This window comes from Chitinophaga sp. 180180018-3, from assembly GCF_037893185.1.
In the GTDB taxonomy this organism is placed as follows: Bacteria; Bacteroidota; Bacteroidia; order Chitinophagales; family Chitinophagaceae; genus Chitinophaga.
In genome coordinates, this window is the sequence record NZ_CP140772.1 from 4,151,408 (window position 1) to 4,209,078 (window position 57,671).

Below are 57,671 nucleotides of genomic sequence, written 5' to 3' on the forward strand. Positions count from 1 at the left end.
CAAAAATTGAGCTGATCAAAAATCCTGGCGCTGCTTACGATGCAGAAGGTAATGCAGGGCTGATCAACATCACCACCAAACAAAACAGGAAACAGGGGCTCTCTGGTAATGTACAGGCCAGTGGCAAACAGTGGCTGCACAACCCGCCGGTAGTGTACGGCAAAAGCAACTACGAAGCGGTAGACCTGAGCGCTACGGTAGATTATAACAACAACCGCTGGTCTGTTTACGGCGGCATCAACCTGGATCAGGACCACCATCTGGAAGGATTCCGAACTGATATTCGTTACCCTCACCAATGGTGGACGCAAAGCGATACCGGTGTATACACTTACCACAACATCAATCTCACGGCAGGGGCCGACTATCAGCTCAGCTCTAAAGCCAGCATCGGTATTAACTACCAGGGTAGCAAAAATAAGTACGAGGGTTCCGATCATGTAAACAACCCAGTTTATAACAACAGCGGGCAGCTGGATTCCCTGATGAAAACTTTTGCTACCTACTACCCCATTGCCCAGAGCCATGCGCTAAACCTGCATTCTACGGTGAACTTCGACACCTCCGGCAGGCGGTTGCTGTTGAATGCCGATTACTTCAACTATTACCGGACCGATAAATCGGATTTCGAAAGCAACACCTATCTTCCCAACGATCCGCATCCTTCGGGCACCACGCGATATTTCGATCATACCCGTCAGCTGATCAACATCTATACTTTCAAAGCAGATGTAGAATATCCTACTGCTTTTGCAAAATGGATGTTCGGAACCAAGCTCAGTTTCATCGACAACAAAAGCAACGCATTCTATTACAACAAAGTGAATGGCGAGCTCGTCTTTAATACTGATCTGAGCAACGAGTTTGATTATAAAGAAAACACACAGGCGCTGTATGCCAGTATGAACAAGGAATCCGGCGCATGGAAGTACGAAGCCGGCCTGAGAGGAGAACTCACGCAAACTAACGGCTACTCCTACACGCTGAACCAGCATACGCCACAGCACTACTTCCGCCTTTTCCCGTCGCTGGCTGTTTCCTGGCAGGCGAATAAAAGCAACAGTCTTTCGCTTACCTTCGGCAGAAGAATCAACCGGCCTTCGTTCTGGAACCTGAACCCGTACAAATCGCTGTACACCAGCTACAGCTACGGCGAAGGAAATCCGTTTCTGCAGCCTGAATACAACACCAACGCCGAATTATCGCACAACTGGAAAGGCATACTAACCTCGGCGCTGTTTTTGAATATCACCGACGATGGATTCAATTCTGTGACCATTGCACGTGCAGATACCAATCTCGTATATACGAAACCGTTCAACTTCATTAAGACTTATCGCTATGGTTTCTCGGAGAATATTGCACTGCCATTTTTCAGCTGGCTTGATAACAATAACCAGGTAAGTGTATACTATACTGATGCAAGGTCATCGCTCACGGAAGTAGATGGCATCAAAGGCTGGGGCCTTTACCTGGCCACCAATAACAACATCTGGTTCAATAAAAACAAGACCCTGGGCGGCGCTGTGAATTTCTGGTACCAGTTCCCGGAGATCAATCATATCGGCCGCACGGATGCCAGTTATAAACTCGACCTCGGCCTGAAAGCCAGCGTGCTGCAAAAGAAAATGGACATCTCCCTGACGATGAGCGATCTGTTCCTGAGCAGCGCCATCAATGTATCGTCCATTGTAATGGGCATGCCGCAGAAAGTAACCAACTTCCAGCTGAACAGGTACCTGATGCTAAGCCTCAGCTACCGCTTCGGCGGCGAACGGAAAGCACGGAGCAACGATACGGGTAACGAGGAAGAGAAAGGACGCCTGCACTGATGAATTAGGAATCTATAGTGTCCGGGGAAAATACAGGTAAGGATAAATAAAAGGAGGCCGATGTGGCCTCCTTTTTTAGTAAGTTTAAGTTACCACACTACAACTTACCATTATGAGCAAAAGTAGATTTTTTTCCGGACAGCCGATTTTTAATCAGTTACTTTCTTTTGTGCCCGCCACTTTAATCGATAAAGCGGCCAGGGAGACTAATGCAGACAGCTATTACAAGCAATTTAAGGCCTTTGACCATTTGGTAACCATGCTATTCAGCAGCTTTCATCAGTGTAGTTCTCTTAGAGAGCTAGTTACCGGGCTATTGGCTAATGAGCATCGGCTTAATCATCTAGGCCTTAAAAAAACACCTCGCCGTAGTACTATTTCAGATGCCAACAGGAACCGCCCTGTAGATTTTTTCAGCCAACTCTATCATTTACTATACCAACACCATTATCCACAACATTGCCCGGACAGCCGAACAAGAAACAGGTTGCATGATAGATTATTTATAGTGGATTCAACAACAATTAGTCTGTTTTCAACTGTGATGAAGGGTGCGGGTGTAAAAGGGTTAAATGGCAGGAAAAAAGGAGGTGTTAAAGCTCATGTGCTGATGCGAGCCAAAGATGAGTTACCCTGCTTTACTGTACTGACAGAGGCCGCTTGTAGTGACAGGAAATTTATGCAGAAGCTGCCCCTGGAGCCAGGCTCCATAATTGCCATGGATCGAGCTTATGTAAATTACACGGTAATGAAAGACTGGACCCAAAATGATATTACCTGGATCTCCAGGGTTACTAAAGGGATGAAAATAAAGGTACTTGAGCGCAAAAAAATAACATCGGCTGATAAAAAGAATGGAATTTTAAAAGACTGGATCATCCGACTTGGCAACCCAAAGACCTGTAAAAAAAGTCCGGTGCAGCAGGCCAGAGTCATTAGTATTTATGATAAAAAGACCCAAAAGAAGGTGCACTTACTCACTAACAATCAGACCTACGCTTGTTCTACCATTAGGAGATTGTACAAACAGAGATGGGATATAGAACTGCTATTCAAAAGAATTAAGCAGACCTCTCAATTAAGTAATTTTCTGGGAGACAATGAGAATGCCATTAGTATACAGGTATGGTGCGCTTTAATAAAAGATCTGCTTATAAAGATTGTGAAAGATCAATTAAAGCAACTGGGCTGCAGAATGTGGTCGTTTAGCAACCTGGCAGGTTTTCTAAGACTCCACCTCTCCACATACATTCTCCTAATTAAATTTCTAACCGAACCGGAGAAAGCACTTCTTTGTAATAATAAAGATGCAGACTTTATACAACTGAAATTATTCTCTCCTTAGAAAAGGGGGCTTACTTTTTAGAGGCACCCTGAGAATTGAATATTTGAAATACATAATTGCCGATTTAGGCAAATATTCAATTCTCAGGGCACTCATTCCCTATTTTGTTAAGCCCCGAATCGTTAGGCTAAGATCTCTTAAATTTTCCCCGGACACTATAGAATTAGGAATTGGGAATATAGAATTAAGAATTAATAGGAAGATTTTAGCGATTTATTATAGTAATGTGAAATATATAATAAATCGCTAAAATCTTCCTGTTAATTCTTAATTCTATATTCCCAATTCCTAATTTAATCTTAAATTAGCTCAATATGCCTTATATTACCGTCAGGCCTCTATACAGCGGATTAACCCAATTGGTGTATGCCGGCAAAAGAGATGCGAATAAGAAAACACACCATTAAAAAATAATGATAAGATACCAACATTATTCATTTGATCTCTGGTTAACTTTAATAAAATCGAATCCTTTGTTTAAGCAAGAGAGGGCGCGTTTTTTTTATGATCATTTTAACCGGCATCAGGTGACACAGGAAGAGGTGAACAGGATTTTCCGCAAGGTAGACCTGATGTGTAATGCCATCAATGAAAAAACAGGGGGGAATATAGATGCAGAAGAAATGTACCTGATGGTGATTAGTGAGATGAATAATAACGACAATGCTTTCGGAGATGTGGACCTTCCAGGATTGTATCGCGAAATGGAGGCACTGGTGATGAAATATCTGCCGATGGTATATTGTTCCGCAACTATCAGTACACTGAAACAACTCCGCGAACGCGGGGATACAAGTATCAGTTTGCTGAGCAACACCGCCTTCATCAAAGGCAGTACCTTACGGCAGGTGTTGCAGCAACTGGGGCTGTACAGCTTCTTTGATTTCCAGCTGTATTCTGATGAAACCGGTATGTCGAAGCCTAACGAAGCAGTATTCCGGCTAATGCTGGAAAACGTTACAGCACTGCGAAAAACAGATATCATAGCACTGAAACAAATCGTTCATATAGGTGATAACGAAAAAGCAGATATCTACGGAGCCGGCAGGATCGGGATTGACACATGGCTGATTAACTCCAACAATAAATGTATTTCAAGTATTCTTAACTGATGATGAACACCACCTATTCATTGCACAAAATTTCTGATCCCGGCTACTTTGGCTTTAGTCCCGATGACTATAGCCGTTTCAAATTTGGTGACGAAGGAATTGCTGAAAAATTCGGCACCAGCCTGGCAGAAGGATTTATCCGGCACCACCTGGAGGGCAAGCCTGTAGCTCAGTACGTAGTAGTATCCAGCCCCTACTCTTTTATTCCAACTGCCACTTTTGCCATGAAAAACTATTTTGTTTTCCGGGTAAACCGATGGCTGGCGGAACATGGATTTCCGGTATTGCAGGAAACCAAGGTACACCGTACCATTACCTATAAGGAAGACTATGGCGAACTGGACGCTGAACAACGCCTGAAACTGATCGGGAACGATTCATTCCATATCGATAAGGCCTTCCTGGAAGGGAAAAAGGTATTGTTTCTTGATGATATCAGGATCACGGGCGGACATGAAAAGATGATCATGAAAATGGTGTCTACCTACCAGCTCACCAACGAGATCTGGCTGCTCTATTTCGCCGAACTGGTGAATAAGAATATACACCCCAATATAGAAAACTACCTGAATTATCACCATGTAAAGTCGATATTCCACCTGGAAAGTATTATCCAGGGCGAACGGTTCTTCATCAATACCCGCCTGGTAAAGTACATACTGAACTATGATTATGAATCCTTTTGTATCTTCCTTCAGAATCAATCGGACAAATTCATAACATTATTATATAATATGTCGCTGGGAAATGGTTATCATACCATTGACGCTTACCAGAAAAACATTAATTTTATTCATAATTACTTATTCAACAGTAAACATAAAAGCATACAACATGGCAATTAACTTGCAAAAGGGACAGCGGCAGGCGATTAATGCGCCTAAATTTACTATCGGATTGGGGTGGGACGCCAATGCTTCTTCAACCGGGACTGCTTTCGACCTGGATGCTTCCATTTTTATAATGGGCGACAACAAAAAAATACTGTCAGATCAGCATTTTGTTTTTTACAATAACCTTGTTTCTCCTGATGGCGCGGTAGAGCATACCGGTGATAACCTTACGGGTGATGGTGCGGGAGATGACGAACAGATAAAGATCGACCTGTCTAAAATCGATGGCAGAGTTGCCGAATTATGTGTAGTAGTTACCATTCACGAAGCGGAAGCCAGAAGGCAGAACTTCGGCCAGGTAAGGAATTCCTATATACGTGTATTCGATGCCGTTACTAACGAGGTGATCCTGAAATATGAACTGGAAGAAGATTTTTCCATTGAAACAGCTGTGGAATTCGGCAGGATCTACCGGCGTAACGACGAATGGAAATTTGAGGCCGTAGGCGTTGGCATGAAAGGTGGTCTGCAGGACTATCTGAATAAATATAACTAATCTTAAAAACCATATCCCACATGGCAATAGATCTTCAAAAAGGACAGCGTATCAGCCTGGAAAAATCCAATGGCAGCAAGTTACAGCATGTTTGTGTAGGTATCAACTGGGGCGCCATTGAAAAAAAGGCCCTCTTTGGTTTGAGCAAAACCAAGGAAGCGGTAGACCTGGACGCCAGCTGCGCCCTTTTCAATGAACAAAAGCAATTACAGGAAGTAGTATATTTTGGCAACCTGAGATCAAAGGACAGTGCAGTTATGCATAGTGGCGACGATCTGACGGGTGACCTGGATGGCAACGACGGGCTCGACAATGAGGTGATCACCCTCGATCTGTCGCGCATCAACCCGGCTGTCAGCTATGTGGCATTTGTGCTAAACAGCTTCAGGGGCCACGATTTCGGCATTATTCCCTTCGCTTCTATCCGCATCTACGAAGGCACGCCTTCCCGCGTGAACGAAGTATTCGCCAAATACGACATTGCCGGTAACTCGGGCTTTGCAGGACATGTATCTATGATCATGGGCGTATTTTACAAGAAGAATGGCGAATGGAAATTCAATGCCATCGGCGAACCTACAAAAGATAAAAAACTGCAGGAAACCGTGAATACCGTGGCGATGAATTACCTGTAGAAATGCCTGTGTAACATCATCTTAACCGTATAATCAAATACTGATGGAAACAAATCCAATTACCCCCACCGATCAGACACTTCCCATGGTGAGAATGGACAAGGAAGGTAATGTTAATACTTCCGGTCTTACTCCCGCCGAAACCCAGAAATACGGGGATCTGAACAAATCCCTGGTTACGTCTGATGTTAACTCCATCCTGAATTATGGCACTGAGATACAGAATTCAATGGAGAAATACAGCAATGAGTTTCTGACTTCTGTTCGTACTTATAACTCCGGCGAAGTGGGCGGCCTGATCAACGACCTGCTGACCGAGTTGAATTATATCGACGTGGACGAGCTTAACCAGAGCGGCTTTAAGAGCTTCCTCTCAAAAGTGCCGTTCCTGAAGAAAATAGTTTTCGACGCGCAAAAGCTTTTCCAGAAATACGATACCGTTATCAGCAACGTCGATAAGATCACCAATAAGATCAAGGCTGGCCGTATCAATTCGCTGAAAGACAATTCTTCCCTGCAAACGATGTTCGACAGCAATGTTTCTTACATTAAGCAGATGGAAGACCTGATTGTTTCCGGGCAGCTGAAATACAACGAACTGACGGAGAAACTGGCGGAAATGGAAGCCAATGCAGGCAACTACAACGATTATGAAATTGCGGATCTGAGAGATTTCGTTACCCGCCTCGATAAAAGGCTGGCCGATATGAAGATCGTCCGCTTCATTATGCTGCAATCGCTCGCCCAGATCAGGGTGGTGCAAAACAATAACACTTCCATCGCGGAGAAGGCGCAGTCGATCGTTTCCACTACCATCCCTGTATGGAAAAACCAGCTGACCATCGCAGTGGCCCTGCAACGACAGAAAGCCAATGTGGAAATGCAGCGCAAGGTGTCTGAAACCACCAATACTATCCTGCAGAAAAATGCCGAGCTGCTGAAACAGAACAGCATTGAAGTAGCGAGGGAGAATGAAAAAACAGTGGTATCTATCGATACCCTGAAGCGAACTACCGCATCGCTGATCGAAACACTGAACGAGGTGAAGAAAATCCACGAACAGGGTACCGAAAACAGGAAAGCACTGAATGGTGAACTGCAGAACCTGGAAACCGAACTGAAGAAAAATGTGACAAACGTTCGCTAACTTTGCCGGAAGTGATGGAGGATAACCTGGCTACGATATTAAACGAATCAAATAAAACGATCAGCAAATTACAGTTGCTGTCTACTTATTTTGAAGACGAGATTATTTACAAGATATATCTCAGAAGCCAGGTTGTCCATAAACTGTTCGAAACCAACCAGGAGCTCGACATCAATAAGCTGGAGCTTTTTCATCTCCAGTACACCACTTCCGTCATTGAGCTGCTGAAGAAAATCAAAAGCAGCAACGAGCGGAATGTGAGCCTGATCTTTGATGAAATACAAATCAACAAAGACCTGATCGGCTCTCTGAATGATTCCGTTTTTTCAGAGAAGAATTTCAATCTCGACAAACAAAAACAATCCCTGAAGATTAACCTGTCGCTGAGAAGACTGTTCCAGGTGTTATCCGATAACAGCGAGGAATATCCCTTTTCCAAGAACATCAATGCTTTCAGCGCCAGGTTTTCACAGGATTTCTACTACGATATCTCCCCCGAACTGCTCGATGAGCTCATCAAATTCAATCCCGACGAGGTATACCGGAACAGCAATGCCATCATCCACCGGAAACTGATGGGGCTGTTGTGTAAGATTGATTTCAGGTCCGAATTCTTCTGCGGCCTCAGGGCCGGTAACCAGATACTGGAGGTATACCGCCTCCCTGGGCTCGACCGGTACTTCCTGTTCTTTCCATCGAAAAATATGTTTCTTTTCTGCGATCTTTCTAAAATCACGGAGGTAGACTGGACGAATACCCTGTCGAAGAAAACCAGGCTGATACAGGAGCTTTCCGATAAGAACGATAACCTCATGAGCCGGGCGAATGCCCTCAAGATTGCGATCCCGGACAATGTGAGGACGGTGCTGAATGAGTACTATGAAAAGATCTCCGACGTGGATTTCCTCCAGCAGATCGGTACCTTCGATGTACAAACGAACATCCTCAGAACGATGCTCAACACCAATTCGCTATAACCCGGCGTAAAAAAAACGCCAGTCCGCAGACTGGCGCTATAAAAATCTCTGTTTCCGTTAAGACTACTCTTTTGCTTTAGCAGCAGTATTGCTCCTCTTGGGCACATTCAGCAGGGCCGACGTAACGATCGGCACAATGAATATGGCCACGGTCAGGATGGAAGTAAGCACATCGGCCTGGGAGCTCTCCAGGAAACGGGTAAGGCCGGATTCCGGGAAGAAATGTTCGTAAATGGAAAGCGTCAGTTTTATGCCCAGGATGCCAATTACGATAAAGGCTGCCGCCTCCAGAAAGGCGAATTTCGTCATCAGTCGCACGAAAGCCTGTGCCACAAACCGCATGGCGAGGATCCCGATAAACACTCCGAGGCAAACGAGGATAATATTGTCCGTAAAGGCTACCGCCGCAAAGATATTGTCAATGGAAAAAGCCATATCCATCAGCTCTACCAGGGCCACTGTAGCCCAGAAGGGGCCAATAGCACCCACGGTGCTTTTATAGAGCCAGTTCTTTCCTTTATCTATATTCTCCTCCTCTTCTTCCTTATCTCCCTTCGACTTCTGTTCTTTCCACCAGCTATAAGTCAGGTACAACAGGTAAAGACCGCCGATTGGCTTGAGCCACCAGATTTTGATAAGGAAAGATGCAAACACCATGGCTAACCCACGAAACAGATAAGCCCCGAGAATACCATATTTAAGGGCACGATCACGTTGCTTTTCCGGCAAATCCATTACCATAGTAGCCAGTACAGCTGCATTATCTACCGACAACAAGCTCTCAATAATAATAAGATTGCCCACAACTATCAGGCTGGGTATGGGATTGTCAATGATGTGCTGAATCAATTCATTCATTTGGCGTTAGTTTTATATAGGTTTCTACTTGTTGACAATGCGTGTAAATAGTTGGGCAACAGCGTAAAAATCGGGGCAAATATATATACAAATAATTGATAGAAAAATAGTACAGCCGGTTAACCTTCCCCAGGCTTCCACCCGGATGCCTGACTTTTAACATTATATAACAATCCGCAACGCCCTCTGGCATACTTTTATCATCATACCCTGTAAACCGGCTGGCTTCAATGGCTGCAGCGTTGGGCCTTACGGAAACAAAGCCATATCAAATCAAATTTCAGCATCATGAAAACGTTAAAATATCTCATCATCGCCCTGGTGCTTGCGGCCGGGTTTACCAGCTGTGTGGTTGAACAAGATGGATATTACCGCCCGTATTATCATCATCACCACCATCATCACTACCGTTATTACGGATATTAACAAGCATTGTCAGGTTTTAGTAAATGCAGCGGAGATCACATCATATTGTTATAATGTGGTCTTCGCTGCATTTTTGCTGTTAGCTGTAAGCTGACTGCTGTTTCTTATCTTTACACGCTATAATTCCCAATGTACTCATGAAAAAACCTATTACCGGTAAAAACATTTACCGCCAGCTAATCGCCGATCTTATTGGCAAAGACTCTTATCGCGGTGTTACGCTCACCTATTCCTGGCTGGCCAACCAGTTCGGGCATTTTTCCCTTGGCTTTATCCCTACTTTTATTGGCTTCCTGATACTGAAAAAATACTATCCGGAAGACCGGGCGGCCTTAAAGGCAGCCTGGATTATCAGTGCTATATGGCTGACTTTCGAGATATTTAATTTTCTGGGGCCATTACTGTTCACCAAGCTGGGAAATATGAAAAAGACCTATGTATTCCAGCCGGCCTGGGGCAATATTGCTTTTGATACCATTACCGACCTTTCTTTTTTCTGGGTGGGGGCTTTTATCTCTTCTATGCTTTGTGGTTTCACCCCTACGGCGTTGATGGTAGTGGTGGTACTTACGGTGCTGATGATATACCCGGCGTATTACTGGTATCTTACCAAAATGTACCTGCAGGCGCCCTCCTACCCGTTTCAGTTCCGTTTAAGTCAATGGAATACTGAAAAGATCCCGGAAGAAGACATCGACCTGGTGCGCCGTTTCCTGGATAACAAGGACCAGGGCATGCACCTCTTTGTATTTGGCCCCAAAAAAAGCGGCAAAACAAGTCTGAGTGTGGCCATTGCTACGGAGCTGTCTATACGCCATCACTCCGCCGTATATACGTCGGCCATGAAATTGTATTGCATGTTCTTTGAGCAGGACGAGCATGCTTCCGAAGATGTGCTGTGGACCTGGCGTAAGGCTTCTATCCTCGTGATAGATGATATCAATCCCGGCGCCCCTATCAAAGACGACCTGATTACGCCGGAACGTTTTCTCAACTTTGTGGACACCTTTTCTACCAACGATATCAACAGAACTGTGTTGAAACAGACCAATGTAATCTGGGTACTGGGCGACGACGACGACGCCCGCAAACTATCCGATCGCTGGCAGGGCATGCTGATGAGCATTGGCGTACCTACGGAGAAAATGCTCTCTCTCAACCTGCAGCTGAACTGAGTCTACGGAAGGATATGATTGGCAAAGGCAAAGCTGATCAAATGTGTGAGACTTTTTACTTCAAACCGTTTATACATAGGGATAATGCGCTTTTCGATGGCCGATTGGGATACTCCGAAGCGGGCAGCGATTTCCTTAAATGATAAGCCTTCAGCCACCAGCGACAATGCTTCCTTCTCTTTTTCAGAGATGGCATAATACCGGAACAGGCGCTTGTTCAGCTCTTCTTCAAATTCTGATTTCTCAGGGCCATAGGCAGCGTAGCGCATTACGTTGCCTAACTTGATACTTTCATTTTTCTGGGAATGTCCTATAATACGGGTTACTTTCCCGTTTTGGGCTTCAAACACCCCTACTTTGGAGATCAGGGGCACATGCGTCCCATTTTTATGAATCTTCTTTAACTCTATCGTGAAACTATACTCTTCCAGGGCGGTTGTTTTATTATGCAGAAACATGAGGGCTTTGTCGTTCAGCTCATTTGAAAAAGGAGCATATTCCGGAGCCGTAATAGTGACGATGGTCATCATGGAAATTTCGTCGTCGCGGTAACCAAGCAGCTCTTCCCATCCGTCCGCATAAATCATACGGTTCTCCTTAAACGAATAAATATAGATCGCCTCATCCGGAAACCTTCGGATGGTTTGCTTAAAACGCCGTGCTTCCGGGCTGTTAAGATCAGCCGGTGTGTCTGTAATAAATGCTTTCGAGTAGTCCCCGTACTTAATGTTACCTAAATCCATGTTCGTATAAAAATAATAACAAATATTATCACCTGCGAAATTACACAGTTGACCCGCTTACTATTGGTTTTTACTTTTGTGCTGTAACACAATCCGTTATGGATTGCAGGAACAATAAACGGCAAGGCCTTTTATCCGGCGATCCCCAATCCGACAAGTCCGATACCAGCATATATTGCCGGGAACGAGCATATCGGAACGGTTATATAACCAGAAGTTGATTTCGATTTTATTGAAAACCTGGAGGGAGAAGTTTGTTATATAAGCGCCCTTTCCTCAATAATTAGATGCAATGTTCCCCAGGATGCAGCGCAGTTCATAGATTTACAGGGCGGCCACCCTGCTATGACTGCGCTACTCCATTTCGCTTACATTGGAATTCTCCTCTGTTACAATACAAGGCAAATATATATCTTATTGCTTATGCGGCATATAATCTATCCGCTTTTTCGTTAACGGTTCCATGCAGCGGTCATCACCAGGTCGGTGACAGGGGTATCACCTGCCAGCGGAAATGCGATCCGTTGCAGGCTGATTCCGCTGAAGCCCGCATCGCTCAGTGCTGTTTCCAGACCGGCAGCCTGGTGATAATAAATAAACAACTCATCCCCGGCCGAATTGGTTCGTATTCCTGAGTGGTTGCGCTCATCTTCCTCCATTGTACTCAGGTAAATGATGCCTCCGGGCAGTAAAAGCCCGGCGGCATCCCGGATCAGTTGAGCCGATTCTTCGGGCGACAGGTACGGCAGGCAGAAGCCACACATAATAGCATCGAAACGTTGTGTGATATGGCCGATGTTCCTGGCGTCCATCAGCAGAAAGGTGGCAGCCGGATTGTTTTCCCGGGCAAGTTCCAGCATCCTGGGCGCAAGGTCGATGCCTGTTATTTGCAGATCCGGCCGTTGCTGCAGCAGGTAGCGGGTAATATTGCCCGGGCCGCAGCCGATTTCCAGCACGGAGGCTCCGGTGCTGACGATGCTATCGCAAAAATGCTGATAGGTACTGTTGTAAATATCCAGGTCCATAAACTTTTCCTGGTATTCACCGGCACGCCTGTTAAACACCGCTGCTGCCATCTGAGATTTGTCCATATCCGTACTACGCAACAGGGAATTACCGCCAGCGTTCATCAAAAATATTTTAATTTCATACAAATGTGTACATCTGGTCACCATTTCACTTTATGCAGCTGCACGCCTGTACTTAACGCGCTTCCATTCATACATTTTCATTTTTTTAAAAATGTAAATCATCGTATCTTATCTAGTATACACTATTTGCTATGAAAACGATCACTCTTCCCTCACTCTACTGCCCCTGGCACCCCAGGATTAACCCACATGCGAATACAGTAAGTAACCATACTGATAACTGGGTAAAACAATTCGGACTTTTTAATGAGGAATCATTTAAACACTATCAGACGGCTAATTTCGCTTACCTGACAGCCAGGTTCTATCCAACGGCCACGCCTGAACGATTAGACCTGGCCAATGATTTGATTACGTTGTTGTTTTGTATGGACGACGCGATGGATAACCAGGTTATTAAATCTGATATTGCAGGTACCCGTCAGCACTTCGAGCAATTTATCCATGCCTGCCTGTCTATCCTTGAACAACGCAACGTTCGTATTCAATCCGGGGATACCGCTGTTTTCGCTGCGTTGAAAGATGTATGGAGCCGGCTTCTGCCTATCAGCAGTGAGTTGTGGCAAACCTGCTTTATCCGCGATATCCGGCTGATGTTCGATACCGCCTTGTGGCAGTTTGATAATGTATCCAGTAGCAAATTCCCTTCGGTTGCTTCCTTTTATGCGAAGCGCCAGTACCTGGGCGCCGCGCACATCGCCACTACGCTGATACCGGTCATAGAAGGACTGGAAGTACCGGAGAAAATCCTGCAGCATCCCACCATACACGATCTGACCGTGATAGCGAGGAATGCGATTGTTTTTGCCAACGATTTATATTCCCTTTCTAAAGAGCTGGATCATGGCGACAACCATAACATGGTACTCGTACTCCGTGAGGAAAGGGATTTGTCGCTGGATGCTGCCATTTCCCAAACCGCGATGCTGCACAATAACGAAGTGTTCCGATTCGAAAAGCACTCGAAAGAGCTTCCCTCCTTCGGCACTTACGACCCTGATATACGGCGATATGTACAGGTGCTGAGCGCGATGGTACGTGGAAACATTGACTGGAGCGAGAAGGAAACGAAGCGGTATGAGACAATTACGAATTAGGAATTCTTTTCCCTTTCTCGTAAATACTTTTCCCGAATGCGAAAACAACCCAGTCTTTCAGCGATTAGCTTTGCGCGAAATTTTTCGCTAACATATGAAGCAATTGCTGTTTTGTCTCCTTTGGCTGTTACCCGTATACGTATCGGGAAGTATTCGTTATACGGAAACGGATTATGGCACCATCAAGGGTAAAGTAACCACCAGCGATAACCAGCCCGCAGTGGCTGTAACAGTAGTATTGAAGGGCAGTTCGCGGTATACGCTGACCGGCGACGATGGCAGCTTTATACTGCACCGGGTAACACCGGGCTCCCAGCAGCTGGAAGTGACGCTGGTAGGCTATCAGCCGCTTGCACAAACTGTGATCGTAGAAAAAGGGAAAACTGTTAATGTTTCTCTTCAGCTACAAGTGTCAAATACACAATTACAGGAAATAGTAGTAACTACTAATAAGCGTAAGTTCTCCGACAAAAATACCGAACAGGTATCGCGCCTGCCATTGAAGGATCTGGAAAATCCACAGGTATACCAAACCGTGGGCAAAGCGCTGATGCAGGAACAACTGGTAACTGAACGAACTGATATTTACCGCAACATTCCCGGAGCAGTGCCGAACTTTGCAGTGGGTGGTTCCCAGGGTATGACCATCCGGGGATTTGCCAATACTACCGGGATGCGGAACGGTATGATAACAAGCGCTATTGTGCCCCTGAACCCCGCTATACTGGAACGGGTGGAAGTCATCAAAGGGCCATCTGGTACTTTGTTTGGCAGCAACAGGAATATCACTTTCGGAGGTGTATATAATTATGTTACCAAGAAACCATTTGAAACTTTCGCCGGTAATGTAAGCATCACGGCAGGTAGTTATGGATTAACAAGATTTGCCGCCGATGTGAACGTACCGCTCAATGAGGCACGTACATTGTTATTCAGACTGAATGCAGCCGGGCAAACAGAAGGCTCTTTTCAGGACCAGGGCTTTTCAAAAAACTACACTATAGCGCCCACCATCTCTTACCAGGTGAATGAGCGGATGAAGTTTTTGGTAGATATAGACATCACAAGGGGCGCCTTCACTACCGCCACCTACGCGGTGAGCGATTTCAAAAATGTAAAAGCCCGCAGCTTCAGGGATCTCAATACCGGATACCGGAAATCCTATATCAACAATGGCGTGGATATCAGTAATGGTATCAATAACATACAAGCCAGGATGGAATACAAACTGTCGGACCATTGGACTTCACAAACCAATTACCTTTATTCAGAAGGCTTCTACAAACATTTCTACTGGACTAACCTCACTCTCCTCACCGACTCTACCATGGCCCGGAGCGTGAGAAACCAGAAGCCGGAAACATTCGGAAATATTCAGCTGCAGCAGAACTTCGTTGGTGATTTCAGGATCGGATCGCTCAGGAACCGGCTTGTTGTAGGACTGGACTATAGCTACAACTACAATCAGCTGAACAGAGTTACTGTGAACTATGATACCATCAACATTAATCAGCCATTGAAAGATTTCAACGCCACAAAGATCGATGCATTGTCGTACCAGAAAGGATTTTCCGCCAGTAACACCAGTTCGAACAGTTACAGTGTTTATGCGTCGGATGTGTTGAATATAACACCGGCATTGATGGTGATGCTCAGCTTACGGGCAGATCGTTTCTCTACCGGTGGTACCTATACGGTGACAACCGGTAAATCGTCGGGCGATTATTCCCAGACTTCGTTCTCGCCTAAATTCGGCGTGGTATACCAGATCCTCAAAGACAGGTTGTCTGTATTTGCCAATTACATGAATGGCTTCGTCAACCTTGCCCCCCTGGTGCAGCCCGACAATACTATCCTGAACCTGAAACCTCAGCAGGGCAATCAATGGGAAGGTGGCATAAAAGCCGACCTGATCGATAACAAATTGAGCGGCTCTCTCAGCTACTATAATATCGACGTTACCAATGCCACCCGTACCGAAATTGTAGATGGTAAAACCTTTATGTTCCAGGACGGTACCCAGCGCAGTAAAGGCTTTGAGGCAGAGCTCATTACCAATCCTGTTGCCGGCCTGAACATCGTTGCGGGCTATGCCTATAACGAGAACAGCTATACGAAAGCTTCCCCTGCCCTTCAGGGGAAACTGATTACTGCCAGTCCCAGAGACGTTGCCAACATTTGGATAAGCTATGCCCTTCCCCGCGGTAAAGCCAGGGGACTCGGTTTCGGCGCAGGAGGCAACTATGTCGGCGACTCCTGGTTTGAAGCCAGCAATACTTTCCGTTTGCCCGGATACACCTTACTCAACGCTACCATCTTCTATGATCAGCCCAAATACCGGTTTGCCTTAAAAGGAAACAATCTCTTAAACGAGCAATACTGGGATACAAATGGAATTGCGCAGAAGCCGGCGAATGTGGTGGCGAGTGCGGTTTTAAAATTTTAAAAGAATTACGAAATGCATAAGAGACATAAGCGAATTATTTATATACTCGCTTATGTCTCTTATGCATTTCGTAATTCGTAATTCTACTTCACGCTCCATTCCTCCATTCCCGCCGAGTTTTCCTCTGATAGCTGCACTTCTAATTTCAGCGCTGTTGTTTTCACGGGCTCGAACTGAACGGTGTTATATTGATCCTTCAACGTGGTATAAGCGGTGGTATTTTTTACCGGTATCCATTCGTTGTCTTTTTTGTAGTAGAGCTTCCAGAAGGCAGGCACCCGGCAGCCTCCGAAGGGACCATCATCGTACCAGTAAACGGCGGATGACGAGATGGTATAGGGTTGATCAAAATCGTATTGTACCCATTCCTGTGTGCCTTTTCTGGGCCACCAGTGGAAGTATAACACACTGTTGTCCTGGGAATTTTTGGGTTCGTATTGATCATTCAGTGCCATCAGCATTTTGGGGTTGGCGTTGGAAGCACTTACCTTACTTTTAGATGCGATGGTGGGCACCGGTTTAGGGCGGGCAGCGGTGGCTTCATATGGGATCCATACGGTCATCTCTGAAGCGCCGCGGTTGGCCCAGGCATAATACGGTATAGCCGTTACCGTTTGATCGGTTTGCAACAGCTCGTTGCTGTTGGGCTGCCTGTTGAGCGCATGCCCGTTCATTTCAAGTACAGTAACGCCTTTCAGCAAACCAGGCTGATATACTGCTTTAACTGCGGTGTTCTTGTCTACCACTATATTCTGAACAATTCCATCTTTATTATCGGGGCCTTCCAGACAATACATGACAGGACCGCGTTCCAGGGCAAAACGGCCGGTATCGGCCTTAACTTCCGGATTGGCGATTACTTTCTGTACTTCCATGGGCAGGCGTAGCGTTAGTTTATCTCCGGCTTTCCAGGTACGTTGTAATACGGCATAGCCTTTTTCCATTTGATATTTTGCTGGTTGCCCGTTGAGGAGCAGTATTACCTTTTCGGAATTGCCCGGAGTATCACTATAGAGGTTACCGGGCACCGGGTTATGCTGCGCCCAGCCCGGGATGCGAATATGTACAGCAAATGCCGCAGTACGTACAGGCCTCACCGTTATATTCACATTTCCGTCCCAGGGATAGTTCGTTTCCTGGGTCAGCTTTACTTTGGTGGAGGTTAGCTGCATAGTGGCGGTATTTCCGGCGAACAGGTTCACATAAAGATGATCTGCATTGCGGGCATAGATGTAGCCGGGCATGGATGGCAGAAAGCGCGTCATGTTGGAGATACAGCACGCACAGCCAAACCAGGCACTACGCTGATGTTGCCCCATGGAGGCCAGCGGGTTGGGATAAAAGAAGCGGTCGCCGCTCAGGGATACTCCGCTGAGCAGGCCGTTGTAGAGCGTGCGTTCCAATACGTCCACGTATTTTGCATCGCCATGCAACAGGAACATACGGCTGTTCCAGTATACATTGGCGATGGCAGCGCAGGTTTCTGCGTAAGCCGACATATTAGGCAATTCATATGCCTGCCCGAAGGCTTCGCCATTGCCTGTGGCGCCGATCCCGCCGGTGATATACATCTTCCTTTCCACCACATCATGCCAGATATCATCGATAGCGTGCAGATAATCCTGGTTGCCGGTAAGTGCTGCCACATCCGCCATACCGGTGTACATATAGGCGGCCCGTACAGCATGTCCTACCGCCTCATGCTGCTCCGTCACTTTTTTATAAGATTGGTTATACTCGCCACTGTTGGGCTTCCCCGGACCACGTACATCGAGGAAAAATTTTGCCAGATCGAGGTAGGCCTGTTTACCAGTTACCCGGTACATCTTTGTAAGACCGGTTTCCACTATCTGATGGCCGGGAAAGCGTTCTTCCTTTCCATATCCGAACACACTTACCAGCAGATCGGCATTTTTAATGGCAATATCCAGCAACGTTCTTTTACCGGTTGCCTGATAATGCGCTACAGCAGCTTCAAACAGATGACCGGAGTTATACAGCTCATGGCTCAGATCCTCCTCTTTTTCCCAACGCCGTGTCCCCATCCAGGGATGCGGATGCGTAGTTTTCATGGTGCGGAAAGTATAGAGGTAGCCGTCCTTTTCCTGTGCCGCGCCGATGATCGTGATGAGGGTATCAAGATACCGCTCCAGCTCAGGATTAGGTTGTACCTGTAATCCGTATGATGCACCTTCGATTACTTTATACAGGTCGGTGTCATCGAAAGTATATTCCGTCATTTTATCGTCGGATAGCTTACCGGCGGCCCTGAGGAAGTTATCGATGCGGCCGGTTTTCCGGCATTGCTCCAATGTATACGGAATGGTTACCGTAGCATTCACTTTTATCTTTGGCGCCCAGAAACTATCCGACACGTGTACCTCTGTAAACGCCACCGGCTGTATTGGATAATCTTTCTTTAATTGCGCAGTCGCACCGGTAGCCCATCCCAGGGATACCAGTACGCCAGCAGCTATCTTCTTATGTAATCTGCTCATATTAATTGTCAATTAAACAATTAAAAATAAAGATACTATTTTAGAATAACCAGATAAATATTTGCCCGGTCAGTTTTTAATTTCAATGGTAAAATCAACTCCGGAAAATTAAAATGACTGGTTTAAAAGGCGGTACCCCTGATCATTCTTACAGTGCCGTATACAGGGCCGGCGCTGTTATTGGGTTTGGCCTGCAGCTTAATGGTAACTGACTGTTTGCCACGTGTTACGGCTTCCGGCAGGGTGTATATGATCTCGTAAAATTTGCTGGCTTTGTATTTATTGAGATCTTCTGTGGCAATTTTAACCCCATCTGCGAGAATATCGAAGGTACGGTAGCGGTTATCCATTCCCCAGTAATTACAGAGCAGGCTGTTGGTGGTGCTACCGTCTACTTTCATGGTAAAGGAAAGGTATCCGCCATCTTCGGCGTTCCTCCATTTGCGGCCGTGATCTTCACCCGTATTGGTTTTATCGGCAACGAAATTATGATCCCGTTCCGGTTGCATTTCGCCCATTCTCAGCATGTCTACCGTACTGGCTTCAATCTGTTGTGCCCGTTTTTTCGCAGCAGCATATTTCGTTTGTTCAGCAGCCCAGCCCTGCGGCGTAAATGCATCCCAATATACGCTGTAGTGTTCCTGCTGCACGGTGTTAAAGGGCACCAGCGTCACATCTGATGGCTGTCCTACCTGTGCGGTATGGAACACGAGAGAACCGGGTGCATCCTGTTTTACCCAGGCAGCGGCATCCTGACTGGATGTCACCAGCACGGGGATTCCTGTTACCGGATCAGGCTCTTTGTTTCCCAGCACGCCGGCCAGTACTACGGGGCCATAGAACAATGCGATACGACCCGGGTTATCGGGCATGGCTTCGCTATAAATCCCCATTGGCAGCGACAATGTTATTTCGTCTCCATTCTTCCACTTACGATTCAACACAATATATCCATCTGCGCCTGGTTGAATATTCGTTTGTGCTTCACCGTTAACCAGTATCTGCATACCCTCTTTCACCCAGCGTGGCTTCCGGATACGAAGCGGGAATGCCACCGTAGCGGGCGTTGTGATCCTGAACACTACTTTATCATCGGCCGGAAGGCGGGTGACCTGTTCCAGGGTTACTTTCTTATCTTTCCAGTGCAGGCGTGAGGGGATAAAGAGGTTCACATACAGACTGCCATCGGCGCCTTCGAAATAAATGCTCTCCCCGTATTTGACATGATTCTCCATACCGGATCCTACGCAGCAGGTGAAGGTATGGAAGGAATCGCTGAACTCCTTGCGGGTACCCATGCGCAGAGGAACGAAGTAACACATCATCCCGTTGCTATGATCCTGCGATGCCAGAATATGATTGTACAGGCCCTTTTCGTAGTAGTCCATCAGATTAGCTGAGGGCTGCAGCGAAAACAGGTGGCGTGTCAGCTTCAGCATGTTATAAGTATTGCAGGTTTCCATCGTATTGTCGGTGAGCTGATCATTCAGTTTATCAGCAGGGCCCAGGTATTCGTAGTTGCTGTTACCACCCGGGGCATAGGAATGATGCTCCGTGATCGTATGCCAGAAGAAGCCCGCGATAGTACTGTCTTTCTGACTACCGGTCAACTCATAACGGCGCATACAGCCGATCACCTTAGGGATCTGTGTGTTGGAATGCTTGCCGGGCAATACATCCAGCCGGGCAGCGAGAGAGTCGAGTATACGCCGGTCGTGGAAGCGGAACGACCTTTCCAGGTACTTTTTTTCAGCAGTAAGTGCATAGGTATTTACGAGCACTTCATTCATACCGCCGTATTCGCAGAGCAACATTTTCTGCACAAGAGAATCTGGCAGGTGATCAACGATAGTGCCGGTCCAGTCGGCCATTCGTCTCTCTATACCCAATGCTTTTTTATTATCACAATACAGGTAGGCATCGAGCAGTCCGGCCATGATCTTATGCACGGTGTACCAGGGCGACCAGCCCCCATTGAGATCGAACCCGCGGGAGCGGATATTTCCGGCGGCCACCTGCGCCCACAGGGTATCTTCACCGGGAATAGCGCCTACATAGCCGGTTTTACGATGACGCTGGCATTCGTCCAGTTCATCCACGATATAGTTTACGCGGTCCAGGAAGCGTTTATCCTGAGAAGCTGCGTACTGCATGGCACAGGCGGAAAGGTAGTGCCCCAGCGTGTGCCCGGCCAGTCCGGTAGATTCCCATCCGCCGTAGCGGGGAGCTTTTTCTTTCAGGCCGGCATGATTGCGGAAATCGGCCAGCAGCCTGTCGGGCTCTACTACCAGTAAGTAGTTCACATCTGCCTGCATGGCCTGTTTAAAAGGGCCGTCGAGTACCTCCACATCCTGGAGCTTAAAGGTATAGGCATGCAAAGGCACGCCAGCCACGACTTTCATCTTAGCATCGTGCCTGCCCGGCACGTACGATTGTGCACGCACCTGCGTGTAGCCCGTTTGCAGGGCCAGCAAAACGAAAAACAGTTTTTTCATAACACTACAGTTTTTAATTCAGGAGCGTGATCAGAGTGGATAGAAACGCCAGCCTGGTTTAAAATCTTTGTCAATATTGCGGCCGGTGAGCAACGCGCGGATCAGTTCCACCGGCAGCATATTTTCTTTTAAAACAGCATCATGATATTGCTGGTAGGTCATTTTGCCCCCATCTACCAGTTCGCGTTTGAGTGCCATGAATTGCAGGCCGCCTATCATATAGGCTACCTGATAAAGCGGGCTGTAATCGCCCGCAAAAGAGCGCCGTACTTCACCGGCAGCATTAGCCGGTTCATGTCCGACCCTGTTGATCAGGAAGTCTACACACTGCTTCGGCGTCCATTTACCCAGATGATAATTCAGTGAAAAGATAATACGCGCGCAACGATGCATTCTCCAGAACAGCATGCCGACGCAGTCTTCCGGCGACTGAGGAAACTTCATATCCCAGAGCAGCATTTCCCAGTACAGGGCCCAGCCTTCTATCCAGAAGGGTGTTTCGAAGTGCCGGTACGTTTTATAACGGTTAAGCATAAACTCTTGCAGCCCATGACCGGCGATGAGCTCGTGATGTACGGTAGCCCGGGAGAAATGCGGGTTATTACCGCGCATACTCATGAGTTTATCGGGCTCGCTCATATCCTGTGTGGGATAAGAAATACTTAACTCTTCTCCTCCGGTAAAGAAGGGATTCACCAGCTGCCGCTGCGGCGTCATCATGATCATGCGCCAGGTTTCCTCCGCCATGGGCGGGATGGTGATGAGCTGATGTTGTTTCAGAAATTCAACTGATTCGTTGTAGAGTTTCATGATCAGCTGAGGTTGTTCTCCTTCCGGCACATAGCTGTTCTTTACCTTTTCCAGCGCCTGTTTCCAGTTCTTCCCGAATCCCATTTCTGCTGATGCTTTTTCCATTTCTGCATCGCAGTAAGCAAATTCTTTATTCGCAATTGCAATCAGCTCCTCCGGCGAATAGGGAATCATTTCGTATTGCAGTTGTCTTATCAGCTCTTCCCTCCCTATAGGATGACCGCTGATACCGCTGCCATCGTCCTTTCCGGCAGGCAGCTCGGTAGTTTTCTTTTTCCACAGCGCCGTGTAACTTTTCAGGGCGCTGTCGAGCTGCTTATAAGCCGCCGGCACCCGCCATGAATAAGCCGGATCATATCCATCGTAAAAAGTGTTCACACTCTGGAGAGCGTCTGTCAGCCCGCGAGTGATGGCAGCGCCGCGGCGCAGCAAATAGATATCGAGCTGATGATCTGCTGCGAGCAGCTTTTCCTTATCGCGTATGGTTGTTGCCGCCTCATTGAACATGGTGGCAATGGCGCCTGCATCTGGTTTAGCGCCTCTCCTTCTGGCTTTCTCTACCTGGTAAATTCTGGCAGCAAACGGAAACCAGCTTTCAAGGCGGCTGCATTGTTGTTTTTCTTCTTCCAGTAAACGAAGCTGTTCCTGTAGTTCCCGGCGGAACAGGATATAATCCACGCGGGAACCAGCGGGCAGGGCGTCGAAGCTGACGGATGGCAGTTTACCGAGATAGTTGTTGTATAATTCTTCGAGCCGGGTGCGTCTTTCCGGTGAATTCTCTATAAAATAAAATCTTGTAAGACTACCCTTATCGGCATAGTAAGGCACCATCAGGTTGTTGATTTCGCTGGTTTGCGCGTACAATGCCGCATTATCCTGCGATTGTGCCGGGGTAGTGATGGTAGTTACTCCACAGGTGGCGATTATTAAAAAGAACTTAGCAAGTTGTTGTTGGCCAAACATTGTTTTCGTGCTTTTTCTGGTTAGCAAAATCGTTCGGGATTAAACGGGCGTATATCCATTTCCGTTGGTGTGCGGGTGATCAGCTGGCTCACCAGTTTTCCGGTAGCTGCTCCCAGGCTGATGCCCAGCATAGAGTGTCCGGTGGCTATTGTGAGATTGGAATAGCGGGAGCTGTTGCCTATATAGGGCAATCCATCGGCGCTGCAGGGACGATAGCCGTGCCATACTTTTTCCTGTTCCGGGAGTGCTATATTCACTCCGGGGAAATAGCGGGTTACTGCGTTTAGTATGCCCTGCACCCGCTGCATGCGGGGCGGCGTGTTCAGTGGCGTTATTTCCATGGTTCCTCCGAAGCGGAGTTTGTGTTCATTCATAGGTGAAATGGCCACCCTGGCTTCGCTGAGGATAATGGAATGATGAATTTTACATGGCGCTTCATCTAAAGTCACGGAGTAACCACGACCGCCCACCATGGGGATATTCAGCTGTAATGTTTTTGCCAGCGCTGTACTCCATACACCGGCGGCCAGCACTACATGATCTGCCTCTATATCACCTTTGGTGGTTTTCAGCGCTTTCAGTTGTTTACCATCGGTATTGAATCCGGTTACTTCGCAGCCGGTCGTGAACTGTACTCCCAGCTTACGCAGATACGCCATCAGGCTGTTCATCAGCTGATTGGGATAAAGCTGTGCATCGCCGGGGAAAAAGATACCACCGAGTGCGTTCATGTCTACATCAGGTTCCATCTGCTGCAATCCGTCTCTTCCTACCAGCCGGGCTTCTATGCCCAGCTCCTTTGCTGCCTTTATCGTATCTACCGCATGATGGGCATTCTGCTCTGTCTGAAAAAGCTCTATCATACCTTTCGGCTCATAGGAGAATTGCAGGTCGGGGATGGCAGTCCATTCTTCGTATAGGCGTTTACTTAACAGGGCAATATCTCTCAGTGGAACAGCGGCATGTGCAACATGTTTTTTGTTTGCATGCTTTACAAAAGTACGGCCCCAGTTAATCAGATCGCCGTTAAGAGAGGGCTTTATATAAAACGGGCTTTGCGCGTTCAGCATCCACTTCAGGCCCTGCCATACGATACCCGGCGCTGCCAGCGGCACAAAATGGCTGGGGCAGATATACCCGGCATTACCGTAAGAGCATCCCTGCAGCATATCCGAGCGGTCGGTTACCGTTACCTGATGCCCGGCCTGTTGCAGATACAAAGCACTGCTTAAACCTATAATACCACCACCTATAATAACTACGTTCATATCGATTTAAATTACCTGCAATCCGTATGCATACGGATCATCATCAGGATCTATGGAAATAGTGTTATAACCGTAAACTCTTGCCCATCCTTCGATGCTGGGTCTTATGGCCGGGAAACTGCCCACATGGGTTTCTTCCTCGATGCGGCCAATAAAACGGGATCCTATGATACTTTCATGGATAAACTCATCTCCCCTTTTCAGTTTTCCCTGTGCATACCATTGGGCCATACGCGCGGAAGTGCCTGTACCACAGGGAGAGCGGTCGATGGCTTTATCTCCGTAAAAAACCGCATTACGTGCGGTAGAAGCAGGATCTATCACCACGCCGGTCCATAGTACATGCGAGCAGCCATTGATATGCGGGTTATCCGGATGTACGAAAGTATGTTTTTCGTTGATGCGTTTACGTAGTTCCCTTGCCCAGCTGATCAGTTGTGAAGCCGTGAAATGTTCAAGGCCGGGGAAATTCGTTTGTGCGTCAACGATAGCATAGTAGTTGCCCCCATAGGATACATCTACCTTCAGCATTCCCAGGTCGGGGCATTCTACTTCAATGCCCGTAGCAGCGAGGTAAGACGGCACATTTGTCAGTTTAACACTCTTTACTTTATTACCTTCCTGCCGGTAGCTGATCTCTACCAGCCCCGCAGGTGCTTCCATTCTCACCTTGCCGGGAGTTTTCGGTTTGATCAATCCTTCTTCAATACCGATAGTAATAGTACCGATGGTACCATGACCACACATCGGCAGGCAGCCGCTGGTTTCAATGAACAGCACTGCCACATCGTTAGCCGGATCATGCGGCGGGTACAGGATACTGCCGCTCATCATATCATGGCCACGGGGCTCAAACATAAGTCCTTTGCGGATCCAGTCGTATTCCCGGAGAAAATGGTTCCGCTTTTCACTCATATTATTGCCATTCAGCTGCGGGCCGCCACCAGCTACGAGTCGCACGGGGTTACCACAAGTATGTGCATCTATGCAAAAAAATGTATGCTTCACAGGTTATCTAATTATCAGTTAATAAAACGGGTACGCCGGAAGGGCGCATATTCCTGTAACAATAATACACCGGGATACCGAGGAGCACAATACCCAATCCGGGCCAGGTGTACATGGGTTTATATATCAGTAACGAAAGACAGATAACGGTGGCAGCCACAATATATACGGCAGGCAGCCAGGGGTAGCCGAATGCCTTATAGGGCCTCGGCAGCTCCGGTCTTTTACGCCGCAGTCTGAATATGCCGGCAATCGTGAGGATATAGAATATCAACACCACGAAGATGACGTATTCGAGCAGCTGGTTATAACGGCCGCTCAGGCATAATACGGATGCCCAGGCGCATTGCAGCCAGAGGGCTTTTCCGGGTACCGCGTTGCGGTTCAATTTCTCCATTTGCTTAAAGAACAGGCCATCTTTCGCCATGGTATAGCAAACCCTGGCGCCCGATAAAATAAGCCCGTTGTTGCAGCCAAATGTAGAAATCATGAGCAGCACTGCGATGATGGCGGTACCTCCTGCCCCGAAAATATGCCGGGAAGCTACTACTCCCACACGATCATTTTCAGCAAAGGCAATTTCCTGCAGAGGAAGTATGCCCAGGTACATCAGATTGGTGAGCAGGTAGATGGCCGTTACCAGCAAGGTACCAAAGAACAGGCTGAGACCAATATTCTTTTCCGGCTTTTTTATTTCGCCGGCGATGAAGGTTACATTGTTCCAGGAGTCGCTGCTGAACAGGCTGCCCACCATGCTGCCGGCAATAGCGCCCATGACGGTGAAGCCCGCGTAGGGCAACAGTGAAGCACCGGGTGCAGAGAGCCTGCCCAGGGAGAAACCGCTTTCCCAATTGCGACTCCAGGTATGCCCGTCGGCCGCCGCCAGGCCAAAGATGATCAATCCCAGTAAAGCGGCGATTTTAGTGAGTGTAAAAACCGTCTGGATGACCTTTCCTTCTTTCACGCCCCTTGTATTGACGAATGTCAGGAAGACAATCAATACAATCGCCGTCAGCTGAGCGGCCGACACCTGGATGAATCCCAGGCTGGCAATGATATTCTTCTCTCCTAACGAAGGAAACAGGTAAGCGGAGAATTTAGCAAAAGCCACGCCTACAGCGGCGATGGAGCCGGCTTGTATGATGGTAAGAAAACTCCAGCCGAACAGAAATCCCGTAAGCGGACCGAATGCTTCTTTCAGGTATACGTACTGTCCGCCGGCGCGGGGGAACATACCGCTTAGTTCCCCGTAGCTGAGTGCTGCGGTGAGTGTGAGCAGGCCGGTGATGATCCATATCAGCACCAGCCAGCCTGCGGAGCCGGTGTTACGTGTGATATCCGCACTTACTATAAATATCCCGGAGCCTATCATAGAACCGGCTACTACCATGGTAGCATCCAGTAATCCGAACGAGCGCCGGAATGACTTTGGTTGATTTGACATAGCTTACGTTTATCTGGTGAATTCGTTATCTGTCAATCGCCATATACCACGTGGATTATTGTTTTTCAGTTCATCAGGAAGTAATTGATCAGGGAATCCCTGAAAGCAAACGGGTCGCACCCATCGCCGGATGGCGGCAGTGCCTACTGAAGTATATCGTGCATCGGTGGTAGCGGGGAAAGGTCCGCCATGTACCATAGCAGCGCACACCTCTACCCCTGTAGGCGCGGCATTCAGGATAACGCGTCCGGCCAGTGTAGTTTGCAGGGCTATCACATCGGGCCAGTTGCTGAGATCCGTGTCGGTAGCCATGATGGAGCTGGTGAGTTGTCCTTTTACGGTTTTTAGTACCTGCAGCAGTTCCGTCTTATCACGGCATGCCACGAGGAGTGCATAGGGCCCGAACACTTCTTCGCGCAGGTGCGGGTTGGCCAGGAAGGCCGAACCAGTGGTAGCAGCCAGGGAAGGTGCTACAGGCGCGTCTTCTGCGGTGGCAGTTTCCGGCAGTGCGCCTATCAGTGTTACTTCCTGCTGGGCCAGCATACCGTCGCGTCCCTGCAGAAAAGCGTGTCTGATACCGGTATGCAGCATTTTCTGCGGCGCTGTTTTCTCGATGGCAGCGTGAAGCAGCGTTTGGAAACGATTGAATGCTTCTCCCTCTAATCCCAGCAGCAGACCGGGATTCGTGCAAAACTGGCCGGCGCCCAGCGTTACAGAGGCGGCAAAGGTTTCGGCCAGCTGAGTGGCTCTTGTTTCCAGTGCTTCCGGATAAAAAACAACCGGGTTAACGCTGCCCATCTCGGCGAATACCGGGATAGGTGTTTCCCGCTGCGAAGCGTATGCACTCAATGCTTTGCCTCCGGCCAGAGAGCCGGTGAAGCCCACAGCCGTTGTGGAAGGGTGCATCACCAGTTCCCGGCCTGCTTCATTGCCTCCGGTTACATGTTGCACGGTATGTTCAGGCATGTCGCTTTTTATGATGGCAGTGCTGATGGCTTCAAACATCAGCAGAGAAGTAGCTCCGTGGGCAGGATGGGCTTTCACCACTACCGTAGCACCAGCGGCCAGTGCGCTCACGGTATCGCCGCCGGCAGTAGAAAAAGCAAAGGGAAAATTGCTGGCGCCAAAAACAACCACAGGCCCTACCGGCAGGAGCATACGACGTATATCAGCCCTGGCAGGGGTTTCCCGCTGCCTATCGATCACCGCTTCCACCCAGCTGCCTTCTCTGATCAGCTGTGCAAACAGTTGCAGCTGGAAAGTGGTACGGTTGATTTCCCCGTTCAGCCGGGCATCAGGAAGATTCGTTTCCCTGCCGGCCGTGGCTACCAGCTGTTCGCGCCGTACATTGATTTCACCGGCGATAGTTTCCAGGAATGCCGCCCGCTGCACCGGTTCCACCTGTTTGTAACGGTCGAATGCCAGCGCGGCCTGCTGCATAATATTGTCTATACTCATGTGTGTCTTTTTCAGATGATTTAAAGCGACAGGTAATCCGGCAATGCGGGTCTTTTCGCTACTCCTTCCCGGATTACTTTCAGCACTCTTTCTCTTTCAGCGCCAATCAACGGCAACCGGGGCGCACGTACCTGTTCGCTGCCGAGACCTACTTCCGCCTCCGCCAGTTTGATATACTGTACCAGTTTAGGATACAGATCCAGCTCCAGCAAAGGCAGGAACCAGCGTTGAATATCCAGGGCTTCCTGTATCCTGCCGGCTTTTACAAGACGGTAAATGGCAACGGTTTCTGCAGGAAAGGCGGCTACCAGTCCGCCTACCCATCCATCTGCTCCCAGCACCAGTTCTTCCAGCGCGATGGTATCCAGTCCGCATAAAATCTTAAAACGGTCGCCAAAACGGTTGATCATACGCGTTACATTAGATACATCGCGGGTCGATTCCTTTACCGCCTGTATATTAGGCAGTGCCTGTAGCTGGTCGAAGATATCCAGCGTTACTTCTATCTTATAATCCACCGGGTTGTTATAGATCATGATAGGCAAATCCGTTGATGCCGCCACGGTTTTAAAATACTCCGCAGTTTCCCTTTCGTCGGTGCGGTAACGCATGGGAGGCAGCAGCATCAGGCCTTTCGCGCCCCACTGTTTTGCCAGCGCGGCTTGTCTGATGGCTTCGTGGGTTGCCCCTTCCGCGATGTTCAACACAACGGGGATCTTCCCTGCCACCTTTTCTACGGTAAACTTTGTCAGCGCTTCTTTTTCAGCCTCACTGATAGTACTGGCCTCGCCCAGGGAGCCGCCCAGTATGATCCCATCAATACCTGCAGCCAGCTGTGCTTTCAGGTTCTTTTCGAATAACGGCAGATCCAGTTCGTCTGCAGCAGTGAATTTGGTTGTAATAGCAGGAAATACCCCTTTCCAATCAATAGACATAATTTGTTTTTTTTCAAAAGTATCTCAATCCTTCCCGGAGCACCGTACCGATCCTAATCAATTGTTACCTGATATTAACCAGTTTTGACCGTCAGCGACCATGATTACCATATTTTAACCCTTCAGACAGATGATCATGTATTTTTACGGTTAATATTTGTAATATTGGGTAGTCTGATTGCTATCAACCGTAACAACATGAAAGTATTGCAGTTTACCGTGCCAGTGCCGGCGGATAAATCGATTATAGTACAGAAAGATGTACTTCCTTATTTCTATCCACATCTGCACCGTCATCAGGAGGTGCAGCTAACCTGGGTACAGCAGGGCGAAGGCACGCTGGTAGCCGATAATAATATGCATGCTTTCCGTTCCAACGAAATCTTCTGGCTGGGCGCCAACCAGCCTCATATTTTTAAAAGCGACCCGGTTTATTTCCAGCCGAAAAGCAGGAAGAAGATCGTGGCGCTGGTGATCTTTTTCAATCCTGATGGAGCGTTGTCTGCCTTATTCAACCTCCCGGAAATGAAGCTGCTCAGGAACTTCGTACAACAATCGCAGGGCGGCTTCAAAGTCTCTCCCCTTCACACGGCGGAGATTTCCGGGCAAATGCTCCGGATCAGCAACAGCGGTGGCGCCGAACAACTGATGTATTTCGTAGAACTGCTCCGGATGCTCTCCGGATACCCGGATATTACCCCATTGGCCAACATCAACAAAACTGCCATGGTGAGCGATCATGAGGGTCTTCGTGTGGGTAATATCTACAGTTATATTATGCATAACTATGATCAGGCTATTACCCTGGAAGACGCAGCCAGACAGGTTCATATGACACCACATGCTTTCTGTCGTTTCTTTAAGAAGCATACCCGGCATACGTTTGTATCCTTCCTCAATGAAGTACGGGTAAATGAGGCCTGCAAAAAACTAACCGACGGGAATTACGATAATATTGCCAATGTAGCCTATACCTGTGGTTTTAACAGCATTACCAATTTCAACCGCGTCTTTAAATCAGTTACCGGAAAATCCCCCAGCCAATACCTCAATACATTTTTTCATAACGTCTGATTCCTTTATTAGTGTTTAATATACACTTAATAAAGAAGCTGTTTATCTAAATTACACATTATTGTCAAAACAACACTTAACATATTTCAAACACAACACTGCAATCGATTATAGGATAATATATGATTACAATCGGTTAATTCTTCTGCATACTTCCTGCTGTCTTACGCCTACTTTTATCTTGCTAATTAAATTTCCGGGGGCCTCTCAACCTGTCAACCAAACGTTATTCAAATGGTATCATTTATCAAGTCGGCAGTTGTGCTGCTATCACTTTCTGTATTCATTACATTCCCCGTTTTCGCACAACAACGGGTACTTACCGGCACTGTTACAGACTCAACCGGCGCGCCGGTTCCCGGGGCCACTATCAGGGAAAAGGGCGGCAAAGGAGCCACCACCTGCGGGCCTGACGGCAATTTCCGGCTCAGCGCCGATGCGCAGCATGCGCTGATCATCTCCAACATCGGCTATCAGTCGGTAGAGGTACCCATTGGTACCCGCAGCAATTTCAGCATTGTACTTAGCGGCAATACTTCCGCGCTGAATACGGTGGTGGTGACTGCGTTAGGCGTGCGCCGGGAGAAGCGTAACCTTACCTTCAGTTCTCAGCAGCTGAATGGCGCGGAACTGGTGAAAACAAAGGAGCCTAACATCGTCAATACCCTTGCCGGAAAAGTGCCGGGGCTGCAGATCACCAGTTCTTCCGGCAATGCAGGCGCTTCATCAAGGATCGTTATCAGGGGCAATTCCTCTCCTACCGGCGAAAACCAGGCCCTGTTTGTCATAGACGGGGTGCCTGTAGATAATTCCGAAACGGGGAACATTAGCGGAGGCGCTGCCGGCTCCGGTGTGAACCGTCTTGCTGATATCGATCCATCGATCATCGAAAGCGTCAATATCCTGAAAGGAGCGGCCGCTACTGCGTTATACGGCTCTTCCGGTGCACGCGGTGTAGTGCTGATCACCACTAAAAACGGAGGCGGCGATAAGAAACCTGTTTTGAATTTCTCTTCTGATTATTCATTTGAACATCCGTTGCTGCCGGAGCGCCAAACCATCTATGGCCAGGGTACCAATGGCACTTTTTACAATGGTGAGAACAAGAAAACCAGTCTTTCCTGGGGCCCGCGTATGGACACACTCCGGCTCAATGGCAAACCTGCTCCGGTATACGACCCATATAGTTTCTTCCGCACCGGTATCACTACCAACAATTCCATTTCTGCATCCGGTAGTAACAATGGTTCCAACTATTTTGTCAGCTATACTTATTTCGATCAGAAAGGTGTAATGCCTGGTAACGATTTCAAGCGCCATTCCGTCTTTGCCAAATACAATTCCAGGATGGGCAAATATGTAAACACCACTTTCCAGCTGGGCTACAGCAACTCTGTGCAGGACAGGCTGCCGGAAGGCGCCAGCAACGGACCGTTGTTCGTATTGCTGCTGCAACCTGTTTCCTGGAATCCTTATCCCGTACTGCAGCCCGATGGTACCCAACGTGGATACCGCTATTCCCGGAATATGCCGTTATGGGATCTGGATAATATCAGCAATAAGTCGAAAGTAAACAGGTTTATGCCCGTTATTACCACCAACATTACACCCACCAGCTGGCTCACCATCACTGAGCGCCTCGGAGCGGATATCTATACGGAGTCTGATAAGTACGTTGAAAATCCCAGTCCGCAAATTGGGCTCACCGGCCAGATCCGCAATCAGAATGTCAATTTCCAGCAATTCAATAACGATCTGATCATTAATGCGGCCAAGACCTTCGGCAGGTTCAACGTCAACCTGCTCGTGGGAAACAATATCTACAGCACCTATAACCAATATATGAACATCAATGGTACGGGGCTGACGATCACCGATTTCAACAATCTTTCTTCCGGCAGTACTATTACCGGCACTGAAGCTTATTACGAGCAACGTAAAGTTGGGTTTTACTCTCAGGCGAATATTGAGTACAACCGCTTCCTGAACCTTTCGCTGACAGGCAGGTACGACGGCAGTTCCGTACTGAATCCCGATAAGAATTTCTATCCGTATGGTTCCGCTGCCACCAGCTTTATCTTCTCTGAATTCCTGGGCCCCAGGGCTTCAAAAGCTATCAGCTTTGGTAAGGTAAGGTTCTCTTATGCTACCGTGGGTAATGATGGCGTAGGTCCTTATTCACTCTCTACTCCGTATGTACTGGCAGGCAGGAACACCAACGCCGGTTATTTCCAGTTCCCGTTCCAGGGGCAGCCGGGCTTTTTGTTGACCAGTGCGCTCGGTAATCCGGGGCTGATCAACGAAAGACTGAACGAATACGAAGCAGGTCTGGAGATGCGCTTCCTGCACGACAGGATTAGTTTTGAAGGATCTTATTTCAGTCGCCGTTCCAAAAACGGACTCATTCCGGGTATACTCCTGAGCAATGCCACCGGCTTCAGTAATACAACCTTCAACTCTGCAGAAATATCCAACAAGGGTGTGGAATTGCTGCTGAGTGCCACGCCGGTTAAATCAAAAGATTTCAGCTGGAATGTAATGCTCAATTTCTCGAAAATAAAGAACAAGGTATTAACACTTGCCCCGGGCATTGATCAGCTGGGACGCCTCATCACCGGCCAGCCTTATAATATCTTCTACGGAAACCGGTACAAGCGCACCGATAAAGGAGAACTGCTGATCGACGCCAACGGCCTGCCAGTGGTAGATCCGCAGCAGGGCATTATCGGCGATGTAAATCCTGATTGGCTGGCAGGAATGGAAAACAATTTCCGCTACAAACAATTCAGTCTCTCCTTCTTCTTCGACATGAAAAAGGGTGGCGATGTACAAAACGATGTGGAAGGCGCCGGCTTTTATTATGGTACCGCCAAAGTAACGGCCAACAGGGGTAAAATGGTGATTAAAGGGATCAGTGAAGCAGACGGAAAAGAAAATACGGTGGCAGTAGATGCCCAAACATATTACCAGACCAGGCAGATAGAATCGACCATACAGGATGGGACTTACATCAAACTGAGAAATGTGAGCCTCTCTTACGCCTTTCCCGCTTCACTTACCAGCCACACTCCATTCAGGAACGCGTCCTTCACGGTAACCGGTCGCAATCTGTGGATCTATAGTCCGCATTTCACCGGCGCAGATCCGGAGGTTAGCTCCTATGGTACCGGCAACGGCGTGCAGGGGGTATATGCCTTCTCGACGCCCACTGCGCGCTCTGTTAACTTTTCGCTGAAATTTAGCTTTTAACTCATCTTGATAAATTATTACAATGAGAAAAACATTGTTCATTATATTGATAGCAGGTACCTGTTTTACAGGATGCAAAAAATTCCTTGATGTTAACAAGGATCCCAACAACCCGGTAGATGTGCAGGAATCGCTGATATTGGCGCCGGTAGAGCTGAATATCTCCGATAATATACAGGGCGGAAATGTGGGAATTATTGTGCAGAATTATGTGCAGAATATTGCCGCCAACCAGTTGAATCCGTATGTGGGCAGCTATCAGTTATTTAATACAGATATGGATGGCGACTGGACTAACTTTTACGTGACATCGCTGAATAATCTCATCACGTTAAATAAAAAAGCAGAAGCCAATGGCAATTATAATTATGCCGCTATCGCGAAGATATTAACGGCGTATACATTAGGTACAGCGACCGATTTCTGGGGTGATATCCCTTATTCAAAAGGCTTCTCTCCTGCTAATTTCCTGGTGCCATATGACAAGCAGGAAGATATCTATAAGAGCATCCAGTCGTTGCTGGCTAATGCCATAGCAGACATCGACAAGAACAGCAATGTAAAAACGCCATCGGGCGATGATTACTTCTACAACGGCGACATGTCGCGCTGGCGTAAGCTGGCATGGTCGCTGAAAGCGAGGTATTTCATTCACCTGACCAAAGCACCAGGTTACACCGCCGCCAATCAGGCATCGCAGGCGATGGTAGCTTTGCAGCAAGGGATGATGTCGAACGACGACGATATGAAATTCAATTATACCGGCGCAGCAGGTTCGGAAAATATCTGGTACCTGACCTTTACACCGGTGACCACGTATGTAATGAATGCTACATTAGTAGATTCACTGGTGAACCGGAATGACCCGCGGCTGAGCAAGATAGTGTTGCCAGCCAGTGCTACCAGTCAATATACCGGTCGCAGGATTGGTACGGCAACAGGTACACTGGAAAGTTATTCTTATCCTGCAGCATTCTACAGTGCAAAATCATCTTCCAACTATATCTTCAGTTATTCAGAAGCATTATTCGTACAGGCGGAAGCGTTATTAATCACCCAGGGCGCGGCAGCTGCACAACCGGTATATGTACGGGCTATTAACTCGCATCTGTCTAAACTGGGCATTGATACCACTTCTGCAGCAGCACTTAGTTATGTTCAGCGCCGTGCTTTAAGCGGTGGGAATGCGTTGCAGCGCATCATGGAGGAAAAAGCTGTGGCGAATATTTTCAATTTCGAAACGTATAACGACTGGCGGCGTACGGGTTATCCGGCGTTGAAGAAAGTAGATGGGGCATTGATAGATATTCCACGGAGGTTGTTATATCCGCAGAGCGAGATATTATCTAATCCACAGCCGCAGCAGACGGCTGTGCAGAGTACCCGGATATGGTGGGATGTATCCCAGTGATTTTTAAAGTTTGATTCAAAGCCTTATATTGCAAACAGTTAACCAATTTTTAATCCCGAAAAAAGGTTCAACACAGTTTGTCAATGGCGAAGAAAATCAAAGCAATTAAATGTCCCAGTTGTGGGAGTGTAAAGATCACCGAACTAAAATCCGATTATTATAAATGTAATAGTTGTGGTACTGAATTCTTTCTGGATTCAGATGACATCAACATTAATTATAATTACAACCGCCCCCAAAACAGCGTGACTGCAAGGAAAATAGCTGTTTTCGGGGCGGTTGGCTTTTTACTTTTATTCATTGTGCCGAGGATCATCAAGGGCATTTTTTCATCGAAGGCACGTCATGATACGCGTGTTGAATCCCGCTACACAGAGCCATCACCCATGAATGAAGAAAAAAATTACTTCTGGGCTAATGCGCTATGCCAGCTACAATTAAAAAACGACGGGACTCCTTATTTGGCTATAGTTGGGCAGATTAAAGACAGGAAATCGGGGGATACCGCGGAAGACACCGTTTATGCGGGATTATATGATGCCGCCACGCTGAAAAAAAAGTGGGTAAAAGAAATGAGTGGCGTTCAGGTCAGCACTGGCGACGATTTCCGGATGCAGGCGTTTGATGATAATCATCTTTATATCATCGTTAAACACAGGCATGTGTATCGCATTCATCCCGACAGTGCGGCAATAGCCGATATACAGGAACAGTATGAAAAGGGGAATCCGGCATTAAATATTGGTATTGCGAGGATTGATTTCATGGGTAAAAAGTATGGTTCGGTCTATAAATTGGTTACCAATGATGGCAGAACGCTTTTCTTCCTGCCGCTTATCAACCAGGTGTATACAGAAAGTGCTTTCAACACGGCAATGGCTCAGGAACTGCCACAGCCGCTGATAAAAACCGGTTACAATTTTAATGGCGTGCATGAGAATACCCCAAATGAAAAGAGAGTATTGATAAAATACACCTATAGTTATCAGTATGGGTATCCCAGAGCTGATCCTCTTTTCTCTCTGCAGCGGGATACGAAGATATCCATCTCCGACCGTAGTGCAAAAGATTCCAGGCTGCTTAGTTACAAAGATCTTACCCCAGGTAGAAATTATTTTCAACCAGTGATGTTGGCGTTTAATGATTCTCTTGTAATGATAGGCAACAAACCTACTTCAGCCGAAGATGAACGCTATCAGATACAATTGTTGAATGCTAATACGGGGGCTATTGTTAAAACATTTGATACAGATCTTGAAAAGCTTTTTTCTGAAGGGGCTATTTTAAAAAATGGTTATGTTATATCATCGGATAAATATTATTTCTTTGATGTGAATGGGAAGCAGGTTACGAGTAGTAAAGGGGGATTTTCCCTGGAGGTAAAAGAGCTTAAATAGCTATTCACTTTAATGAATAATCTCTCCCGCTATTTTTGCAGCAAAATCATCCAGACTTGTTGTGCCGGTATTGCTCAGGATGATAATAGTGGAGCCTTCTTCCAACACATGAAACAACATCGCCTGTGCTCCCATAATAGAGCCTGGTCTTTTAATGATTGTATAATTTTTATGGTGAATGTCATAATTTTTATATACCCAGACACCGTAACCATATTCACCCAGCCCGGAAGTAAACATGAGGTTAAGTGTAGCCTGTTGCAATAATTTTCTGCTGAACAACGCATTGGCAAATTTCAGGATATCGTCAACAGTAGAGTACATGCCGCCGGCTGCGTACCAGTTCTCCAGGTAAACAGGCAGGTCGTTCACCAAAGCTTTCATATCATCTCTGTAAAAATAAGTATCAGCGAGCTGAGGGATGATCTTGTGCTGATAGGCAATACCTGTATTAGCCATCACCAAAGGTTGTAGTATATGCGAGGTTAGATTTTCTTCGAACGTTTTCCCGGTGAGGTGTTCAATCATTTTACCAAGTATAATATAATCGGCGTTGTTATAGTCCCATACTTTACCTGGTTCGGTTTCTAACTTGCCGCTGCTGAAAAGTGTCAGCATTTCATCCGCAGTATGTGGCATCTGGTACTGCGGCATTCCGTTTTTTATGGCTGATTCAGCGGTAACGCCGGCATCCATATTATGAATGCCCGATGTCATGTTCAGCAGTTCAGCCACCGTAACTTTATCGGCGGCTTCGCCCTTATAGTCCGGTAAATAAGCGTTGATTGTTTTATTTAAATCAATTTTACCTTGCTCATAAAGTTGTAGAATCAATACGGCAGTAAAGGCTTTGGTAATGGAAGCAATCTTATACCTGGTATCAGGTGTATTGGGTATTTTCTGCTGAAAGTTGGCTGATCCAAAACTTTTTTTATACCAGGCCTTATTATTTTTTGCCAGTAAGATAGTGCCATTAAAATTATTCTTTTGTACAAAAGAATCGATAAAGAGATTTGTTTTAGAGGATTGTCCGGTAACGGGATGGATAGCTGAGAAGAGGGCCAGGACAAAAAATATTTTTCTCATAACGTGTCAGATATAAGGTAATACGAGGTGGTTGTTTATTTTCTTTTGTCATCAACAATACCCTGGTAGGCGCTTACACGAACACGAATATAGATAATAAAACAATTAACAAACGGGCTGTTTTCTGATAAGGAATAGCCAAACGCCCTCCCGGCGTTTGGCTATTCCTCAAAACTCAATACCCCGGATTCTGTACCAACGCCGGCGCATTCCTGTCAATCTCCGTTTGCGGGATAGGCCAGTACTCATACGCCGCCTTATAGCTGGTCTTAATATCCGGGAACAGCGGGTTCTGTACAAATCCATTCAGCTTCTGCAAGGCAGTTCCCCATCTTCTCAAATCAAAATAACGTAATCCTTCCAGCGCAAATTCTACGCGGCGCTCATGCCTGATAGCCGCGGTCATGGCAGTTTTGGAGAGCCCCGGTTGTAACGGCGGCATACCAGCCCTGCTCCTCACCTGCCTGATGGCATCGTACACGCTGGCATCCGGACCAGCTGCTTCGTTCTGCGCTTCTGCATACATCAGCAGGATATCTGCATATCGCAGCAGCACAAAATCTCCATCGTCGATGGTGCCATAATCGGGATTGACAAGGGAAGGATCCAGCCATTTTTTTACGGCATAGTATCCTTTGATCCAGGAGTCTTTGCCGGGAGTTGCAATGGCCAGGTCGCCCGTAAAAGGCCAGCTCTGGGCCTTGGTATCGCCCGGGAAGAAGAAAGTCATGCGCATACGCGGATCGCGGTTTTCGTAGGGCTGTCCTTTTACGTATACCGCGGAGGAGGCGGTATCTTTTCCGTCGGCCGCTTCATATTCGTCGATCAGATCCTGTGTACCCAGCTCTCCTTTCCAGCGTTGCAGGTGTACGGCGAAAGCCACATCCTGATGCAGTACATTCGGCTTCAGGTATTTCACGGAAAACATTACTTCCTTGCTGGAGTTCTGATCGGGTTTATAGAAGTTAGCCATGTAATTAGGATTGAGGCTATACTTGTTACCATTGATGACCTGCTGCGCCAGCGCCGCTGCTTCAGGGAATTTTTTCTCAAACAGCAGCACACGTACTTTATATCCCTGCGCCGTGGTTTTTGTGGCGTGTCCATCTCCATAAGCCACATCCGGTAAAGCTGCAATAGCTTTATCCAGATCTGATTCTACCAGGGCCAGCACCTCTGCCCTGGTGGATTTCGCGCGGGTAGACTTGAAATCGATAGTAGCCGGATCTTCTGTAACAATCGGTACGTTGCCATACAATTCTGCCAGCCAGAAATAATTGAACGCCCTCAGGAAATACGCTTCTCCCTGGTATTTAGTCAGCTGGTCGCCCTGCAGCACTTTGCTCACGTTGGCCAGGAATGAATTGATAGCAGCTATTGCCTGATAATTATTGGTATAGTAGGCAGATACAAATGATCCGGATTGTGGTGTGATAGGTACATTGATACCTCCTCCATAACGGTATTGCCCATACGAATCGTCAGTAAAATTATCCCAGGAAGTAACAGTATACTGGGAGGTAGCGTAATCGTTGCCGGTGGCATAAAGAAAGCTGTAAAGACCAGCAAGTGCCTGATCTGCGTCGGCGGGCGACTTCCAGAATACCAGCGACGATACTTTGGAGGTAGGTGTAACATCCAGGAACTCTTTCTTACAGGCTCCCAGTGCCAACAGTAATATGATAAACGGAAAATATCTTTTCATAACCATAATTTTAACATTGACAGGATTTTTTAGAACTGCACAGTAGCACCGAATGTATACGTTTTGATCTGCGGATAGGTAACGTAAGCACCATCTCCCAGGCGCTCAGGATCCAGCCCGGGGTAGTTGCTGATCGTAAACAGGTTATCGGCACTGCAATAAATACGCAACGATTTCATCCCTACATGGCTGATAGTTTTCAGCGGCAGGGTATAGCCCAGCTGCACATTGCGTAAGCGCACAAATGACCCGTCTTTCAGGAAATAAGTGGACGGATAGTTCTGTACCGGCTGGTATCCGTCTGCCACATAGATCTTGGGCATGGTGGTGCTGGGATGTGTAGGCGTCCAGCGGTTGCGCCAGTCGGTAGTAGGAATGGATCCCTGACGGAACGGCTCTATTCCCCATCCGGTTACATATACTTTCTGACCCTGTGAACCATAGAGCTGCGCACTGAAGTCAAAATTTTTCCAGGAAGCACCGAGGTTGAAAGAGAACTGGAAATTTGGATAGCGTCCTTTTACATAGGTGCGGTCTTTATCATCGATCACGCCGTTGCCATCCACATCTTTTATCTTCAGATCACCAGGGGTAGGCGTAACCGGCTGTTTGGGCGATTTGTTGATTTCATCCTGGCTCTGGAAGATGCCATCCCAGATGTACATGTAGTATCCATCCAGCTCATGGCCTTCTTCGCGGATGGTATGGTCGCTGATTTCCCGTTTACCGAATTTCTCCAGCTTGTTTTTGTAAGCCTGAAAAGTAACGCCCACGTTATAGGAAAAGTCTTTCCCTATGGCGTCCCGGTACTGGGCGCTGAAATCGAATCCTTTGTTACGCACGGCGCCGTTATTGATGGTAGGTGCGCCTAATCCCAGCCACAGGGGCACCTGGGAGCCACGGAGAATATTGAAGGTATATTTATTGAACCAGTCGCCCGTAAAAGTGAGGCGGTTATTGAGAATGGTGAAATCCAGGCCAAAGTCCAGTACGCGGGTAGTTTCCCAGGTCAGGCTGGGATCTACCAGGCTGCCGGGAGTAAACCCGGTAGTAACTGAATTATTGAAGACATATTGTGTTTGATTTAATGTAGGTTGATACGGGTAAACACCGATATTCTGATTACCGAGCTGGCCGAAAGAGCCTCTTAATTTGATATCATTTATCCAGGAAGATTTCTTCAGGAAAGCTTCTTCCGAGATCCTCCATGCGCCTGCTACAGAGTAAAAGAGGCCCCAGCGACTGTTGGACGGTAAGCGGGAAGTACCATCGTAGCGAAGGCTTCCGCTAACCAGGTATTTATCGCGATAGTCGTAGTTGGCATTTCCATAAAAAGAGCGGATCGCCCATAAATTGGAAGTACCGCCATTCCACTGTCCGTCGGTAGGGCCGGCATCCAGTTCTTTCAGCAGGTTGGTAGCATATTGCCGCCGGCCAGCATCAAGGTTATCGGATTTGTTCTGCTCTTCCTGGAAACCCGCCAGGGCAGAAACATTGTGTACCCCGAATTTTTTCTTGTAGGTAAACTGGCTGTACAGCACTGTGTAGATATTGCTTTTATTGCCCGTAGTAAAGCCAGGAGAGCCATCATCGAGGATACCAGCGCTGCTCATATCATTGAAGTAGTACGTCTGAATTACGGGGCGGAAATCGCTGTATTTATACGCATCGTAGTTCATGCCGGCACGGTTCTCCCATCTCAGGCCATCGATGATATCTACATCGAGGGAAAGGTTGCCCTGTGCGTAGTAGTCCTTTGCCCTGATGCGGATGTCTTCATCCACGATAGCCACGGGGTTTTTGTTTCCCAATTCGTTGGAATAGGCTTTCTTAATCCAGCGGCCGTCGGCGGTACGGGCCGGATACAGGGGCGATTGTGCCAGGGCGGAGAGGAACATATCACCGGCACCGTTTTCAGGATACTTACGGTCGCCGTACTGCATCTGTACATTCGTTCCCAGGGTCACACGTTTATTGATGCGAGATGATAATCCTAAGTCCAGCGTATATTTCTTGTAGTCGAAACCTATCATCACACCAGGTTGTGAGCTGATACCCAATCCGAGGCTGTAGTTGGTGTTATCTTTTCCGCCGCTCATGTTGAGGTAATGATTTTGGGTATAGGCTGTTTTGAAAATATCATCCAGCCAGTTATGATTGGGATATTTCGTACGGTCGGTAGCGTTACGGTAAAGATCGATCTGCGCCTGGGTGTAGAGCGGGGCATAGCCGGAGTTAACCCTTGCTTCATTGGAGAGGTCCATGTACTCGGCAGAATTAGTGATCACACTGGGCAGCTTTGCTGCTTTGGAGATACCGAGGTTATAATTGTAAGACAGGGAGAAGGCGCCCCCCTTTCCTTTCCTGGTTTTCACGACAATTACGCCGTTGGCGCCGCGTGATCCATAGATGGCAGCGGAGGCCGCATCTTTCAGTACGGAAACGGATTCTATGTCGTTGGGATTGAGTACGCTCATACTTCCGGGCAGCCCGTCTACGATCACCAGCGGATCATTACCTGCGCCGCTGAAAGTACTTACCCCACGGATGCGTAGCTGCAGGTTTTCGTTGCCAGGTTCTGCGGAGCCCTGTATCACCTGTAGCCCGGGTACCTGGCCCTGTAGCAGCGCTACAGGGTTTGTTACCACACGTTTGTTAAGCTCTGCGCCGGAAACGGTAGCTACAGAACTGGTCAGCTTATGTTTTTCCTGTGTGCCATAGCCTACTACCACAATTTCATTAAGGCCTGCAATATCTTCTTTCATCACAATGGTATAATGTGTGCGGCCATCAGCAGGTATTTCCTGCCGGAGGTAACCGATGCCGGAGAATACCAGTATAGCATTGTCCGGTACCTGCAGCGTAAATAGTCCGTCGGCAGTTGTAGTGGTGCCAATAGTGGATCCTTTTACCTGTATGGTGATACCAGGTAGCGGCATTCCTTTTTCTGTAGTGACCTTACCGGTGATCTTGGTGGTTTGCAGGTTTCCGGCCGATTTCCGGATCACCACCGTATTATCATCGAGTATCGCATAGTGTAACCCGGTGATGCCGGATACCGCTTCCAGGGCTTCGGGTAATGTAGCCGAAGAAAGGCTCAGCGTTATTTTGGGCAGTTTTTCAATTTCATTGTTGCTGTAGTAAAACGCATACCCGGATTTTCGTTCGAGGTATTGCAATACTCTTTCTGCATCGGCCTTGTCGAAAGACACAGGGAACCTGTTTTGCGAAAAACTCGCCGCCGAGGCCTGGAAAACGGCCAGCAGCAACAGACAGGAAAAGCGGATTGTGCGCAATAACTTATGCGCATAAGGGGGCGGCACAAGCCCCGCTTGTGATTTGTGTTTGTTCATAACCAGGATGGAATTAATAGAGAGATCTTTTTTTCTTCACCGGGAAAAATACATTCCCGTTAGGGAGTTTTCCTCCCATTAGGTGCTTATGTATTGCATTGCGATATGTTATTGAATGATTACCGTGTTTTCCCGGATTTCGTACTCGAATGGTTGAATCTTACGGAGAATGTCCAGGAGCTTCTCAATTGATATATTATTAGCACGACCGGAAAACCTGAATTCTCTCAGCTCCGGATTCTGAATGACAATTTTCACGCCGTACCAGCGTTCCAATCTGGTTGATAAACTGGCTAATGTTTCATTATAAAAAACAAACTGATTATTAATCCATGCTACTTCTTCGATCAGGCTACTATCGCCCGAAACGGTGGACAGTGGCTGCCGTTCAACAACGGCCTTATCTGCCGTTTTTTTCAGCCCTACGCCAGCACTAACAGCAGCTGCCGGCTTTTTCCAGATAATTTTCTGATTGGGTTTTAACAACACCGGTGCATTGTTACCGGTTTCTTTCATGGCCACTTCCACAGCTCCTCTGATGAGGGCAGTTTCCGCAAAATCTTCGTCGTCGTAAGAGCGTACGTTGAATTCCGTTCCCAATACCCGTATATCCATCTTACTGGTATGAATAATAAAAGGATGACCTGCAGATGCTTTTACTTCGAAATACCCCTCCCCGCTCAGGTATACTTCCCGCTGGCCGCTGCTGAATTTTTCCGGATAACGCAAACGGCTACCCGCATTTAACCACACCACACTACCGTCGGAAAGTCGTTTTTTAGTTTTCATGCCCATTTCTGTTGTCATCTCTTTATAAACGCCGTCGTTTCTATTGTAAAAATGATATACCAACAGGGCGCCTGCCAGCACAGCTGCCATACCTACCGGTATCCACCATCTTTTTTTCTGCTTTGCCGGTTGCTGCTCCAGACCTCCTGCTTTAAGGCTGATCTTTTCCATCAGGCGATCCGTTACCTCTTCGGACGATTCAGCCTCTTTTTTGAATACCAACTGATCCATCATGCCAGATTTCAACCAGGCATCAGGATGCTGTAACAACATGGACTCCAGCTCTGACAGTTCTTCATTGGATATCTCGCGGTTCCAGTACCGCGACATGAGCTCCCAAAATCGTTGAGTCATCTGTCAATGATAATATACTGTTATAAAAACAACGGAAAACAAGAAAACAATTAAGCCCGGCAAAAAAATTTTTCAGGAATGAGAAAACGTAGCTGCGGTAGACAATGCAGCCCAAATTTTCCGGGTAGCGAGGGTCATCTGAACATTTACGGTAGCCTTGGACAGATCCAGTAATTGCGCTACCTGTTCGTACGTGAGGCCATCTTCCTTCACCAGTATAAAGATCTGCCGGCAACGGGGAGGCAATGATTGAATCACCTGCTGTATTCGGCCTACCTGCTCTTTGCTGATCATCACATCTTCCGGGTTAGGAATTGCGGGGCCTTGTACCTGAACAGCCCATTCAGCCTGGTGCGCCTGCCGGCGGCCGTTGCTTTTCAGATAATTCAGTGCCGTGTTTTTAACGGCTTTAAAAAGATAGAATTTGAAGTGCTCCGGAGCTGGCAGCTGCCCTCGTTGTTGCCATATCTTCACAAAAACATCCGACACTATTTCCTCCGCTTCCTGCTCATTTCCAACAATACCCGCAGCGAAATACCGGAGGCTGGTCCCAAACTCCTTTACCAGGTGCCTGAACGACGCCATATCTCCGTTTTGCAGAAAAGCTGCGTAATTTGGTTGTTGTTTGTTCATAATCGTGGACTAACTAAGTTAGTACTCTTTTCAACACCCCTTTTATGGTAGATTCTCTATTCGTAATATTATATTATCCATAAGGGCATATCAACCATTTATGGTAATATCTTACCAGAGCTTAAATAGATTCCATGCAGCTGAACAAATGGATATCCACGTTCCTTACAGCCATCCTGTGTATACAGCCGGCATTCCGTGCTGTTCAGGCGCAGGCCAGGCAGGGAAAGCCCAATGTTATATTTATTTATGCAGATGACCTTGGGCTGGGACTTCTCTCCTGCTACGGACAACGCATCATTAAGACCCCGAATATCGACCGCCTCGCCGAAACAGGCATGCAGTTTACCCGTGCCTACGGCGCCCACCTGTGCGCTCCAGCCAGGGCAAGCCTGATTACAGGGTACAGCGACTGCCGCCCGGGGAAATGGAAGGTTACCGGCGGTGGCGCTTACAAAGACCTGGCCACCGGCCAGCGGGATCTTGCCTCTATCGAACAATCCGTACAACAGGCCAACGGCGTGGAAGGCACCCAGGTATTCCTGCCGCAGGTATTCAAAAAAGCCGGCTATACCACCGCACAGATCGGGAAACTGGAATGGGGCTTCTCTGCAAGTACACAACAACTGAAAGCGCATGGCTGGGACTATTACTACGGCTACCTCGATCATGAAATGTGCCACGGCTTCTATCCTCCCTTCGTTTTCGAAAACGGACGGGTAATTAATATTCCGGGTAATACTTATGCAGATGCAGGTAAGTCGGAAGAGCCCGAAACACCGGCAGCTGCCAGAAATCGCTGGAACAGGAACGGCAAAGCGGTATATTCAGAAGATCTTTTTATTCAAAAAATTATTTCCTTTATAGACACACATCAACATCAGCCGTTTTTTCTCTACTATCCATCCCAACTCCCTCATGGCCCTGTGGCTATTCCGGCCATAGATCCCGAGTTTGCGTTCAACGACAGCCTGACAGGGATTGAAAAAGAATATGCATCGATGGTAAAACGGCTCGACGACCATGTGGGGATGATATTAGGGGAGTTGGCCAGGTTGCATCTCGACAGCAACACACTGATTATTTTTTCTTCCGACAACGGGCATGAAATATACTATTCCATGAAAGGACGTGTAGAAAAACCTTACCGGGATATGCGCACCGGCCAGCTATTCGACAACCTGCATACAAAATTTTATAGTAACATAGGAGGCGATATATTCAATGGGAATGCGAGTCTGGCCGGACTGAAACGAAGCAATTGGGAAGGCGGTGTACGGGTGCCGCTGATCGCCTGCTGGCCAGGTAAAATCAAAGCAGGCGCCGTTTCCCATCAACTGGTCAGCAACTACGATTTGCTGCCTACCATGGCCCAGTTGCTGGGCGTAACGGTAACAGAAGAGAAAGATGGCCTGTCTTACCTTCCTGCGTTACTGGAGCAACGCGGCAGCAGCCATAACGCCGTAACATTTGGCTCTTACATGGGGCCTGCCGTGATCGACAGCAACGGTTGGAAGCTGCGGTATTTTGCCCCGGAGAAAGTATTTCAGCTCTACTACCTGCCCGATGATCCGGGAGAAACCAAAGACCTTATACAGGCACAACCGGAGAAAACAAGCGCGTTGAAAGCCATATTAACAAGGGCCTGCGAAGGAAACCTGGAAAACGGCTGGTACAGGGAATGAGCTGCTGCAGGCTAATCTGTCTTCCCAACTATTCAAAATGCTTACGGTAATCGGCCAGCCATTTCTTTTCACTGTCCCATAGCAGGCTGTATTTTTTATGCCGCAGCAATTCGTATAATTTCCGGATAGATGGCTCTTCCTGCGCATATTTCACCAGGAACTCCAATGCCACAATAATCTCCGTTTTACCGCCGGTACCTATGGCTTCAATGGCACGCTGCTTTGCTACCAGCTGGTTCACTCTTTTAACCACGTTCGGCACTACTTTCGCATCGCCGTACCGGATCACGCCATACAATGCGGTGAATTTGTTTCGGCCATGTTCCAGCTGTTCGAGGAACAGCGGCAGCATTTCCGGGCCCGAAAGTTTCAAAATGGCGTATAAGGCAGTACCGGATACATCCTGCTTTTTATGGCCGAGCAGCTTCATCAACACCGGGATACTATTGCTGGAACCGGAAGTAGACAAAGCATTATTGGCATACAAAAGGTCGTACTCACTATGGCTCGTTTCAATGATCCGTAACAATGTTTCTTCGGCCTCTTTTCCTTCCGCCAGGCTTAACGCCTTTATAGCACTTTGCCGGATATCCCAGGCATCATTGCCAGTGGCGTTGATCAAAGGAGAAAGATCGGTACCCGCCGGTTTTTTCAGATTCGAAATCCGGTCGAGCAGCGAAGAGAGCACATAGCGTTGTTTTTCTTTCCCCACCCTGTTGATGAGAAAAACAGCAGCATCCATATCGCCGGTGTTTTTCGCAATATGCCCGAGTATAAAATAAGCGCGGTCTCGTTTATTTATATCCTTCTCCATATTTATAAACGCCATCAGCGGAGGGATATAAGCAACATCTTCTACCTTTTCCGCCTCTCTCATGGCTTTCCAGGAAATGGTATCTGCACTGCTTTTACCGGCAGGCAATGGCATATCACTGTTGTCATTCATTCTGTTGATCAGTTCAGCAAGATAATTTTCCATTACACATATTGGTTAACCTGCTTAAATATAAGCAATCTCCAATTTATTAACCTTCCTTAACATTAAAGCAAGGCTTGTTAACCTCCGTTTGACAGGCCCCGGACTACATTAGCAGGCAGTAAAACATCTCTATGTTAAAACAACTTCTACTACTTATCGCATGCTGTGCCGGGCTGGCAGCGCACGCGCAAAAAAACGGTACTATCAGTGGCAATGTAACAGATACCCTGGCTGGTAAGCCGGTGGAATCTGCTACTATTACATTGTTACAAAAGAAAGACTCTTCACTGGTGAGCTTCACCATGACCGATAGTAAAGGGCACTTTGAGCTTTCGGGCATCGGAAACGGGGAATACCGGTTGTTGATCACACATATAAAATACCATGCTGCAAGCCGGGCAGTCAGCATCAATGCCGGCCAGACACATGTGACTGTTCCGGCGATAGCATTACACGATTTGAGCAGGCAGCTCAGCGAAGTAGAAGTAGCTGCGGAAGCACCACCGGTAACATTGGTGGGCGATACGGTGCAGTACAATGCCGGCTCCTTTAAAACGCCGCCAAATGCGAGTGTAGAGCAGTTACTGAAAAAAATGCCCGGCATACAGGTCAACAAAAACGGCAGCATCAAAGCCCAGGGGCAGAAGGTAAACCGTGTGCTGGTAGACGGCAAGGAATTCTTCGGCACCGATCCTAAGATTGCAACCAAAAATCTGCCTGCCGATGCAGTTGATAAGGTACAGGTATACGACCGGATGAGCGATGCGGCGCAACTGACCGGCTTCGATGACGGCAACAGCGAAAAAACGATCAACCTCAAACTGAAGCGGGATAAGAAGAAAGGGCTCTTTGGTAAAGCCATGGCCGGAGGTGGTAACAATGGGCGTTATGAAAGCCGCTTTAATATTAACTCTTTTAAAGGGGCTCGCCAGCTCTCCGCTATCGGCATGGGCAATAACACCAATGCAGAGGGCTTTTCTTTTATGGATATGATGAACTTTAGCGGGGAACTGAACCGTATGCGCCAAAGTGGTGGCGGCACCATGAGCTTTACCATGAACTCAGACGATCCGATGGCTGCTATGATGGGGGCCAACAACTATGGTATCAATACCATTTTCGGAGGAGGTCTGAATTACAATAATATGATAGGAAAGAAAACTGATTTCACCAGCAACTATTTCTTTAACCGTTACAGCCCTCAACAGGAGAGCCAGACAGAGCGCCAATACTTCCTGCCGGATTCGTCGTACTTCTATCACCAGCAGGCCAACAGCAATACGATCAGCAATACCCACCGGCTGAATATGAGCGCCGATATCAAAATCGATTCCTTCCACTCTGTGAAAATCACCTCTTCCGGAGGCTACCAGGAAACCTCCGGAAGTAGCAACAGTACCTACGAAACGCTGACCGGCAAAGGCGTTCCGGCTATACGCGGATTTAACAACAGCTCGTCCAATGGTACCGGGTCTAATTTCAGCAATGATGTGTTGTTCCGGAAAAAATTCCGCCGCAGCGGCCGTACCTTTTCCTTACAGCTGCAAAACAGCTATAACAAAAGCAACGGCAACAGCTACCTGTTGTCCGGCAACCAGTTCCTATTGCACCAACAGCCTACGAACGATACCATTCATCAGCAAACCAATACTTCCGGAAGCCTGAACAGCTACAATGCCAGGGCCGTGTATACAGAACCGTTATTCAAACGATCGCTGCTGGAAGCCAGCATAGGCCACAGTTCTTCTCAAAGTACATCCGACAGGACCACCTACGATTACAATGCTGCCAGCGGAAAATTTGATCAGCTGAACAAACCGCTCAGCAACAATTTTGAAAACGTTTACGGATATACGAATGCAGGATTGCGCATACGTACCAGGCAGAAGAAATATAATTTCGCATTAGGGCTTAACTGGCAACAGGCCGCCCTGGAAGGTAAGATCATTTCCGGTGTGAAAGATTCCATCATCCGGCAAACGTTCTATAACCTGCTGCCATCCATGCGATTCCAATACAATTTCACCAAATACCGGAATCTCAGTATTAACTACGCAGCTATCACCAATCAGCCCACGTTGTCGCAGTTACAACCTGTTCCTGACATCTCCGATCCACTCAATATCAAAGAAGGTAACCCCAACCTGAAACAGGAATTTACACATGCGCTGCAAATGAATTTCATTTCGGTGAATCCCTTCAGGAATAAAAACCTGTTTGCGTTCTTCAATCTGCAGGAAACACAGCATAAGATAGTAAACAGCGATGTGGTGGATAGTCTTGGCGTGAAAAGAACCCGGCCTGTAAATGTAAACGGCGTCTATAATATGAGCGGTACCGTACAACTCGGACTCCCCTTGCCAATATGGAAAGGTAACGTCAATATCAGCGCCAACACCGGCTATACGAAAACAGAGCAGTTTATCAACAAGGCCGCTAATACCATACGCAGCTTCACGCTCGGACCCGGACTCCGGTTCAATCTGAACCCAACGGAAAAAATTGACCTATCGCTCAGCGCGGGACTTAACTACTACCAGACCTCCTACTCCCTTCAGTCGGCCCTCAGTACCCGGTACTTTTCGCAGCAGTATGAAGGAGAGTTCAACTGGCAGCTGCCTTCCAATTTCTTCTTCAACACCAGCTTCACCTATATTATCAACAACGGGCGAACAAATGGTTACAATACACGCGTACCCATTTGTAATACTTCTTTCAGCAGGCAGTTCCTGCATTCCAACCGGGGAGAGCTGAAGCTGAGTGTGTATGATCTGTTCAATGAAAATGTGGGTATAAGCCGCAGTAGCAACCAGAACTACATTGAAGATATCCGGGTACGGAATCTTCAGCGTTATCTGTTGCTGAGCTTCACGTACAGCCTTAGTAAAAGTGGTCTTACCCAGGGGCGGGAGGCTGGCGGAATGAGGATGATAAGGCATTAAACGAAAGCGCCGGAAATGATTCCGGCGCTTTTTTTATTGACCTATTTTGATGGTGGTCGCTCTCCCTGAGGTCCTTTGCTGCATCTCTTTGAACATCTTATCACGTTCCTTATTAAATTCTTCTGTCGTTATTCTCTTTCCTTTAGTGGGCTCCTTTAACTCAGCCAGATCAACATCAGGCGATAAAGAGACGGCCCTGTAGGTAAGCGTCCCCATATCAAGACCGAGAATAAGCCCGGGCAGCTGCCCCTGTAGCTCAGGCCCCGCCGGCACCGGGATTTGCATAGTGAACCAGGCCACCATATTGGAAGTATCTGCTACCTCGGTAGTTTTCATTTCTCCATCCTTCATCGTGGTAGCGATTCTTTTACCAATATGCTGCGCCACTGCCTGCTGACAGGGATAATTCAGGATGGTGGTTGTCTCCCCGGTTATTTTCCAGTTCATTTTATGGATACTGTCTGTCAGCAGGTATTGCTTCCCTCCCAGTTCCATCTGCTTTACCGTACGGGAATCCTTAAAGCTGCTGAAGGTTTGCTCATCGTTTCCGGCCATGACAAATTTTACATGCATACCACTTTCAGCATCCGCCATATCGGCCTGAGCGTCTTCTTCATTCACGGCCCGTTGCAGCGCCTGCCCTTTACCGAACAGCACTTCTATTTTGTCTTTCCTGGACGTAGGCATCATTTGCGCCACTTCCTCTCCTACTCCTTGTAACATCACCTTCAACTGCATGGTACGCTCATATACTACCTTGCCCTGCTGTTGTTGTGCTCTGGCTATCTGTAGCCACAGGCAGCCCGGGAGCAGAAAAATAACTTTTTTCATATGGTATTAGTTTAGTCGGATAAAACTATCTTCTTCCCGGATCAAGAGAGGTTAATGAGCCTTGATTTAACGTTAATTTAGGTTAATGTTTTTCTCAACAGGCAGCAGGAAACAATACATTTGCAACATCAGAACTATGTATCCATATGAGGTATAAACTGTCTATACGGGTGACTGTTTTCCTGATTATACTTACCATCCTGTTCATTGCTGCCTTCCAGGGCTACTGGCTGTATAAGAATTATCAGGAAGAAAAGAAACTGTTTTCAACCCGTACCAATATCATCTTCAGGGAAACCGTATTCCGGCTCCAGGCTTCCAAATTCAAGCTGGATTCAACTGTTAGTGTACGAATACAGAACGGTACCGGCGCCATGGGCGTTGCCAATGTATTACGGAATGTAATAGAGGATAGCCTGCCGGCTGCTCACACAACCAGGCAGACCATGTACATTTCCGTTAATACCAGCACCAGCACTCCCATTGAATCAGCTGCTCTTGATAAAGATTCCGGAAACATACATTTCGCAGCGGCTAAACACATAGCTGCCGGAAGAGTATTCGGTTTCCTGTCGGATATGGATTCTCTCCAGCAGCCTATTACCCTGAAAGATGTTGCCACACGTTATAAGCAGGCACTGGATAAAGAAAAGATCAACGTGGCCTTCGCAGTTGACACCATTCCTACGCTGTTGAAAGGCGTGTGGCAGGCGTTTCCCGACGATCTGAACAGCAATATTGTTACAATAGGATTCACCCGCCCTGTCAGCTATCGCCTTTTGTTCAATAACAACACCTGGTACCTGTTGAAGCGTATCAGTCAGCCTATATGGATATCTTTCTTCCTGATGGCTATTACCATTCTCTCCTTCCTGATGGTATACCGCAATATGAAGCAGCAACAGAAACTGGCACAACTGAAAAACGATTTCATCAGTAATATCACTCATGAGCTGAAAACGCCCATTGCTACGGTTAGCGTGGCTATTGAAGCGCTGCGTAACTTCGATGCATTGGAGGATCGCAAAACAGCCAATGAGTACCTCGACATCTCCGCGAATGAGATCAGCCGGCTCAGTTTATTGGTCGACAAAGTGCTGAAGCTGACGATGTTCGAGAACCGGGAGATTGCGTTAAATAAAGAAAAGTTTAACTTAACTGATCTGGCCCGCGATATTATTGGTTCCATGAAATTGCAGTTTGAGAAACACCGCGCGTCAGTAGAGCTAAGCAGAACAGGGCACCGCTTCGATATTGTGGCGGATAAACTGCATATTGCCAGCGTCCTGTACAACCTGCTGGACAACGCACTGAAATACAGCCGGCAAAATCCGCAGATATTGGTGCAGTTGATTGATCACAAACAATACATCGAACTACGTGTAACCGACAACGGTATAGGCATAGCGAAGGAATACCGGCAACGGGTATTTGAAAAATTCTTCCGGGTACCCAACGGCAACCGGCATAATACCAAAGGCTACGGACTGGGGCTAAGCTATGTAGCACATATTGTACAACGGCATATGGGTTTTATTGAAGTAGAAAGCGAAGTGGGTAAAGGCAGTACATTCTCTATAAAGCTTCCTTTTGAAGAAGCGCCGGTCATTGATTACGATGGCAGGAAAGTTATCAGGAAAATGAAAATTGGCTGAGATGAAAATCAAAATTCTATACGCAGAAGATGAGTTATCATTGGGAAAGATTGTGAAGGAGAGCCTGCAACGCAGGAACTTTGAGGTAATATTGGAAAGCGACGGCGCTAATGTGCTGACGCTGTTCAGGCAAAGCAATCCAACCGTATGTGTGCTGGATGTGATGTTACCTAACAAAGACGGATTTGAGATTGCAACAGAAATACGCCGTATCAACCCCGATGTACCAATTCTTTTTCTCACTGCTAAAACGCAGACAGAAGACCTGGTAAAGGGCTTTACCCTCGGCGGCAACGATTACATACGGAAGCCGTTTAGTATGGAAGAACTGATTGTTCGTATAGATAATGTACTGCGCAAAAGCACTGTCAATTCCAATGCTACAGCAGATTTCATCCAGATCGGAAAATTCAGGTTTTATACCAACCGGCAGGTGCTGTTGCTGGATAGTGCGGAGCAGAAATTATCCTATAAAGAAAGCGAGTTGCTAAAGCTCTTATATGAAAAGCGTCAGGGAATCATAGACCGAAAAAACATACTGGACCAGCTATGGGGCCACGATTCCTTTTTCAACAGCCGCAACCTGGATGTTTATATCACCAGGTTGCGGATAAGATTGAAAGAAGATGAGAATTTGCAGATATTAACCATCAAGGGGATCGGATACCGGTTTGTGCTGAGTTAGCGCGGGTGTTTACTCGTCTTCCCCATTAGCGTTGCCGGTGAGCACTTCGCTCATATAATCCAGGAAAGGGCGCATACCTTTAAAGGTAAGGTCTACTTCATTCAGAAATCCCTTATCCAGTACTTCGTTGTCTGAGAAACGGCGGATCATCAGGTACTGCTTATAACGTAGTAAATCTTCTGCTTCGTGATCCGCATCATATCCCCGGGGTACTTTTTTTAACTGCTCGCCTTCCATTGTTTTGAACAATGTTTTGAAAGACTTACTATTCAGGATCTTCCGCAAGGGAGTGGGATCAAAAGCGATATCATCTCTTACCCGCTTCACATCGTCGGGTACCGGGCCCCAGAAGCCGCCCGCAATGAAGCTGTTCCCCGGCTCGATCTGGAAATAATACCCGCCCCGCCTGTATTTGGTGGCGCGTTTGAAACTGCCGCTCCAATGGGTCTTATACGGAGTTTTATCCTGCGAAAAACGGGTATCACGATAAATACGGAAAAGGCTTTTCTTTCCTGAAGGCGTTTCTATCACATCGTGTATAGAAAGTTTCGCCAATAGTGCATCTGCAAATATTTCTATATTATTCAGCTCCTTCAGGTAAACATCTTTACGCTCATTGAACCATTCACGATTGTTGTTCTTCTTCAGGTTCGTCATAAAATCAAATCCCGACTGAGGAATGACGGGTTGTCCGGTAGATTGCTTTGCCATGATTTGTTATCTTTTACCATCTCAAAGATAGGAAACAGCTGGCAGCTGTTTATCTTGTTTTTTCTTTTTTGTTGATGGAAGAAAAAAAATCCTACCTTCCTTCCTTCATCCTCCCTATAACTGCACACCTTGCATTTTCAGGCACCTACAACGCATTGTATGAAAGGTTTCATTGTTGTGTTTTTTATTCTCTTCATCACCCCTCACCTGTATGGCTACAACTATGGCGAACATAAGATCATAGGAGATGTTGCATTCATGAGGTTCGTACAAACTCAGCCGGACGTGGTGTTAGGTTATCTTAACATCCGGAAAGACGAGCAGAGTGGTTATTATTATTTCAACGACTTTTCGGGGCCCGACAGGCACCGGATCACTTATGGCATCCTGAACGGGCTCAGTGGCGATCATGAAGCCAATCCGCTGATGCTGGAAGAGCAGCTCAGGTATCAGAGCTCCGTCATGGAGCGGATTATACAGCTGCATGAACAGTATATCCGTATGGGTTATACAGCGGCCCCCGATGGGAAACTATCGAAACTTGACTTTAGCTACGCTTTAAAAGCAGCCGTGAATATCTCACACTTTTATGAATACCGCAGAGGCTTCACGGATCAGCTCCGGCATTTCAATAAAACTGATATCAAACAATGTGAAAATCCCTCCCTGGTAGATGGTATTTTTAAACGGCTGGGGAAAACGAATGCTATCAATATGTACGTAACCCTCCACGTACTGGCGATAGACCTGGCAGAACAGGCCGGAGCATGGAGCCGTAGCAACGATACTACCGCCCGGCAACTGCTATTCTATGCCTTTCTCTTCAACGCTTTTGCAGATCATTTCCTGGAAGATGCTTTTTCTGCAGGGCATCTGGTGGTGAACAGAACCATTTTCCAGTCGATCACTAATAACAAACCGCTGCACGACTTCTACTGCGCCAATGGCAGTAATGTAGTGAACCGGAAAGGGGAAATGTGGCATGCCTATGGCGATGGACAATTCAACAATCCTCATCACAGCTGGACCGGTGACACTACGCTGCCGGCTATACGTTATGCTGATTTCACGCCCGAATCCAATCGTGTCATACATGCTGTAAGCCTTTCATTGAGCGATCTGGCTGCCGCATTTCAGCGGGGTACCGGTAACGGATATACGCCCTTTCTGGCAGGTGTCCCCGACATAAAAGAGCAGCAGCCGCTTTATCTTATCCGGCATATTCCGGCGCTGGATTGGGTGCCCATTCCATACAAATCAGATCTGAATCCATTATTCGATGATCCGGCCATGATCACCACGGCTATACGAAAAACCAATCAACCGTTGCGATATCACGAATTCGTTCGCAGCCGGGTGGGCAACTCCCTGGTACTGGGCCTCAGCAGCGGTTTTTTCAGCAACCGCTACGTACGCGGACCAGAGATCAGGATCAATGCCGGCAACTTCAGCAGGAGGTTCGATTACAACAGCGACGGTGGTAAGAAAGGATTATTGGATCACTGGCTCGGCTATACGGTCAGTTACAGCTTCGCCAACCTGAAAGACGATAAAGCAGCCATTATCACCGCTACAGCCCAGCAGATAAGAGCAGGTATCAAAGGTAATTTCGACTACTGGATCAGCAACAAAAGGTTTCTGGCATTTTACAGCTATGTGGAAACCGGCGCCCAGTTCACTTCCGGCGGCACTCAGTTCATCTTTGTGCCTTCAGTTGGCTTTCAGTGGTCGTCGCTTTTCAATATCAACCCCCAAACCATGAAAAGCTGGGCGCGCATCCCGCTGCAATATCTGCTGCCCCTGAAGCTGAGATATGGTGTAATATTGTCGCCCCACGAAGTACCGAGGTATTTCTCAACAGCAGATATTGATATACTGCTGTGAAGAATTAAGAATAGGGAATGTGGAATTAAGAAACAGCGCGATTTACTATTATCAGCTTAGGTCTTCGCGCTGTTTCTTAATTCCACATTCCCTATTCTTAATTCTTAGTTCTATCTTTGCACGAATTAATTCAAAGCTATGGACTATTTTAAGGTAGCCGGGGTTTCTTATGCCAATCCGTTGTTTGTATTTGCATTGAGCGCGGAGGCTGCGGAAGAATTTGGAGAATATGCGCCTTTGATAACGGGCATTGGGAAAGTTAATGCGGCCTATCATCTTACTAAAAAAATACATACTAACAGGCCTGGTATTATTATAAATCTGGGTTCAGCGGGCAGCAATGCTTTTAAACGCGGAGAAGTGATCTGCTGTAGCAGGTTTATACAACGCGACATGGATGTAAGAGGGTTGGGATTTCAGCTGTATGAAACACCTCTTTCTGGTCAGGAACCGGTATTACGCTATGGCCTGGCACCGGAAGGCGTTGAGCACGGGGTTTGCGGCACCGGAGATAGTTTTGAAATGGATCATTCGGCAAAAGATTATAATGTGGTAGATATGGAAGCATATGCGCTGGCATTGGTTGCTCAAACGGAGCAGATCCCGTTCCTTTGCCTGAAATACATCTCGGATGGCGCGGATGGCGCCGCCGCAGATGACTGGCAAACCAGCGTGCATCAGGCAGCAGTAGCACTTAAAAAAGTTATATCCAGGCTTTAATATAAAAAAACGGAGATATGAAATTCAGCGCTTACGAAGAAGTATTCCAGGAGATATTGAACAGTCCGGCCCCTCAGCCACCGTACGATCATGCGGCTTATCTGGACTATGCGAAACTGAACTGGTCGAGGCAGCAACGCTGGCTGAAAACCGGGGTATTAAGCAATGAAGTTGTTGCAGCAGTAAAAACAATTGCAGCCCCGCAGCAATGGATCGTGATCACTGAGCCCTGGTGTGGCGATGCCGCGCACATCGTGCCTTTCCTGCAAATGATAGCTGCGCTGAATCCATTGATCAGCATCGATTACCAACTGAGAGACTCCCCTCCTTTCCTGATCAACAGCTACCTGACAGGTACCAGCAAATCTATACCCAAGCTGGTTATCAGAGATGCAGCAGGCGCGGATCTCGCCGTCTGGGGCCCGAGGCCGGCTGGTTGTCAGGAAGTATATAACCGTCTGATAGCAGAAAAAGCCGATTTTGAGCAGACAAAAATTGCACTGCAAAAGTGGTATAATGAAGATAAAGGGAAAAGTTTACAGGAAGAGTTGTTACCACTGTTGGTTAGCACCGTGCCGGCAGGTTGACTTTGAGCGTCCCGCATTTCTTACTATCTTGCAGTGATATCAACAGGTCATATGCTTTCGAAAACTGCAGAATATGCCCTGAGAGCGACGATCTACATCGCGCAAAAAGGGACAGAGAAAAATAAACTGAGCATCGATGAAATAGCCAATGGTATCGATTCACCCAAATCGTTTACCGCCAAAATACTACAACTCCTCACCCAGGACAACCGGGTGATCAGTTCTGTTCGTGGCCCCCATGGCGGTTTCTATCTGACAGATCATGCCCGGAAATTACCGGTTAAGGCAATTCTTGAAGCGGTAGAATCTGAGAACATCATCACTAAATGTGTACTGGGACTAAAAGAATGCTCAGAAACAAGGCCCTGCCCTATGCATGCCCAATACAAAACCATCAAGAAACAATTGAAACAAATGTTTGAAAAAACATCCATACAACAATTGGTGGAAGAGCTTAATAAAGGCAATTATTTTATCGATAACCTGAGCGGCCCCCGGAAACACCCCTGATTTTAACGGCTGATACCTTCTGCAGGCCAACAAACACGCGGCTTCCAGTCACTAAACCATCTTTTTTCATTTACACAAGTAAACTTTTTTGGAAAGCTTCTTAATAAAGGATAATTTTGTCTTTAAATATAAAGGACAAAACTATCCTTTATTAAGTATGCCGGTATTGTAAGGTCAGACGGGCTGGTTGTCGCTCGCGACGTTATACGCTATCATCAC

The 57,671-nt window shown here is 47.3% G+C and carries 43 protein-coding genes (1 of these 43 cut by a window edge); 24 read left to right on the plus strand and 19 right to left on the minus strand.

The window, feature by feature from the left end:
• The 8 genes from UNH61_RS16315 to UNH61_RS16350 form a co-directional block, all read left to right on the plus strand.
• Positions 1-1,832 carry the 3' portion of a TonB-dependent receptor gene (locus tag UNH61_RS16315; protein ID WP_326993034.1) on the plus strand. 580 nt of this gene lie to the left of the window's left edge, so only the last 1,832 of its 2,412 coding nucleotides appear in the window; the start codon falls outside the window, past its left edge; its stop codon occupies positions 1,830-1,832.
• A 112-nt stretch (positions 1,833-1,944) separates the two neighbouring features.
• Positions 1,945-3,177, plus strand: coding sequence for an IS4 family transposase (locus UNH61_RS16320; protein ID WP_326992329.1), 1,233 nt, complete (start codon positions 1,945-1,947; stop codon positions 3,175-3,177).
• 413 nt (positions 3,178-3,590) lie between these two features.
• Complete coding sequence (locus UNH61_RS16325; RefSeq protein ID WP_326993035.1) at positions 3,591-4,289, plus strand: HAD family hydrolase; 699 nt, start codon at positions 3,591-3,593, stop codon at positions 4,287-4,289.
• Positions 4,289-5,134 carry a phosphoribosyltransferase family protein gene (locus UNH61_RS16330; protein WP_326993036.1) on the plus strand — a complete coding sequence of 282 codons (846 nt, stop codon included), beginning with the start codon at positions 4,289-4,291 and terminating at the stop codon, positions 5,132-5,134. The genes UNH61_RS16325 and UNH61_RS16330 overlap by 1 nt, the downstream gene beginning before the upstream one ends.
• On the plus strand, positions 5,124-5,678 hold the full coding sequence (locus UNH61_RS16335) for a TerD family protein (RefSeq protein WP_326993037.1): 555 nt from the start codon (positions 5,124-5,126) through the stop codon (positions 5,676-5,678). The genes UNH61_RS16330 and UNH61_RS16335 overlap by 11 nt, the downstream gene beginning before the upstream one ends.
• A gap of 20 nt (positions 5,679-5,698) precedes the next feature.
• Complete coding sequence (locus UNH61_RS16340) at positions 5,699-6,313, plus strand: TerD family protein (protein ID WP_326993038.1); 615 nt, start codon at positions 5,699-5,701, stop codon at positions 6,311-6,313.
• Between the two features lie 43 nt (positions 6,314-6,356).
• Complete coding sequence (locus tag UNH61_RS16345; protein ID WP_326993039.1) at positions 6,357-7,460, plus strand: toxic anion resistance protein; 1,104 nt, start codon at positions 6,357-6,359, stop codon at positions 7,458-7,460.
• Positions 7,461-7,474: 14 nt separating this feature from the next.
• Complete coding sequence (locus tag UNH61_RS16350) at positions 7,475-8,437, plus strand: hypothetical protein (protein WP_326993040.1); 963 nt, start codon at positions 7,475-7,477, stop codon at positions 8,435-8,437.
• Between the two features lie 63 nt (positions 8,438-8,500).
• On the opposite strand, the gene UNH61_RS16355 is transcribed toward UNH61_RS16350, so the two are convergent.
• Positions 8,501-9,295: a TerC family protein gene (locus UNH61_RS16355; RefSeq protein ID WP_326993041.1), complete on the minus strand. Its 795-nt coding sequence runs from the start codon at positions 9,293-9,295 to the stop codon at positions 8,501-8,503.
• A gap of 288 nt (positions 9,296-9,583) precedes the next feature.
• Here UNH61_RS16355 and UNH61_RS16360 point away from each other — a divergent pair, with 288 nt between their 5' ends.
• On the plus strand, positions 9,584-9,721 hold the full coding sequence (locus UNH61_RS16360; protein ID WP_326993042.1) for a hypothetical protein: 138 nt from the start codon (positions 9,584-9,586) through the stop codon (positions 9,719-9,721).
• Positions 9,722-9,858: 137 nt separating this feature from the next.
• Positions 9,859-10,896 carry an AAA family ATPase gene (locus UNH61_RS16365; RefSeq protein WP_326993043.1) on the plus strand — a complete coding sequence of 346 codons (1,038 nt, stop codon included), beginning with the start codon at positions 9,859-9,861 and terminating at the stop codon, positions 10,894-10,896.
• Between the two features lie 2 nt (positions 10,897-10,898).
• On the opposite strand, the gene UNH61_RS16370 is transcribed toward UNH61_RS16365, so the two are convergent.
• Together UNH61_RS16370 and UNH61_RS16375 are read right to left on the minus strand one after the other, a co-directional pair.
• Positions 10,899-11,639 carry a LuxR C-terminal-related transcriptional regulator gene (locus UNH61_RS16370; RefSeq protein WP_326993044.1) on the minus strand — a complete coding sequence of 247 codons (741 nt, stop codon included), beginning with the start codon at positions 11,637-11,639 and terminating at the stop codon, positions 10,899-10,901.
• Between the two features lie 452 nt (positions 11,640-12,091).
• A complete protein-coding gene (locus UNH61_RS16375) occupies positions 12,092-12,769 on the minus strand; it encodes a class I SAM-dependent methyltransferase (protein WP_326993045.1) in 678 nt (225 codons plus the stop codon).
• Positions 12,770-12,921: 152 nt separating this feature from the next.
• On the opposite strand from UNH61_RS16375, the gene UNH61_RS16380 reads away from it, so the two are divergent.
• Both UNH61_RS16380 and UNH61_RS16385 read left to right on the plus strand, forming a co-directional pair.
• Complete coding sequence (locus UNH61_RS16380; protein WP_326993046.1) at positions 12,922-13,887, plus strand: hypothetical protein; 966 nt, start codon at positions 12,922-12,924, stop codon at positions 13,885-13,887.
• Positions 13,888-13,981: 94 nt separating this feature from the next.
• Positions 13,982-16,333 (plus strand): TonB-dependent receptor, encoded by a 2,352-nt coding sequence (locus UNH61_RS16385; protein WP_326993047.1) that lies wholly within the window; start codon positions 13,982-13,984, stop codon positions 16,331-16,333.
• A gap of 83 nt (positions 16,334-16,416) precedes the next feature.
• On the opposite strand, the gene UNH61_RS16390 is transcribed toward UNH61_RS16385, so the two are convergent.
• The 8 genes from UNH61_RS16390 to UNH61_RS16425 all read right to left on the minus strand — a co-directional run bounded on the left by UNH61_RS16390 (position 16,417) and on the right by UNH61_RS16425 (position 29,212).
• A complete protein-coding gene (locus tag UNH61_RS16390) occupies positions 16,417-18,831 on the minus strand; it encodes a beta-L-arabinofuranosidase domain-containing protein (protein ID WP_326993048.1) in 2,415 nt (804 codons plus the stop codon).
• A gap of 122 nt (positions 18,832-18,953) precedes the next feature.
• Positions 18,954-21,326 (minus strand): beta-L-arabinofuranosidase domain-containing protein, encoded by a 2,373-nt coding sequence (locus tag UNH61_RS16395; protein WP_326993049.1) that lies wholly within the window; start codon positions 21,324-21,326, stop codon positions 18,954-18,956.
• Positions 21,327-21,356: 30 nt separating this feature from the next.
• On the minus strand, positions 21,357-23,099 hold the full coding sequence (locus UNH61_RS16400; protein ID WP_326993050.1) for a DUF885 family protein: 1,743 nt from the start codon (positions 23,097-23,099) through the stop codon (positions 21,357-21,359).
• Positions 23,100-23,119: 20 nt separating this feature from the next.
• Positions 23,120-24,367, minus strand: a complete 1,248-nt coding sequence (locus tag UNH61_RS16405; RefSeq protein ID WP_326993051.1) for an FAD-dependent oxidoreductase — start codon at positions 24,365-24,367, stop codon at positions 23,120-23,122.
• A 6-nt stretch (positions 24,368-24,373) separates the two neighbouring features.
• Entirely contained in the window at positions 24,374-25,375 is a 1,002-nt protein-coding gene (locus UNH61_RS16410; protein WP_326993052.1) for a 4-hydroxyproline epimerase, read from the minus strand.
• Positions 25,376-25,382: 7 nt separating this feature from the next.
• Positions 25,383-26,819, minus strand: coding sequence for an amino acid permease (locus UNH61_RS16415; protein WP_326993053.1), 1,437 nt, complete (start codon positions 26,817-26,819; stop codon positions 25,383-25,385).
• Between the two features lie 9 nt (positions 26,820-26,828).
• Positions 26,829-28,277 carry an aldehyde dehydrogenase (NADP(+)) gene (locus tag UNH61_RS16420; RefSeq protein WP_326993054.1) on the minus strand — a complete coding sequence of 483 codons (1,449 nt, stop codon included), beginning with the start codon at positions 28,275-28,277 and terminating at the stop codon, positions 26,829-26,831.
• 20 nt (positions 28,278-28,297) lie between these two features.
• Positions 28,298-29,212, minus strand: coding sequence for a dihydrodipicolinate synthase family protein (locus UNH61_RS16425; protein WP_326993055.1), 915 nt, complete (start codon positions 29,210-29,212; stop codon positions 28,298-28,300).
• Positions 29,213-29,410: 198 nt separating this feature from the next.
• Here UNH61_RS16425 and UNH61_RS16430 point away from each other — a divergent pair, with 198 nt between their 5' ends.
• The 4 genes from UNH61_RS16430 to UNH61_RS16445 all read left to right on the plus strand — a co-directional run bounded on the left by UNH61_RS16430 (position 29,411) and on the right by UNH61_RS16445 (position 36,343).
• Positions 29,411-30,286 (plus strand): AraC family transcriptional regulator, encoded by an 876-nt coding sequence (locus UNH61_RS16430; protein WP_326993056.1) that lies wholly within the window; start codon positions 29,411-29,413, stop codon positions 30,284-30,286.
• 234 nt (positions 30,287-30,520) lie between these two features.
• The gene (locus UNH61_RS16435) at positions 30,521-33,535 is read left to right on the plus strand and encodes a SusC/RagA family TonB-linked outer membrane protein (protein WP_326993057.1); all 3,015 of its coding nucleotides are present in this window, start codon (positions 30,521-30,523) and stop codon (positions 33,533-33,535) included.
• 22 nt (positions 33,536-33,557) lie between these two features.
• Positions 33,558-34,946, plus strand: coding sequence for a SusD/RagB family nutrient-binding outer membrane lipoprotein (locus UNH61_RS16440; RefSeq protein ID WP_326993058.1), 1,389 nt, complete (start codon positions 33,558-33,560; stop codon positions 34,944-34,946).
• A gap of 386 nt (positions 34,947-35,332) precedes the next feature.
• Positions 35,333-36,343 (plus strand): hypothetical protein, encoded by a 1,011-nt coding sequence (locus UNH61_RS16445; RefSeq protein WP_339070174.1) that lies wholly within the window; start codon positions 35,333-35,335, stop codon positions 36,341-36,343.
• Between the two features lie 9 nt (positions 36,344-36,352).
• On the opposite strand, the gene UNH61_RS16450 is transcribed toward UNH61_RS16445, so the two are convergent.
• The 5 genes from UNH61_RS16450 to UNH61_RS16470 form a co-directional block, all read right to left on the minus strand.
• Positions 36,353-37,429, minus strand: coding sequence for a serine hydrolase domain-containing protein (locus UNH61_RS16450; RefSeq protein ID WP_326993060.1), 1,077 nt, complete (start codon positions 37,427-37,429; stop codon positions 36,353-36,355).
• Between the two features lie 175 nt (positions 37,430-37,604).
• Complete coding sequence (locus UNH61_RS16455; protein ID WP_326993061.1) at positions 37,605-39,134, minus strand: RagB/SusD family nutrient uptake outer membrane protein; 1,530 nt, start codon at positions 39,132-39,134, stop codon at positions 37,605-37,607.
• Positions 39,135-39,163: 29 nt separating this feature from the next.
• Positions 39,164-42,487 carry a SusC/RagA family TonB-linked outer membrane protein gene (locus UNH61_RS16460; protein ID WP_326993062.1) on the minus strand — a complete coding sequence of 1,108 codons (3,324 nt, stop codon included), beginning with the start codon at positions 42,485-42,487 and terminating at the stop codon, positions 39,164-39,166.
• A 108-nt stretch (positions 42,488-42,595) separates the two neighbouring features.
• Positions 42,596-43,630, minus strand: coding sequence for a FecR domain-containing protein (locus tag UNH61_RS16465; protein WP_326993063.1), 1,035 nt, complete (start codon positions 43,628-43,630; stop codon positions 42,596-42,598).
• Positions 43,631-43,702: 72 nt separating this feature from the next.
• Positions 43,703-44,263 carry an RNA polymerase sigma-70 factor gene (locus UNH61_RS16470; protein ID WP_326993064.1) on the minus strand — a complete coding sequence of 187 codons (561 nt, stop codon included), beginning with the start codon at positions 44,261-44,263 and terminating at the stop codon, positions 43,703-43,705.
• A 134-nt stretch (positions 44,264-44,397) separates the two neighbouring features.
• Between UNH61_RS16470 and UNH61_RS16475 the strand changes: the two genes are divergently transcribed.
• Positions 44,398-45,948, plus strand: coding sequence for a sulfatase-like hydrolase/transferase (locus UNH61_RS16475; protein ID WP_326993065.1), 1,551 nt, complete (start codon positions 44,398-44,400; stop codon positions 45,946-45,948).
• 28 nt (positions 45,949-45,976) lie between these two features.
• Here UNH61_RS16475 and UNH61_RS16480 read toward each other — a convergent pair whose 3' ends face one another.
• The gene (locus tag UNH61_RS16480; RefSeq protein WP_326993066.1) at positions 45,977-46,927 is read right to left on the minus strand and encodes a hypothetical protein; all 951 of its coding nucleotides are present in this window, start codon (positions 46,925-46,927) and stop codon (positions 45,977-45,979) included.
• Positions 46,928-47,058: 131 nt separating this feature from the next.
• Here UNH61_RS16480 and UNH61_RS16485 point away from each other — a divergent pair, with 131 nt between their 5' ends.
• Complete coding sequence (locus UNH61_RS16485) at positions 47,059-49,869, plus strand: outer membrane beta-barrel family protein (RefSeq protein ID WP_326993067.1); 2,811 nt, start codon at positions 47,059-47,061, stop codon at positions 49,867-49,869.
• Between the two features lie 33 nt (positions 49,870-49,902).
• Here UNH61_RS16485 and UNH61_RS16490 read toward each other — a convergent pair whose 3' ends face one another.
• Positions 49,903-50,700 carry a GLPGLI family protein gene (locus UNH61_RS16490; protein WP_326993068.1) on the minus strand — a complete coding sequence of 266 codons (798 nt, stop codon included), beginning with the start codon at positions 50,698-50,700 and terminating at the stop codon, positions 49,903-49,905.
• Positions 50,701-50,846: 146 nt separating this feature from the next.
• Between UNH61_RS16490 and UNH61_RS16495 the strand changes: the two genes are divergently transcribed.
• Together UNH61_RS16495 and UNH61_RS16500 are read left to right on the plus strand one after the other, a co-directional pair.
• On the plus strand, positions 50,847-52,355 hold the full coding sequence (locus tag UNH61_RS16495; protein ID WP_326993069.1) for a HAMP domain-containing sensor histidine kinase: 1,509 nt from the start codon (positions 50,847-50,849) through the stop codon (positions 52,353-52,355).
• 1 nt (position 52,356) lies between these two features.
• Positions 52,357-53,040 carry a response regulator transcription factor gene (locus UNH61_RS16500; protein ID WP_326993070.1) on the plus strand — a complete coding sequence of 228 codons (684 nt, stop codon included), beginning with the start codon at positions 52,357-52,359 and terminating at the stop codon, positions 53,038-53,040.
• A 9-nt stretch (positions 53,041-53,049) separates the two neighbouring features.
• On the opposite strand, the gene UNH61_RS16505 is transcribed toward UNH61_RS16500, so the two are convergent.
• Complete coding sequence (locus UNH61_RS16505) at positions 53,050-53,751, minus strand: DUF2461 domain-containing protein (RefSeq protein ID WP_326993071.1); 702 nt, start codon at positions 53,749-53,751, stop codon at positions 53,050-53,052.
• 159 nt (positions 53,752-53,910) lie between these two features.
• Between UNH61_RS16505 and UNH61_RS16510 the strand changes: the two genes are divergently transcribed.
• The 4 genes from UNH61_RS16510 to UNH61_RS16525 all read left to right on the plus strand — a co-directional run bounded on the left by UNH61_RS16510 (position 53,911) and on the right by UNH61_RS16525 (position 57,452).
• A complete protein-coding gene (locus tag UNH61_RS16510) occupies positions 53,911-55,635 on the plus strand; it encodes a hypothetical protein (protein WP_326993072.1) in 1,725 nt (574 codons plus the stop codon).
• Between the two features lie 138 nt (positions 55,636-55,773).
• Positions 55,774-56,355 carry a hypothetical protein gene (locus tag UNH61_RS16515; protein WP_326993073.1) on the plus strand — a complete coding sequence of 194 codons (582 nt, stop codon included), beginning with the start codon at positions 55,774-55,776 and terminating at the stop codon, positions 56,353-56,355.
• 17 nt (positions 56,356-56,372) lie between these two features.
• Positions 56,373-56,942 carry a thioredoxin family protein gene (locus tag UNH61_RS16520; protein ID WP_326993074.1) on the plus strand — a complete coding sequence of 190 codons (570 nt, stop codon included), beginning with the start codon at positions 56,373-56,375 and terminating at the stop codon, positions 56,940-56,942.
• A gap of 51 nt (positions 56,943-56,993) precedes the next feature.
• Entirely contained in the window at positions 56,994-57,452 is a 459-nt protein-coding gene (locus UNH61_RS16525) for an Rrf2 family transcriptional regulator (RefSeq protein ID WP_326993075.1), read from the plus strand.
• Positions 57,453-57,671 lie beyond the last annotated feature (219 nt).

What these genes read in the sequence shown, in the direction of transcription:
- UNH61_RS16440 (WP_326993058.1), top strand. Translation starts at nt 33,558, where the DNA reads ATGAGAAAAACATTGTTCATTATATTGATAGCAGGTACCTGTTTTACA.
- UNH61_RS16350 (WP_326993040.1), top strand. Translation starts at nt 7,475, where the DNA reads ATGGAGGATAACCTGGCTACGATATTAAACGAATCAAATAAAACGATC.
- UNH61_RS16420 (WP_326993054.1), bottom strand. Translation starts at nt 28,277, where the DNA reads ATGAGTATAGACAATATTATGCAGCAGGCCGCGCTGGCATTCGACCGT.
- UNH61_RS16520 (WP_326993074.1), top strand. Translation starts at nt 56,373, where the DNA reads ATGAAATTCAGCGCTTACGAAGAAGTATTCCAGGAGATATTGAACAGT.
- UNH61_RS16370 (WP_326993044.1), bottom strand. Translation starts at nt 11,639, where the DNA reads ATGGATTTAGGTAACATTAAGTACGGGGACTACTCGAAAGCATTTATT.
- UNH61_RS16340 (WP_326993038.1), top strand. Translation starts at nt 5,699, where the DNA reads ATGGCAATAGATCTTCAAAAAGGACAGCGTATCAGCCTGGAAAAATCC.
- UNH61_RS16435 (WP_326993057.1), top strand. Translation starts at nt 30,521, where the DNA reads ATGGTATCATTTATCAAGTCGGCAGTTGTGCTGCTATCACTTTCTGTA.
- UNH61_RS16460 (WP_326993062.1), bottom strand. Translation starts at nt 42,487, where the DNA reads ATGAACAAACACAAATCACAAGCGGGGCTTGTGCCGCCCCCTTATGCG.
- UNH61_RS16360 (WP_326993042.1), top strand. Translation starts at nt 9,584, where the DNA reads ATGAAAACGTTAAAATATCTCATCATCGCCCTGGTGCTTGCGGCCGGG.
- UNH61_RS16385 (WP_326993047.1), top strand. Translation starts at nt 13,982, where the DNA reads ATGAAGCAATTGCTGTTTTGTCTCCTTTGGCTGTTACCCGTATACGTA.
- UNH61_RS16510 (WP_326993072.1), top strand. Translation starts at nt 53,911, where the DNA reads ATGAAAGGTTTCATTGTTGTGTTTTTTATTCTCTTCATCACCCCTCAC.
- UNH61_RS16325 (WP_326993035.1), top strand. Translation starts at nt 3,591, where the DNA reads ATGATAAGATACCAACATTATTCATTTGATCTCTGGTTAACTTTAATA.
- UNH61_RS16395 (WP_326993049.1), bottom strand. Translation starts at nt 21,326, where the DNA reads ATGAAAAAACTGTTTTTCGTTTTGCTGGCCCTGCAAACGGGCTACACG.
- UNH61_RS16450 (WP_326993060.1), bottom strand. Translation starts at nt 37,429, where the DNA reads ATGAGAAAAATATTTTTTGTCCTGGCCCTCTTCTCAGCTATCCATCCC.
- UNH61_RS16405 (WP_326993051.1), bottom strand. Translation starts at nt 24,367, where the DNA reads ATGAACGTAGTTATTATAGGTGGTGGTATTATAGGTTTAAGCAGTGCT.
- UNH61_RS16445 (WP_339070174.1), top strand. Translation starts at nt 35,333, where the DNA reads ATGAATGAAGAAAAAAATTACTTCTGGGCTAATGCGCTATGCCAGCTA.
- UNH61_RS16380 (WP_326993046.1), top strand. Translation starts at nt 12,922, where the DNA reads ATGAAAACGATCACTCTTCCCTCACTCTACTGCCCCTGGCACCCCAGG.
- UNH61_RS16480 (WP_326993066.1), bottom strand. Translation starts at nt 46,927, where the DNA reads ATGGAAAATTATCTTGCTGAACTGATCAACAGAATGAATGACAACAGT.
- UNH61_RS16495 (WP_326993069.1), top strand. Translation starts at nt 50,847, where the DNA reads ATGAGGTATAAACTGTCTATACGGGTGACTGTTTTCCTGATTATACTT.
- UNH61_RS16355 (WP_326993041.1), bottom strand. Translation starts at nt 9,295, where the DNA reads ATGAATGAATTGATTCAGCACATCATTGACAATCCCATACCCAGCCTG.
- UNH61_RS16515 (WP_326993073.1), top strand. Translation starts at nt 55,774, where the DNA reads ATGGACTATTTTAAGGTAGCCGGGGTTTCTTATGCCAATCCGTTGTTT.
- UNH61_RS16465 (WP_326993063.1), bottom strand. Translation starts at nt 43,630, where the DNA reads ATGACTCAACGATTTTGGGAGCTCATGTCGCGGTACTGGAACCGCGAG.
- UNH61_RS16345 (WP_326993039.1), top strand. Translation starts at nt 6,357, where the DNA reads ATGGAAACAAATCCAATTACCCCCACCGATCAGACACTTCCCATGGTG.
- UNH61_RS16400 (WP_326993050.1), bottom strand. Translation starts at nt 23,099, where the DNA reads ATGTTTGGCCAACAACAACTTGCTAAGTTCTTTTTAATAATCGCCACC.
- UNH61_RS16500 (WP_326993070.1), top strand. Translation starts at nt 52,357, where the DNA reads ATGAAAATCAAAATTCTATACGCAGAAGATGAGTTATCATTGGGAAAG.
- UNH61_RS16490 (WP_326993068.1), bottom strand. Translation starts at nt 50,700, where the DNA reads ATGAAAAAAGTTATTTTTCTGCTCCCGGGCTGCCTGTGGCTACAGATA.
- UNH61_RS16475 (WP_326993065.1), top strand. Translation starts at nt 44,398, where the DNA reads ATGCAGCTGAACAAATGGATATCCACGTTCCTTACAGCCATCCTGTGT.
- UNH61_RS16330 (WP_326993036.1), top strand. Translation starts at nt 4,289, where the DNA reads ATGATGAACACCACCTATTCATTGCACAAAATTTCTGATCCCGGCTAC.
- UNH61_RS16505 (WP_326993071.1), bottom strand. Translation starts at nt 53,751, where the DNA reads ATGGCAAAGCAATCTACCGGACAACCCGTCATTCCTCAGTCGGGATTT.
- UNH61_RS16485 (WP_326993067.1), top strand. Translation starts at nt 47,059, where the DNA reads ATGTTAAAACAACTTCTACTACTTATCGCATGCTGTGCCGGGCTGGCA.
- UNH61_RS16320 (WP_326992329.1), top strand. Translation starts at nt 1,945, where the DNA reads ATGAGCAAAAGTAGATTTTTTTCCGGACAGCCGATTTTTAATCAGTTA.
- UNH61_RS16525 (WP_326993075.1), top strand. Translation starts at nt 56,994, where the DNA reads ATGCTTTCGAAAACTGCAGAATATGCCCTGAGAGCGACGATCTACATC.
- UNH61_RS16455 (WP_326993061.1), bottom strand. Translation starts at nt 39,134, where the DNA reads ATGAAAAGATATTTTCCGTTTATCATATTACTGTTGGCACTGGGAGCC.
- UNH61_RS16390 (WP_326993048.1), bottom strand. Translation starts at nt 18,831, where the DNA reads ATGAGCAGATTACATAAGAAGATAGCTGCTGGCGTACTGGTATCCCTG.
- UNH61_RS16470 (WP_326993064.1), bottom strand. Translation starts at nt 44,263, where the DNA reads ATGAACAAACAACAACCAAATTACGCAGCTTTTCTGCAAAACGGAGAT.
- UNH61_RS16335 (WP_326993037.1), top strand. Translation starts at nt 5,124, where the DNA reads ATGGCAATTAACTTGCAAAAGGGACAGCGGCAGGCGATTAATGCGCCT.
- UNH61_RS16365 (WP_326993043.1), top strand. Translation starts at nt 9,859, where the DNA reads ATGAAAAAACCTATTACCGGTAAAAACATTTACCGCCAGCTAATCGCC.
- UNH61_RS16375 (WP_326993045.1), bottom strand. Translation starts at nt 12,769, where the DNA reads ATGAACGCTGGCGGTAATTCCCTGTTGCGTAGTACGGATATGGACAAA.
- UNH61_RS16425 (WP_326993055.1), bottom strand. Translation starts at nt 29,212, where the DNA reads ATGTCTATTGATTGGAAAGGGGTATTTCCTGCTATTACAACCAAATTC.
- UNH61_RS16430 (WP_326993056.1), top strand. Translation starts at nt 29,411, where the DNA reads ATGAAAGTATTGCAGTTTACCGTGCCAGTGCCGGCGGATAAATCGATT.
- UNH61_RS16415 (WP_326993053.1), bottom strand. Translation starts at nt 26,819, where the DNA reads ATGTCAAATCAACCAAAGTCATTCCGGCGCTCGTTCGGATTACTGGAT.